Annotated in this window: 57 protein-coding genes (1 of these 57 only partly in view); 30 read left to right on the forward strand and 27 right to left on the reverse strand. The window is 74.1% G+C overall.

From position 1 onward, the window contains the following. Window positions 1-62: 62 nt before the first annotated feature. Complete coding sequence (locus tag ACS04_RS22980; protein WP_048478611.1) at window positions 63-509, reverse strand: hypothetical protein; 447 nt, start codon at window positions 507-509, stop codon at window positions 63-65. A gap of 98 nt (window positions 510-607) precedes the next feature. Here ACS04_RS22980 and ACS04_RS22985 point away from each other — a divergent pair, with 98 nt between their 5' ends. Continuing rightward, a complete protein-coding gene (locus ACS04_RS22985) occupies window positions 608-913 on the forward strand; it encodes a hypothetical protein (RefSeq protein WP_048478612.1) in 306 nt (101 codons plus the stop codon). 43 nt (window positions 914-956) lie between these two features. On the opposite strand, the gene ACS04_RS22990 is transcribed toward ACS04_RS22985, so the two are convergent. Further along, entirely contained in the window at window positions 957-1,796 is an 840-nt protein-coding gene (locus tag ACS04_RS22990) for a MerR family transcriptional regulator (protein ID WP_048478613.1), read from the reverse strand. Between the two features lie 62 nt (window positions 1,797-1,858). After that, window positions 1,859-2,308 (reverse strand): hypothetical protein, encoded by a 450-nt coding sequence (locus tag ACS04_RS38315; RefSeq protein ID WP_158977462.1) that lies wholly within the window; start codon window positions 2,306-2,308, stop codon window positions 1,859-1,861. Between the two features lie 183 nt (window positions 2,309-2,491). Between ACS04_RS38315 and ACS04_RS40095 the strand changes: the two genes are divergently transcribed. After that, entirely contained in the window at window positions 2,492-2,626 is a 135-nt protein-coding gene (locus ACS04_RS40095; protein ID WP_280921024.1) for a hypothetical protein, read from the forward strand. Window positions 2,627-2,690: 64 nt separating this feature from the next. Then, window positions 2,691-3,428, forward strand: coding sequence for a peptidoglycan-binding domain-containing protein (locus ACS04_RS35425; protein WP_053080907.1), 738 nt, complete (start codon window positions 2,691-2,693; stop codon window positions 3,426-3,428). A gap of 79 nt (window positions 3,429-3,507) precedes the next feature. On the opposite strand, the gene ACS04_RS23000 is transcribed toward ACS04_RS35425, so the two are convergent. Further along, window positions 3,508-4,251: an SDR family NAD(P)-dependent oxidoreductase gene (locus ACS04_RS23000; protein WP_048478614.1), complete on the reverse strand. Its 744-nt coding sequence runs from the start codon at window positions 4,249-4,251 to the stop codon at window positions 3,508-3,510. A 161-nt stretch (window positions 4,252-4,412) separates the two neighbouring features. Here ACS04_RS23000 and ACS04_RS23005 point away from each other — a divergent pair, with 161 nt between their 5' ends. Next, window positions 4,413-5,489 carry an RNA ligase (ATP) gene (locus ACS04_RS23005; protein ID WP_048478615.1) on the forward strand — a complete coding sequence of 359 codons (1,077 nt, stop codon included), beginning with the start codon at window positions 4,413-4,415 and terminating at the stop codon, window positions 5,487-5,489. 37 nt (window positions 5,490-5,526) lie between these two features. Then, window positions 5,527-6,117 (forward strand): HD domain-containing protein, encoded by a 591-nt coding sequence (locus ACS04_RS23010; protein ID WP_048478616.1) that lies wholly within the window; start codon window positions 5,527-5,529, stop codon window positions 6,115-6,117. An 88-nt stretch (window positions 6,118-6,205) separates the two neighbouring features. On the opposite strand, the gene ACS04_RS23015 is transcribed toward ACS04_RS23010, so the two are convergent. Then, on the reverse strand, window positions 6,206-6,943 hold the full coding sequence (locus ACS04_RS23015) for an SDR family oxidoreductase (RefSeq protein WP_048478617.1): 738 nt from the start codon (window positions 6,941-6,943) through the stop codon (window positions 6,206-6,208). A 154-nt stretch (window positions 6,944-7,097) separates the two neighbouring features. Here ACS04_RS23015 and ACS04_RS23020 point away from each other — a divergent pair, with 154 nt between their 5' ends. After that, window positions 7,098-7,973, forward strand: a complete 876-nt coding sequence (locus ACS04_RS23020) for a LysR family transcriptional regulator (RefSeq protein ID WP_048478618.1) — start codon at window positions 7,098-7,100, stop codon at window positions 7,971-7,973. 2 nt (window positions 7,974-7,975) lie between these two features. On the opposite strand, the gene ACS04_RS23025 is transcribed toward ACS04_RS23020, so the two are convergent. Further along, window positions 7,976-9,286: an ROK family transcriptional regulator gene (locus tag ACS04_RS23025; RefSeq protein WP_048478619.1), complete on the reverse strand. Its 1,311-nt coding sequence runs from the start codon at window positions 9,284-9,286 to the stop codon at window positions 7,976-7,978. Between the two features lie 230 nt (window positions 9,287-9,516). On the opposite strand from ACS04_RS23025, the gene ACS04_RS23030 reads away from it, so the two are divergent. From ACS04_RS23030 to ACS04_RS23050, 5 genes are all read left to right on the forward strand, one after another. Next, window positions 9,517-10,836 carry an ABC transporter substrate-binding protein gene (locus ACS04_RS23030; RefSeq protein WP_048478620.1) on the forward strand — a complete coding sequence of 440 codons (1,320 nt, stop codon included), beginning with the start codon at window positions 9,517-9,519 and terminating at the stop codon, window positions 10,834-10,836. A 10-nt stretch (window positions 10,837-10,846) separates the two neighbouring features. After that, window positions 10,847-11,794: a carbohydrate ABC transporter permease gene (locus tag ACS04_RS23035; RefSeq protein WP_048478621.1), complete on the forward strand. Its 948-nt coding sequence runs from the start codon at window positions 10,847-10,849 to the stop codon at window positions 11,792-11,794. Further along, window positions 11,787-12,683, forward strand: coding sequence for a carbohydrate ABC transporter permease (locus ACS04_RS23040; RefSeq protein WP_048478622.1), 897 nt, complete (start codon window positions 11,787-11,789; stop codon window positions 12,681-12,683). The genes ACS04_RS23035 and ACS04_RS23040 overlap by 8 nt, the downstream gene beginning before the upstream one ends. Before the next feature lie 22 nt (window positions 12,684-12,705). Then, on the forward strand, window positions 12,706-14,097 hold the full coding sequence (locus tag ACS04_RS23045) for a GH1 family beta-glucosidase (RefSeq protein ID WP_048478623.1): 1,392 nt from the start codon (window positions 12,706-12,708) through the stop codon (window positions 14,095-14,097). 142 nt (window positions 14,098-14,239) lie between these two features. Then, complete coding sequence (locus ACS04_RS23050; protein WP_078865198.1) at window positions 14,240-15,157, forward strand: NADP-dependent oxidoreductase; 918 nt, start codon at window positions 14,240-14,242, stop codon at window positions 15,155-15,157. A 132-nt stretch (window positions 15,158-15,289) separates the two neighbouring features. Here the strand turns inward: ACS04_RS23050 and ACS04_RS23055 are convergent, their stop codons facing one another. The 4 genes from ACS04_RS23055 to ACS04_RS23070 all read right to left on the reverse strand — a co-directional run bounded on the left by ACS04_RS23055 (window position 15,290) and on the right by ACS04_RS23070 (window position 23,249). Continuing rightward, entirely contained in the window at window positions 15,290-17,446 is a 2,157-nt protein-coding gene (locus ACS04_RS23055) for a discoidin domain-containing protein (protein WP_048478625.1), read from the reverse strand. Window positions 17,447-17,775: 329 nt separating this feature from the next. Further along, window positions 17,776-20,673 carry a poly(A) polymerase gene (locus ACS04_RS23060; RefSeq protein WP_048478626.1) on the reverse strand — a complete coding sequence of 966 codons (2,898 nt, stop codon included), beginning with the start codon at window positions 20,671-20,673 and terminating at the stop codon, window positions 17,776-17,778. Continuing rightward, a complete protein-coding gene (locus ACS04_RS23065; RefSeq protein ID WP_078865184.1) occupies window positions 20,673-22,496 on the reverse strand; it encodes an RNA ligase family protein in 1,824 nt (607 codons plus the stop codon). The genes ACS04_RS23060 and ACS04_RS23065 overlap by 1 nt, the downstream gene beginning before the upstream one ends. Before the next feature lie 93 nt (window positions 22,497-22,589). Then, window positions 22,590-23,249, reverse strand: coding sequence for a TIGR03086 family metal-binding protein (locus ACS04_RS23070; protein ID WP_078865186.1), 660 nt, complete (start codon window positions 23,247-23,249; stop codon window positions 22,590-22,592). A gap of 99 nt (window positions 23,250-23,348) precedes the next feature. On the opposite strand from ACS04_RS23070, the gene ACS04_RS23075 reads away from it, so the two are divergent. Further along, window positions 23,349-24,320 (forward strand): helix-turn-helix transcriptional regulator, encoded by a 972-nt coding sequence (locus ACS04_RS23075; RefSeq protein WP_048478627.1) that lies wholly within the window; start codon window positions 23,349-23,351, stop codon window positions 24,318-24,320. Between the two features lie 35 nt (window positions 24,321-24,355). On the opposite strand, the gene ACS04_RS23080 is transcribed toward ACS04_RS23075, so the two are convergent. After that, window positions 24,356-25,006 (reverse strand): NAD(P)-dependent oxidoreductase, encoded by a 651-nt coding sequence (locus ACS04_RS23080; RefSeq protein WP_048478661.1) that lies wholly within the window; start codon window positions 25,004-25,006, stop codon window positions 24,356-24,358. 232 nt (window positions 25,007-25,238) lie between these two features. Beyond that, window positions 25,239-25,676: a hypothetical protein gene (locus tag ACS04_RS23085; protein ID WP_048478628.1), complete on the reverse strand. Its 438-nt coding sequence runs from the start codon at window positions 25,674-25,676 to the stop codon at window positions 25,239-25,241. A 905-nt stretch (window positions 25,677-26,581) separates the two neighbouring features. Between ACS04_RS23085 and ACS04_RS23090 the strand changes: the two genes are divergently transcribed. The 5 genes from ACS04_RS23090 to ACS04_RS23110 all read left to right on the forward strand — a co-directional run bounded on the left by ACS04_RS23090 (window position 26,582) and on the right by ACS04_RS23110 (window position 30,896). After that, window positions 26,582-27,607 (forward strand): NUDIX domain-containing protein, encoded by a 1,026-nt coding sequence (locus ACS04_RS23090; RefSeq protein ID WP_245236501.1) that lies wholly within the window; start codon window positions 26,582-26,584, stop codon window positions 27,605-27,607. Window positions 27,608-27,786: 179 nt separating this feature from the next. Next, window positions 27,787-28,521, forward strand: a complete 735-nt coding sequence (locus tag ACS04_RS23095; protein WP_048478629.1) for an SDR family oxidoreductase — start codon at window positions 27,787-27,789, stop codon at window positions 28,519-28,521. A gap of 5 nt (window positions 28,522-28,526) precedes the next feature. After that, complete coding sequence (locus ACS04_RS23100) at window positions 28,527-29,195, forward strand: GNAT family N-acetyltransferase (protein ID WP_048478630.1); 669 nt, start codon at window positions 28,527-28,529, stop codon at window positions 29,193-29,195. A 48-nt stretch (window positions 29,196-29,243) separates the two neighbouring features. Beyond that, the gene (locus ACS04_RS23105; RefSeq protein ID WP_048478631.1) at window positions 29,244-29,741 is read left to right on the forward strand and encodes a hypothetical protein; all 498 of its coding nucleotides are present in this window, start codon (window positions 29,244-29,246) and stop codon (window positions 29,739-29,741) included. Window positions 29,742-29,951: 210 nt separating this feature from the next. Next, window positions 29,952-30,896: a class I SAM-dependent methyltransferase gene (locus tag ACS04_RS23110; RefSeq protein WP_048478663.1), complete on the forward strand. Its 945-nt coding sequence runs from the start codon at window positions 29,952-29,954 to the stop codon at window positions 30,894-30,896. Between the two features lie 142 nt (window positions 30,897-31,038). Here the strand turns inward: ACS04_RS23110 and ACS04_RS23115 are convergent, their stop codons facing one another. Further along, entirely contained in the window at window positions 31,039-32,538 is a 1,500-nt protein-coding gene (locus ACS04_RS23115; protein WP_048478632.1) for a DEAD/DEAH box helicase, read from the reverse strand. A gap of 65 nt (window positions 32,539-32,603) precedes the next feature. Beyond that, window positions 32,604-33,098 (reverse strand): MarR family transcriptional regulator, encoded by a 495-nt coding sequence (locus ACS04_RS23120; RefSeq protein WP_048478633.1) that lies wholly within the window; start codon window positions 33,096-33,098, stop codon window positions 32,604-32,606. A gap of 108 nt (window positions 33,099-33,206) precedes the next feature. Between ACS04_RS23120 and ACS04_RS23125 the strand changes: the two genes are divergently transcribed. Continuing rightward, entirely contained in the window at window positions 33,207-33,614 is a 408-nt protein-coding gene (locus ACS04_RS23125) for an HGxxPAAW family protein (RefSeq protein ID WP_048478634.1), read from the forward strand. 87 nt (window positions 33,615-33,701) lie between these two features. After that, window positions 33,702-33,908 (forward strand): cold-shock protein, encoded by a 207-nt coding sequence (locus ACS04_RS23130; RefSeq protein WP_048478635.1) that lies wholly within the window; start codon window positions 33,702-33,704, stop codon window positions 33,906-33,908. Window positions 33,909-34,027: 119 nt separating this feature from the next. Here ACS04_RS23130 and ACS04_RS23135 read toward each other — a convergent pair whose 3' ends face one another. Both ACS04_RS23135 and ACS04_RS23140 read right to left on the reverse strand, forming a co-directional pair. Further along, complete coding sequence (locus ACS04_RS23135; protein WP_048478636.1) at window positions 34,028-34,609, reverse strand: TetR/AcrR family transcriptional regulator; 582 nt, start codon at window positions 34,607-34,609, stop codon at window positions 34,028-34,030. Further along, window positions 34,606-34,959: a DUF1304 domain-containing protein gene (locus tag ACS04_RS23140; RefSeq protein WP_048478637.1), complete on the reverse strand. Its 354-nt coding sequence runs from the start codon at window positions 34,957-34,959 to the stop codon at window positions 34,606-34,608. Before ACS04_RS23140 ends, ACS04_RS23135 begins: the two co-directional genes overlap by 4 nt. Window positions 34,960-35,046: 87 nt before the next feature. Here ACS04_RS23140 and ACS04_RS23145 point away from each other — a divergent pair, with 87 nt between their 5' ends. Beyond that, complete coding sequence (locus tag ACS04_RS23145; protein WP_078865190.1) at window positions 35,047-36,042, forward strand: BtrH N-terminal domain-containing protein; 996 nt, start codon at window positions 35,047-35,049, stop codon at window positions 36,040-36,042. A gap of 44 nt (window positions 36,043-36,086) precedes the next feature. Here ACS04_RS23145 and ACS04_RS23150 read toward each other — a convergent pair whose 3' ends face one another. The 3 genes from ACS04_RS23150 to ACS04_RS23160 form a co-directional block, all read right to left on the reverse strand. Beyond that, window positions 36,087-36,290 carry a ferredoxin gene (locus ACS04_RS23150; RefSeq protein ID WP_048478639.1) on the reverse strand — a complete coding sequence of 68 codons (204 nt, stop codon included), beginning with the start codon at window positions 36,288-36,290 and terminating at the stop codon, window positions 36,087-36,089. Between the two features lie 4 nt (window positions 36,291-36,294). Beyond that, window positions 36,295-37,482: a cytochrome P450 gene (locus ACS04_RS23155; protein WP_048478640.1), complete on the reverse strand. Its 1,188-nt coding sequence runs from the start codon at window positions 37,480-37,482 to the stop codon at window positions 36,295-36,297. 136 nt (window positions 37,483-37,618) lie between these two features. Continuing rightward, the gene (locus ACS04_RS23160) at window positions 37,619-37,957 is read right to left on the reverse strand and encodes a thioredoxin family protein (RefSeq protein WP_048478641.1); all 339 of its coding nucleotides are present in this window, start codon (window positions 37,955-37,957) and stop codon (window positions 37,619-37,621) included. A 203-nt stretch (window positions 37,958-38,160) separates the two neighbouring features. Here ACS04_RS23160 and ACS04_RS23165 point away from each other — a divergent pair, with 203 nt between their 5' ends. Then, window positions 38,161-38,430 (forward strand): hypothetical protein, encoded by a 270-nt coding sequence (locus tag ACS04_RS23165; protein ID WP_048478642.1) that lies wholly within the window; start codon window positions 38,161-38,163, stop codon window positions 38,428-38,430. Window positions 38,431-38,511: 81 nt separating this feature from the next. Here the strand turns inward: ACS04_RS23165 and ACS04_RS23170 are convergent, their stop codons facing one another. Next, on the reverse strand, window positions 38,512-38,886 hold the full coding sequence (locus tag ACS04_RS23170) for a DoxX family protein (protein WP_048478643.1): 375 nt from the start codon (window positions 38,884-38,886) through the stop codon (window positions 38,512-38,514). Between the two features lie 187 nt (window positions 38,887-39,073). Here ACS04_RS23170 and ACS04_RS23175 point away from each other — a divergent pair, with 187 nt between their 5' ends. After that, the gene (locus ACS04_RS23175) at window positions 39,074-39,433 is read left to right on the forward strand and encodes a YciI family protein (RefSeq protein ID WP_048478644.1); all 360 of its coding nucleotides are present in this window, start codon (window positions 39,074-39,076) and stop codon (window positions 39,431-39,433) included. 125 nt (window positions 39,434-39,558) lie between these two features. Beyond that, window positions 39,559-40,779, forward strand: coding sequence for an RNA polymerase sigma factor (locus ACS04_RS23180; RefSeq protein WP_048478645.1), 1,221 nt, complete (start codon window positions 39,559-39,561; stop codon window positions 40,777-40,779). 19 nt (window positions 40,780-40,798) lie between these two features. Here ACS04_RS23180 and ACS04_RS23185 read toward each other — a convergent pair whose 3' ends face one another. Both ACS04_RS23185 and ACS04_RS23190 read right to left on the reverse strand, forming a co-directional pair. Continuing rightward, a complete protein-coding gene (locus ACS04_RS23185) occupies window positions 40,799-42,379 on the reverse strand; it encodes a condensation domain-containing protein (protein WP_078865192.1) in 1,581 nt (526 codons plus the stop codon). Window positions 42,380-42,671: 292 nt separating this feature from the next. Beyond that, complete coding sequence (locus ACS04_RS23190; protein ID WP_048478665.1) at window positions 42,672-43,418, reverse strand: GntR family transcriptional regulator; 747 nt, start codon at window positions 43,416-43,418, stop codon at window positions 42,672-42,674. A 259-nt stretch (window positions 43,419-43,677) separates the two neighbouring features. Between ACS04_RS23190 and ACS04_RS23195 the strand changes: the two genes are divergently transcribed. From ACS04_RS23195 to ACS04_RS23215, 5 genes are read left to right on the forward strand one after another with little or no spacing between them, the layout of a single operon-like run. Continuing rightward, the gene (locus tag ACS04_RS23195) at window positions 43,678-44,841 is read left to right on the forward strand and encodes an ABC transporter substrate-binding protein (RefSeq protein ID WP_048478646.1); all 1,164 of its coding nucleotides are present in this window, start codon (window positions 43,678-43,680) and stop codon (window positions 44,839-44,841) included. Next, window positions 44,841-45,755: an ABC transporter permease gene (locus ACS04_RS23200; protein WP_048478647.1), complete on the forward strand. Its 915-nt coding sequence runs from the start codon at window positions 44,841-44,843 to the stop codon at window positions 45,753-45,755. Before ACS04_RS23195 ends, ACS04_RS23200 begins: the two co-directional genes overlap by 1 nt. Beyond that, window positions 45,752-46,717 (forward strand): ABC transporter permease, encoded by a 966-nt coding sequence (locus ACS04_RS23205; protein WP_078865194.1) that lies wholly within the window; start codon window positions 45,752-45,754, stop codon window positions 46,715-46,717. Before ACS04_RS23200 ends, ACS04_RS23205 begins: the two co-directional genes overlap by 4 nt. A gap of 5 nt (window positions 46,718-46,722) precedes the next feature. Further along, entirely contained in the window at window positions 46,723-47,832 is a 1,110-nt protein-coding gene (locus tag ACS04_RS23210) for an ABC transporter ATP-binding protein (protein ID WP_048478648.1), read from the forward strand. After that, window positions 47,829-48,551, forward strand: a complete 723-nt coding sequence (locus tag ACS04_RS23215; RefSeq protein ID WP_280921025.1) for an HAD family hydrolase — start codon at window positions 47,829-47,831, stop codon at window positions 48,549-48,551. The genes ACS04_RS23210 and ACS04_RS23215 overlap by 4 nt, the downstream gene beginning before the upstream one ends. Here the strand turns inward: ACS04_RS23215 and ACS04_RS23220 are convergent. Next, window positions 48,509-48,991, reverse strand: coding sequence for a hypothetical protein (locus ACS04_RS23220; RefSeq protein ID WP_158977465.1), 483 nt, complete (start codon window positions 48,989-48,991; stop codon window positions 48,509-48,511). The two genes, ACS04_RS23215 and ACS04_RS23220, sit on opposite strands and share 43 nt — an antisense overlap. Before the next feature lie 140 nt (window positions 48,992-49,131). Here ACS04_RS23220 and ACS04_RS23225 point away from each other — a divergent pair, with 140 nt between their 5' ends. Further along, on the forward strand, window positions 49,132-50,211 hold the full coding sequence (locus ACS04_RS23225; RefSeq protein ID WP_048478668.1) for a DUF2330 domain-containing protein: 1,080 nt from the start codon (window positions 49,132-49,134) through the stop codon (window positions 50,209-50,211). Between the two features lie 119 nt (window positions 50,212-50,330). Further along, a complete protein-coding gene (locus tag ACS04_RS23230) occupies window positions 50,331-51,071 on the forward strand; it encodes a class I SAM-dependent methyltransferase (RefSeq protein ID WP_048478650.1) in 741 nt (246 codons plus the stop codon). Between the two features lie 380 nt (window positions 51,072-51,451). Here the strand turns inward: ACS04_RS23230 and ACS04_RS23235 are convergent, their stop codons facing one another. From ACS04_RS23235 to ACS04_RS23250, 4 genes are all read right to left on the reverse strand, one after another. Further along, window positions 51,452-52,504 carry a zinc-dependent alcohol dehydrogenase family protein gene (locus ACS04_RS23235; protein ID WP_048478651.1) on the reverse strand — a complete coding sequence of 351 codons (1,053 nt, stop codon included), beginning with the start codon at window positions 52,502-52,504 and terminating at the stop codon, window positions 51,452-51,454. Between the two features lie 53 nt (window positions 52,505-52,557). Beyond that, window positions 52,558-53,412, reverse strand: a complete 855-nt coding sequence (locus ACS04_RS23240) for a DMT family transporter (protein ID WP_048478652.1) — start codon at window positions 53,410-53,412, stop codon at window positions 52,558-52,560. 90 nt (window positions 53,413-53,502) lie between these two features. Next, entirely contained in the window at window positions 53,503-54,306 is an 804-nt protein-coding gene (locus ACS04_RS23245; protein ID WP_048478653.1) for an ATP-grasp domain-containing protein, read from the reverse strand. Continuing rightward, on the reverse strand, window positions 54,303-54,329 hold the final stretch of the coding sequence (locus ACS04_RS23250; RefSeq protein WP_048478654.1) for an ATP-grasp domain-containing protein. Its footprint extends 942 nt past the window's final position; 27 of the gene's 969 nt are visible here — the last part of the coding sequence; the start codon falls outside the window, past its right edge; it ends in the stop codon at window positions 54,303-54,305. Before ACS04_RS23250 ends, ACS04_RS23245 begins: the two co-directional genes overlap by 4 nt.

Genomic DNA, 54,329 nt, shown 5'->3' on the forward strand with positions numbered 1-54,329 from the left:
CGGGGGCGCGGGCCGGTACGGTCCGCGCCCTTGTGCGCCCCCGGAACCGGAAGCCGGGCCGGTCAGCGGGGCGCTTCCACCTCCAGGAAGCGGCGCCGGCGCGGACCCCGGTAGAGCAGGCAGCCCCAGCCCAGGGGTTCCAGGGCGGCCGCGCAGGCCGTCAGACGTTCCTGCTCTTCCTCGGCCGCGCCGCCCCCGGGCGGCCCGAGCCAGGTCACCTCCACCGTCGCGGCCCCGGCCGCACCCGGCGCCACCCGGTAGCCGGTCCGCGTACGACGGCCCTGTTCGTCCACCGCCGACGGCGGGATGCCCGCCGCCTCCAGGACGAGGGCCACGGCGCGCGCCATCCGGCTCAGCTCCCACGGGGCGGGAACCGCCGTCCCGGCCGGGCCGTTCACCAGACGCCGGATCTGCAGCATGCCCTCGTACGCCGTGCGGACCTCGGCCGCACGCGCCGCGGTGGCCGGCGGCTGCGGCCCGTCGCCGGTGGCGGGTTCGAAGGACGCCATCGCCACTCCTCCCTCCGCGACGTTCTGAGTACCTCACACCCAACGACCTGAGTATCCGCCCCGATTCCCGGCCACCGCGCCGCTGGTCGAATGGGGCCATGACCTTCGACGCCACCGCCCGCCCGCGCCGCATGCGGCACGTGACCACCGCCGGCTCCGCCCTCGCCGTGGCCCTGGTCCCGCTCGTCGTCGGGGTCCTGGTGGCCAAGGGCATCGCCGCCGATCCGCACGCCCCCGTCAACGCCCTGATCACCGGCGGCGGCCAGCGGGCCGGCCTGCCCCGCGCCGAGTGGCGCCGGCGCGGCCACGCCACGCTGCGGCGCCTGCGCACGGCCCGCCGCCTCACCGCCCGCCGCCGCCCCGACGCCTGCGCCCACGCGTGCCCGCGCCGCCCCGCCGCCTGACGCGCTGCCGGCGGCGGGCCGGTGCCCGCCCGGGGCCGCTTGCTCAGATGCCCGGCACGAGGGGTTCCTGGAGTTCCGTGACCCACGCGTCGCCGTCGTCCGGGCAGGCGAGGGTCAGCTCGCGCGCGTAACCCGCCGAGCGGTGGCCGTTCGCGTCGATCCAGCGGGCGAGCGCCTGGGAGGTGGGCAGGACCCCGTCCATCGAACCCCGGTGCACCACGGTCGCGGCCCGCTCGACCCCGGGCAGTTCCACCACCCGTACCGGGCCCCCGAGGGCCTCGGCCCGCACCGAGGCCCCGACCGGCAACCCCGCGTGAACGAGGACGGCGCCGGCCTCCGCGCCCGGTGCTTCCTCGTAGTACGCGATCGCCGGGCCGGTCGGGACCACCCCGGCGGCCTCGATCCGGCGGCAGAGCTCCTCGTAGAGCGGGCCGATGACCGGCCCGATGTCCTGCGGCTCGTAGCCGGCCGCGACCCCGGTCATCTCGACGAGCCGTACGGGCGGAAGGCTTTTGACGACGACGTCGACAGTGGACATGGATCCCTCGCTCTCAATGGTCCGGAGCCTCGTCTCGACCTGGTTCAGCCGGGCCGCCGCGGCGGCCATGGCCGACTCCAGTTCCGCCCGCCGCAGCCGCAGCATGCCGCGCAACTCCTCCGCGCCCAGCCGCTCGTCGAGGATCGACCCCACCTGGTCCAGGGTGAAGCCGAGCTCCTTGAGCGCGATGACACGGTTGAGGCGGGCGAGCTGGCCGGCCTCGTAGTGGCGGTAGCCGGTGGCGGGGTCGACACGGGCCGGGCGCAGCAGTCCGATGGCGTCGTAATGGCGCAGCATGCGGACCGATACCCGGCCGTGCTTGGCGAAGTCTCCGATGGTGAACATGACGTCCTCCAGTGCAGGCCCTGACACGGGGGGAGGGTCAAGTCCTGAGCGATTCGTGCCGGTCAGCGGCCATACTGCCGGATGCAGAGATCCACGATGGAGGGCGGTACGGACCCCTCGGCGGCGGCGCACAGCTCGTCGGAGCGGGGCGGCGGGGGCGAGGCCTGCCGGCGCGGGGTGTGCGGCTGCGCGGGCCCCGGCGGGCGCGCCCGGCGGGGCGCCGCGGGCGGTGTGGCGCCGCGTACGGTGTGCGGCCGCTCGGGGGCGGTGGGCAGGAGCGGTGCGAGCGGCGGCGTGAGCGGCGGCTGCGGGAGCTCTCCCAGCCGCAGTGGCAGAGACCGCGCAGGAGGCGCCAGGCCGGGCGCGGGCGTGGCATCGGCCGTCGCCTCGGCGTCCGCGGGCGCCGACGTGCCCCGCCCCGGCGCCGGGGCCGCCTCCTGGCCGGAGCCGAGACAGCCCGCGCTCGCGAGCAGTGCGACGAGTGACAGGGGCAGAGCCCGGCGTAACCGCATCCGCCCACCATGCCGCACGGCGGGCCGCTGGAGAGCCCGCGCTCACGCGTCCGGGTGAAGGGGCGGGGGAGTGTGCGGCCGGGGCCGCGCGGAACGGATGGATGGGGCAGATCGGACACCCGGCTTGACCCGGGCCGTCCCGGGGGGAAAGAGTGCGCCGATCACGCACTCAAGAACCACCGCATGAGCTGCACTTCGGAGATGTCTCATATGTTCGTACCGGTCCGTGAGGGGCTTGACCCCATGACCACCGCCGGCGCCCCGCAGCCGGGCACCGCCACGGGAGCGGTCCTGGTCGCGCGGCGGCGCAGGGCCTGACCGGCAGGGTGGGGGCCGACACCGCACCGCCGCGCCGGTCCCCACCCCGCCGGGAGACGAAACCGTGTCCCCCCACCCCGATGAGAGCCCGGGCGCGCCCGGCGACCGGCTGTTCGTGCGCCCGTACGTGGCCGCCCCGAGCGACCGCCCGGTCCGGTCGGCGACGCCCGCCTGGCCGCACAGCGGTCCCGTTCCCGTGTCGTTCCGCGCGCCCGGGACCCTGGACGACGACGACTTCGGGCCGACCGCTGCCGGCGCCGCTCCGGAGCGCGGCGGCCGCCTTCCGCTGGTGGCCCTGGTGCTGCTCGCGCTCATCGCGGCCGGCGGGCTGGTGTTCCTGCCGAGCGGGCCCGACCCGGAGCCCCGGCGGGCCGTGAAGGCGCCGGAGTTGTCCCTTCCGGTGCTCCCGGCGCGCAGCCCCGGAGCGGGGTCCGACACCCAGCCCTCACCCGAAGGGTCCGTACGGGCCTCGGCGCCGACGGCATCGGCATCGGCTTCGGCGTCGGCAGCGGGGTCGGCGGGACCCGCCGCGGGGCAGAGCCCCAAGCCGGCGCCGTCGAGCGGCCCCTCGGGTGCCGTCTCCCCGGGGGCCTCGGGAACGCTGCGCATGGGGGACCGGGGGCCCGAGGTGCGCGCCCTCCAGGAGCGGCTGCGCGGGCAGGGGTTCACGTACGTCTCCGTCACCGGCGAATACGACAGCCAGACCAAGCGCGGGGTCGCACAGCTCCAGCGGGACCGGGACATCAAGGGCGACCAGCCGGGGGTCTACGGCCCGGCGACCCGGGCGGCGTTCGGAGGCTGAGGCGGGAGCGGGATCGGGCTCGGGAGCGGAACCCGGACCCGGAGCCGGACCCCGCCCCCGACCCGGCGGAGGTCCCGCCTCAGCGGCCGCCCGAGACCCGCAGGATCGCGCCCGTCGTGTACGAGGCGTCCGGGGACAGCAGCCACGCCACGGCCCCGGCCACCTCCTGCGGCTGCCCGGCCCGCCCGAGCGGGATCCCGGAAGCCGCCCGGGCGGGCCGGCCGGGGTCGCCCATCGCGGCGTGCATGTCGGTCTCGATGATGCCGGGCGCCACCGCGTTGACCCGGATCCCGTCCGGCCCGAGCTCCTTGGACAGCCCGACCGTCAGGGCGTCGGTGGCGGCCTTGGTCGCCGCGTAGTGCACGTAGTCGCCGGGGCTGCCGAGCGTGGCGGCGGCCGAGGACACGTTCACGATGGCCCCGCCGCCCGAAGCCGCCATGTCGCGGGCGGCGCGGCGGCAGCACAGCAGGTACCCGAGCAGGTTCACCTCGACCACGCGCCGCAGATCCTCGGTCGAGGCGTCGGCGAGCCGGCCGAGGGGACCGGTCACCCCCGCGTTGTTCACCAGCCCGGTCACCGCTCCGAACTCGGCCCCGGCGATGTCGAAGAGCCGCTCCACGGCGCACTCCTCGGAGGTGTCGACGCGTACGGTCGCACAGCGCGCCCCGGCCGCCCGTACGCGCTCCGCCACGGCTTCGGCCGCCGCGTCGTCGCGGAGGTATCCGAGTACCACGTCATGGCCGTCCGCGGCCAGGCGCAGACAGGTCGCGGCGCCGATGCCCCTGCCGCCCCCGGTGACGACGGTGACCGGACGACGTGGCACGGGGCCTCCTGGGCGGGCGCGGCGAACGGCGAGTGGGCTGCCGGCGACGGGCGACGGGCGCGTCAGGCTAGCACCGGGAATCCGGCTGGACCAGCGCAAATGCCGGACCGCACAGTGGACTTCGTCGCCTACGACGCCGTCACATCCGAGGAGTTGCGCACATGTCGACCTTGCGGGTCACCGCCGAAGAGCTGACCGTCCACGAGCATCCGAACGCCGACGCGCTGGAGCTGGCCCAGGTGGGCCTCTACCGTGCCGTCGTCGCCAAGGGCGCCTACCGCAGCGGGGAGTTCGCGCTCTACATACCCGAACAGGCCGTGCTGCCCGCCGACCTGATCGCGGAGCTCGGCCTGACCGGCCGTCTCGCCGGAGGCTCCGCCGACCGCGTCAAGGCGGTCCGGCTGCGCGGCGAGCTGTCGCAGGGACTGGTGTGCCGGCCGCGCGCGCTGGCCGGTGTGGACCTGGCGCGGGCCGCCGCGGAGGGCGTGGACTTCGCCGAGCTGCTCGGGATCACCAAATGGGTGCCACCCGTCCCGACGACGATGAACGGCGAGGTGGAGGCGGCGCCCGAACTGCTGCCGTGGGTGGACATCGAGAACCTCCAGCGCTACCCGCACCTGTTCGAGCCGGGCGAGCCGGTCGTCCTCACCGAGAAGCTGCACGGCACGGCCTGCCTGGCGACCTACGTCGTCGACGGGGGCCGGGTGCTGGTCTCCTCCAAGGGTTTCGGCTCGAAGGGGCTGGCCCTGCGGGAGGACGAGCGCAACCTGTACTGGCGGGCGGTGCGCGGGCACGGCGTACCGGAGGTGGCCGCGAAACTGGCCGAGCGGCTGGGTGCCACCCGGATCGGAGTGTTCGGCGAGGTGTACGGCGCGGGCGTCCAGGACCTGGCGTACGGAACGGATGCCCGCACGGCCGCCACCGGGCCGGGGTACGCCGTCTTCGACGTATCGGCGGAGATCGACGGACAGGTGCGGTGGCTGGACCCGCGGGAGCTGCTCCAGGACGGTGAACTGCCCCTCGTGCCACGGCTCTTCGAAGGCCCGTACGATCTCGACGCGGTGCTGGAGCTGGCGAGCGGCCGCGAGACGGTGTCCGGCCGGTCCGTGCACCTGCGCGAGGGCGTGGTCATCCGGCCGGCGACGGAGCGCTACAGCCCGGTGGTCGGGGGCCGCGCCATAGCCAAGGCCGTCAGCCCGGCCTACCTCACCCGCAAGGGAGGCACGGAGTACGAGTGACCAGGGCGCCCGGCGGGGTCCCGGGTAGCCCGCTGCCATGGCCGACCCCGCCGGAACGCCCCGGGCCCTCGACGCATCCGCGGATCCACCACTGCGCGCATTGCCGCCCGGCGTGAGCGAGTTGCTGCGCGAGCCGGCCGCCCCGGCCCGACTGGTCGCGCACCTGCGACTGGTCCACGACGTGGCCGCCCACCTCGCCGACTGGCTGGCGGCGTACTGCCCCGGCCTGCCCTTCGCCCGCGACGCCGTGCTCTTCGGCGCGGCCACGCACGACGTGGGCAAGGCCGTCCACACCGCCGAGCTCAGCGGACCGGGCTCCGCGCACGAGGAAGCCGGGCGGGAGCTGCTCCTCGCCCGCGGCTTCACCGCGGGGCAGGCCCGCTTCGCCGCCACCCACGCCGACTGGGCGGCGCCCGGCGTCAGCGTCGAGGAGCTGCTGGTGAGCACGGCCGACAAGGTGTGGAAGGGCAAGCGCGTACCCGGACTCGAAGACCTCCTGGTCGCCCGGATCGCGGAGGCGGCGGGTACCGAGCCGTGGGCCGTCTTCCTCGACCTGGACGAGCTGCTCGGCACGATCGCCGACGGCGCCGACCGGCGGCTGGCCTTCCAGGGCGGGTTCCCGGTCTGACCGCGCAGCCCGGCGCGGCCGTTGCCGGCCCGCCTCGAACGGGGCCGGGGGCGCCGCGGACCGGCCCGCCGAGCCCGGGCGGGGGGTCTCAGACGAGTCGGGCGCCGCCGTCCACGTGCAGGACGGTGCCGGTGACGAACGGGTTGGTCATCGCGTACAGCACCGACCGCACCACGTCCTGGGGAGTGCCGGACCTCCTCGCGGGGTTGCGGTCCGCGACCCCGCGCAGGAAGGAATCCTTGTCCCCGCCGAGCCGGTCCCACGCCCCGGAGTCGATGATGCCGGGGGAGACGGCGTTGACCCGCAGGGGCGCCAGCTCGACGGCCAGCGCCTCCACCAGGAAGGACAGGGCTCCGTTGGTGGTGGCCATCACCACCCGCTCCGGGGCGGGCCGCCAGGCCGCGAAGCCCGAGAAGAAGGTGAGGGAGCCACCCTCGTTCATCCGCCCCGCCAGGTGCTTGGCGAGCAGCAGCGGCCCGAACACCTTCGCGGCGAAGGCCCGCTGGACGTCGGCGAGTACGAGATCCGACACCGGCCCGTTGGCGGGGAGGGCCGCCGTCGAGACGACGTGGTCGGCGCGGCCCGCGGCTTCGGCGAGGGCCGCGATCGACCCCTCGTCGGTGAGGTCGGTCGGCTGGATGCGCGCCGGTCCGGGCAGGGCGGCCGCCGTCGCCGACAGCCGGTCCGCGTCGGGCCCGGCGAGGACGAGCTCGGCACCGGCCGCCGACGCCGTGAGGGCCAGCGTCCGCCCGATGTGCGAGCCGGCGCCGACGACGACGAGCCGCTTGCCGTCGAGGGAGTCCTGGAAAAGGCCAGTAGTGGTCATGGGATGTCCTGGGTCGGGGGTACGGGGTCGGGGTGGTGGCCGCGGCTCCGGACCGCGGTCTTGCGAGGTCCTCGTCCTGTGCCTCCCCGACTCTGCATCCGGCGGAGCCCATACGTCCAAGACATGGTTTCTACCGCTGCCATAAGATCTGCTCATGACTACCCTGCGGCAGCTGGAGTACCTCGTCACCGTCGTCGACACCGGCTCCTTCACCCGCGCCGCCGAACTCCTGCACGTCTCCCAGCCCGCCCTGTCCCATCAGGTCCGCGTGCTGGAGCGGGATGCCGGCGGGCCGCTGCTGGAGCGGCTGGCGCGCGCGGTCCGGCCGACCCCGATGGGCCGCGCCATACTCCCGCATGCCCGCGCCGCGCTCGCCGACGCCGAACGGGCCCGGACCGCCGCCCGCCGCGCCGTGGGCCTGGACGGGGGCGAGATCCAGGTCGCCGCCGTCTACTCGGTCACCCTCGGGATCATGCTCCCGGTGCTGCGCACCTGGCACGAGAACCACCCGCAGGTACGCGTCCGCCTCATGGAGTTCCCGCACACCGACGCCCTGCTCGCCGCGATGACCGCGGGCCGCGCCGACCTCGCCGTGGGCCCCCGACCGGGCCAATGGGAGGGAACCGTAACTGAGTTGGGCGAGGAGGAGTTCGTACTGGCCGTCCCCGCGGGCGATCCGGCCCCGGACCGGGTGCGCCTCACGGACCTGGCGGACCGCTCCTGGGTGCACTACGCCCCCGGCAACGGGCTGGCCGAGGTGGTGGACCAGGCCTGTGCGGCCGCCGGATTCCGGCCGCGGGCCGCCGTACGGACCGAACAGACCGCGGCGGCGCCGCTGTTGGCCGCCACCGGGCTCGGCCCGGCCCTGGTCCCCGAGAGCGTCGTACCGGCCGGCTTCGCGGGCCGGGTGCTGCGCCCGGAGCCGCCCGTGCGCCGGATGCTGGCCGCCTACACGCGTCCGCACCCCGACCCGCTCACCACGGCCTTCCTGGACACCCTCGCCCGGCACGCGGCGGAGGGCCGCGCCTGAACTCAGGCCGGTCGGGCCGGAGATCCGGCGCGGACCGCCAGGGACGTGTGCCAGCCCGGGGGCTCGGGCTGCGCGGGGCGGGGCGCGGGGCGCCCGCCCGTGGCGAAGAACGCCGACAGCGGGAGCGTCGCCGCGCCGACCGTCACCGCGTCCGGTCCCAGGGAGCCCAGGTCGATGGTGACCCGGTCGGCGGGGTGGCGCAGGGAGTACCGGGCCGCGTGCTCCCGTACGGCGGGCAGGATGTGCGGGCCCAGCAGCAGCCCCGCCCAGCCCCCGATCAGGATCCGCTCCGGCCGGAACAGGTTGATCACGTCGGACAGGCCCGCGCCGAGGTACTCCGCGGTCTCCTCCAGCACCTCCAGGGCTACGGGATCGGCCGCGACGGCCGCCGCCAGCAGCGCCGAGAGGGCCTCCTCCTCGTCAGCGGCCCCGCCGGCGCCGCCGCCCCGCTCCGACCAGCGCTCCAGCAGGGACTCGGCCCCCGTGTACGCCTCCAGGCAGCCCAGCGCACCGCACCGGCAGCGCCGGCCCCGTACCGAGACCGTCAGGTGTCCCCACTCCAGGGGGGTGCCCGCCGTCGTGCCGCCCTCGGGCGAGCCGTCCGTGATCAGGCTGGCGCCGACGCCCGAGCCGAACAGGACGACGACCGCCTCGCGCGCGCCGCGCCCCGCACCGAACCACATCTCGGCCTGGCCGAGGGTGCGCGCGCCGTTGTCGATGATGTACGGGACCTCCGGCGGCACGGCTCCCGTCGCGCGCAGCAGCGCCTCCAGCGGGACCGCGTCCCAGCCGATCGTCTGACCGTGGACGACCGCGCCGCCCGGCGCCTCGCGGTCCACGATGCCGGGGACGCCGACACCCACCCCCAGCAGCCGGTCCGTCCCGGCCCCGGCCTGTGCGAGGACGGCGGCGATCCCGGTGCGGACGTGGTCCACGATCGGGCCGACGTCGTAACAGCCGCGCGGCTGCAGCGGCAGCTCGGCGCGGGCGAGTTCGGTCAGGGCCAGGTCGAACAGCTCGACGCGTACCCTGGTCTCGCCCACGTCGACCCCGATCATGTGGGCGCTGCCGGGGGCCACGCGCAACAGGGTGCGCGGCCGGCCGCCGTCCGAGTCGACGACGCCGGCTTCCTCCAGGAGTCCGTCCGCGACGAGTTCGCCGACCACGTTGCTGACGGAGCCGGAGCTCAGCCCGGTGGCGGGCCCCAGTTCCTGCCGGCTCATCGGCCCGCCGAAGTACAGCCGTTGGAGCACGGCGCTGCGGTTGCCGCGCCGCAGGTCCCGCACCGTACGGCCGCCACGCCCTGTGGTCATCTGGCTCCTTCCGTCCTGCCGTCCGTCCTGTCGTCGCTCGCAACATACCCTTGCGAGACCCCTTGACGCGACCCTTTCACGAGGCTTAACTCACGTCCTGAATTAAGGCCTTGAGGCGCTGGACCCCGATGCGGTGGATGCCGCCGAAGCGCTGGCGCCGAGACATTGCCACCCGGGCCGAGAACATCCGCCAGGCCTTCCCCGACCCTGCCGAAAGGGGCCGATCCGCCATGCGCAGAACCCGAGCCGCCGCTGCCGCCGTCACCGCCTCCCTGCTCGCCGCCGCCGCCACCGCCTGCGGCGGCGGCACCGCGGACTCCGGCGGCGGCTCCAACACCGCCCCCAAGGAGCTCACCTACTGGGCCTCCAACCAGGGCCCCGACCTCGCGGCGGACCAGGCGGTCCTCACCCCGGAGCTGAAGAAGTTCGAGGAGCAGACCGGCATCAAGGTCAAGCTCGAAGTCGTCCCCTGGTCGGACCTGCTCAACCGGATCCTGGCCGCCACCGCCTCCGGACAGGGCCCCGACGTCCTCAACATCGGCAACACCTGGTCCTCCTCCCTCCAGGCCACCGGCGCCCTGCTCCCGTGGAACGCCGAGAACTTCGCCGCGATCGGCGGCAGGGACCGCTTCGTGGACTCGGCCATCGGCTCGGCGGGCGCCGCCGGCCAGGATCCGGCCGCCGTCCCGCTGTACTCCATGGCGTACGCGCTCTACTACAACAAGAAGATGTTCCAGGAGGCGGGCATAGCCAAGCCCCCGGCCACCTGGGACGAGATGGTCGCCACCGGCCGGCTGCTGTCCAAGGACGGCAAGTGGGCCCTCGGCGCCGAGGGCGGCAACCTCTCCGAGAACATCCACCAGGCCTTCGTCTTCGCCAAGCAGCACGGAGCGGACTTCTTCGACGCGGCCGGAAAGCCCGCCTTCGACTCCCCGGGCGCCGTCGACGCCGTCAAGCAGTACGTCGACCTGATGGCCAAGGACAAGATCATCGCGCCGGGCAACGCCGAGTACGCCCAGAACCAGTCCCTCCAGGACTTCGCCACCGGCAAGACCGCCATGGTCCTGTGGCAGAGCGCCGCCTCCTCCTTCAAGAGCCACGGAATGAAGGAGGGCGACTGGGGTGTGGCCCCGGTCCCGGTGCCCGCCGGCGGCGCGCCCGGCACCGGCACCCACACCAACTCCATGGTCGCCGGCATCAACCTCGCCGTCTTCAAGAACACCGACAACATCGACGGCTCGCTCAAGTTCGTGAAGTTCATGACCAGCGACGAGGAACAGAAGATCCTCAACAAGACGTACGGGTCCATCCCGCCCGTCAAGGCCGCCCAGAGCGACCCCGCCTTCGCCACCGACGACCTCACCGTGCTCCGCACGACCCTGGGCACCAGCGCCGCGCCGCTCCCGCAGGTCCCGCACGAGTCCCAGTTCGAGACGGCCGTCGGCACCGCCGTCAAGGAGCTCTTCGCCGACGCCGCGGCCGGCCGCCCCGTCACCACCGAGTCGGTCAAGGCCAAGCTCACCAAGGCCCAGCAGCAGATGGCGAGCTGAGCCCGGCCCGATGAGCACCGGAAGCCGCATGTTCCCCAAGTCAGCACGCCTGCGCCGCAGTTCCCTGCCCTATCTGCTGCTCCTGCCCGCACTGGTCCTCGAACTGCTCATCCATCTGGTCCCGATGGTCATGGGCATCCTGATGAGCTTCCGCCGGCTGACCCAGTTCTTCATCCGCGACTGGTCCCGTGCCCCCTGGACGGGCCGGGACAACTACGAACTCGTCCTGGACGTCAACCGGCCGGTCGGCGAAGCCCTCTTGCGCTCCTTCCTCACCACCTGCCTCTTCACCCTGCTCTCCGTCGGCCTGTGCTGGCTGCTGGGCACCGCGGCGGCGGTGTTCATGCAGGAGAGCTTCCGCGGCCGCGGCCTCCTGCGGGCCCTGTTCCTGGTCCCGTACGCCCTGCCCGTCTACGCGGCCGTCATCACCTGGGCCTTCATGTTCCAGCGGGACAACGGCCTGGTGAACCACGTCCTCCACGACCAACTGGGCCTCGGCGGCGCCGATCACACCTTCTGGCTGCTCGGCGACAACAGCTTCTGGGCCCTGCTGACCGTCTCCGTCTGGAAGGGCTGGCCGTTCGCCTTCCTCATCGTGACCGCCGCCCTCCAGAACATCCCGGGCGAGCTGTACGAGGCCGCCGCGCTGGACGGTGCGGGCATCTGGCGGCAGATCCACCGGATCACCCTGCCCTCGGTCGGAGCGGTCAACCAGGTGCTGGTCCTCGTGCTGTTCCTGTGGACCTTCAACGACTTCAACACACCGTTCGTGCTGTTCGGCAAATCGGCCCCCGAGGCGGCCGACCTGGTCTCCCTCCACATCTACCAGTCCAGTTTCGTCACCTGGAACTTCGGCACCGGCTCGGCCATGTCCGTGCTGCTGCTCCTCTTCCTGCTGCTGGTCACCGCCGGGTACCTGCTCGTCACCACCCGCGGACGGAGGAACGAACATGTCTGAGCGCCCCGGCACCAACCCCGGCCCCAGAAGCGGCCGCCGGTCCTCGCCGCCGGCCCCGCCCCCCTCCTTCCGCGTCATCCGCGCCGTCTTCCTCACCCTGCTCTCCGGCTTCGTGCTGCTGCCCGTCTACGTGATGGTCACCAGCTCCCTCAAGCCGCTCCAGGACGTCACGGGCCGCTTCCGCTGGATCCCCAGCGGACTCACCCTCCGCCCCTACATCGACATCTGGCACACCGTCCCGCTCGCCCGGTACTTCGTGAACTCCCTGATCGTGGCGGGCGCGGCCACCGCCGCCTCCGTCGTCATCGCCGTCTTCGCGGCCTACGCGGTCAGCCGCCACCGCTTCCGCGGCAGGCGCCTGTTCACCGTCACCGTGCTCTCCACCCAGATGTTCCCCGGGATCCTCTTCCTCCTCCCGCTGTTCCTGATCTTCGTGAACATCGGCAACGCCACCGGGATCGCCCTCTACGGCTCCCGCGGCGCGCTGATCCTGACCTACCTGACCTTCTCCCTCCCCTTCTCCATCTGGATGCTCATCGGCTACTTCGACTCGGTGCCCCGCGACCTCGACGAGGCGGCCACCGTCGACGGCTGCGGCCCGATCGGCGCGCTCCTGCGCGTCGTGGTCCCGGCCGCCGTCCCCGGCATCGTCGCCGTCGCCGTGTACGCCTTCATGACCGCCTGGGGCGAAGTGCTCTTCGCCTCCGTCATGACGAACGACACCACCCGCACCCTCGCCGTCGGACTGCAGGGCTACTCCACGCAGACCGACGTCTACTGGAACCAGATCATGGCCGCCTCGCTCGTCGTCAGCATCCCCGTCGTCGCCGGATTCCTGCTGCTCCAGAAGTACCTGGTGGCCGGCCTCACGGCGGGAGCCGTCAAATGACCCCCTCGGCAGGAGCCGTCACATGACCCTTTCCGAAACCCGTACCGACACCGCCCCAGGGCTCGGCCCCCTCGACATCGACCTCGCCGCCCTGCCCCGCCGGTTCGCCTGGGGCACCGCGACCTCCGCCTACCAGATCGAGGGCGCCGTCGCCGAGGACGGCCGCGCCCCCTCCATCTGGGACACGTTCTCCCACACCCCCGGCGCCGTCGACGGCGGCCACACCGGCGACACCGCCTGCGACCACTACCACCGCTGGCGCGAGGACATCGCCCTGATGCGGGAGCTCGGCACCAACGCCTACCGCATGTCCGTCGCCTGGCCGCGCGTGGTCCCCGGCGGGGACGGCCCGGCCAACCCCAAGGGCCTGGCCTTCTACGACCGGCTCGTCGACGGCCTCCTCGACGCCGGCATCACCCCTTCCGTCACCCTCTACCACTGGGACCTGCCCCAGGCCCTCCAGGACCGCGGGGGCTGGCCCGAGCGGGCCACCGCCGAGCACTTCGCCGCGTACGCAGGGCTCGTCGCCGCCCGCCTCGGCGACCGGGTCACCCAGTGGGCCACGCTCAACGAGCCCCTGTGCTCGGCGTGGATCGGCCACCTGGAGGGCAGGATGGCCCCCGGCTGGAGCGACCTGACCGCCGCCGTCCGGGCCTCCTACCACCTGCTGCTCGGCCACGGGCTCGCCACCCAGGCCGTACGGGCCGCCGCCCCCGGCGCGCAGATCGGCATCGTCAACAACCTCTCCACCATCGAGCCCGCCACCGACGGCGAAGCCGACCGGGCGGCCGCCGTGCGCATGGACGGCCACGTCAACCGCTGGTGGCTCGACCCCGTCCACGGCCACGGCTTCCCCGCCGACATGCGCGAGGTCTACGCCGTCGACCTCCCCGAACGCCCCGGAGACCTGGCCGCCATCGCCACCCCGCTCGACTGGACCGGCCTGAACTACTACTTCCCCCAGACCGTCGCCGCCGACCCGGGCGGCCCCGCCCCGTACGCCCGCCAGATCGACCGTCCCGGCGTCCCGCGCACCGGCATGGACTGGGAGGTCGACGCGGACGGCCTCGAAACGCTGCTCATGCGGCTGACCGAGGAGTACGGGGCCCGGCGGATCCACGTCACCGAGAACGGCTCCTCGTACGCGGACACCGTCGCCGCCGACGGCAGCGTCCACGACCCCGAGCGCGCCCGCTACCTCACCGGTCACCTGGCGGCCTGCGCCCGGGCCGCCCGCCGCGGCGCGCCGCTCGCCGGCTACTACGCCTGGTCCCTCCTGGACAACTTCGAGTGGGCCTACGGCTACGACAAGCGCTTCGGCCTCGTCCGCGTCGACTACGCCACCCAGCGCCGCACGGTCAAGACCAGCGGCCGCCGCTACGCCGAGGTGATCGCCGCGCACCGGGCCCTGTGAGCGAACGGCCCCTCGCGCCGCGCCGGGCCCACCCCGCTTCTCGGGGTGGGCCCGGCCTTTCGTGATGGGATGGGCACGCGCTGATTCCACCAGCTCACGGCACGCGCTTGAGGGAGAGGTCGGGTAGATGTCCGAGGACACCATGCGGGCGATGGCGTACGAGACGTACGGCGGGACGGAGGTGCTCTCCGAGGCCCGGCTGCCCCTGCCCAAGCTGGCCCCCGGCGAGCTCCTCGTCCGGGTCAAGTGCGCCTCGGTCAACCCCGTCGACTGGAAGATCATGGCGGGCGGGCTCGACTCCATGATGGACGTCGTGTTCCCGGTGGTCCCCGGATGGGACGTCGCCGGAACGGTCGAGCGGGTCGGGATCGACACGCCCGAGTTCGCGGTCGGCGACGAGGTCATGGCGTACGCCCGCAAGGACTACGTGCACGGCGGGACCTTCGCCGAGTACGTCAGCGTCCCCGTACGGGCCGCGGCCGCCAAGCCGGCCTCGCTCGGCTGGCAGGAGGCGGCCGGCCTGCCGCTGGCCGGGCTCACCGCGTACCAGCTGCTCACCCGGCTCGCCATCGGCAAGGAGGACACCGTCCTCATCCACGGCGCCGCCGGCGGGGTCGGGTCCTTCGGGGTGCAGATCGCCCGGGCGCTGGGCGCCCGGGTCATCGGCACCGCCTCCTCGCGCAACCACGACCGGCTGCGCGAACTGGGCTGCGAGCCGGTCGAGTACGGGGAGGGCCTGGTCGACCGGGTGCGCGCCCTGGCCCCCGACGGGGTCAGCGTGGTCGCGGACTTCGTCGGCGGGGTCCTGGACGTCACCCAGGCCGTCCTCGCGGAGGGCGGCCGGCACGCCTCCATCGCCGATCCCGCCGTGCTCGGCGCGGGAGGCCAGTGGATGTGGGTGCGGCCCGACGCCGAAGGGCTGGCCGAACTGGGCCGGCTCGCCGAGAGCGGGCAGCTCAAGGTCACCGTGGCCAAGACGTTCCCCCTGGGGCAGCTCGCGGAGGCCTTCGAACTCAGCCAGACGGGCCGCACCGCCGGAAAGATCATCCTGGAGGTCTGAGCCCTCCTCGATCCGGCGTCCCGGTCGGCGGACCCGCGCCCCGCGCGCCGCTGGGCCGGGGCGCGCCCACCGGCTCCGGGGCGCGCCCACCGGCTCCGGAGACCAGGGTCTCCCGGAGCCGGTGGGGTGGGGTCAGGGGAAGGAGACGACCGTGGACGGGGTCGTCGACGTTCCCGAGGTGGGTGCGCCCGTGGTGTTGATGACGTGCTCGTACTGGCCCTTGCCGCCCAGCGAGACGACGAGCAGGTCGTGGAACTTCACGCCCGGCTTCACCGGCGCCTGGAATCCGTGGTCCTGACGGATCGTCGGGTCCACGTTGTAGTAGCAGTAGCTGCCCAGCCCCCAGCCCTCGTGGACGGTCACCGAGTCAGCCACCTTGTAGGCCGCGTAGCCCTTGGTGGAGCCGTTCTGGATCGCGGCCTGGTTGGGGGCGTCGTACGCCTTCTCGTTCTGGTAGAAGACCGTGCGGCCGCGCTCGCCGTTCCACTGCACGTCGTACTTGTTGAAGTGCTCGACGAACAGTCCGGTGGCCAGTACGTCGTCACCGTTCACGCGGAACCCGTAGTCGGCGCGGTTGGTCTCCCAGCCCACCCCGTCCCCGTGGTCGGCCCGCCAGATCCAGGTGTGGTCGACGATCGTGTCGTGGTTGTTGATCATCATGCCCACGGTCGCCTTGCCGGGGCCGGCGCCGCCGACCCGGATGAACACGTCCTGCACGGTCGTCGGGTTGCCGCCGTGGTCCGTGGCCGTTCCGGCCGGGCCGACCTCCAGCAGGCTCGGCGAGTTGACCGGGCCCGCGTCGATCAGGAACCCGGCGAGCCGCACCCCGTCCACGTCGGCGACCTTCATCGCCGTCACCCCGTTGTCCGGGACGAGCGTGGCCAGGCCAAGGCCGAGGACGACCGTGTCCGCGCGGTTCACCTGGAGGGTCTGGTCGACGTGGTAGACGCCGGGGGTGAAGAGCAGGTGCAGGCCCTGGGCCAGCGCCTGGTTCATCGTCGCCGCGGTGGTCCCGGGCTTGACCACGTAGAACCGGCTCAGCGGGAGCGAGGTGCCCTGCGGCGCGCCGTTGCCCCAGGAGGTACCGCGCGCGTTCACGCGCTTGGCCGGTACGAAGACCTTGTACTCGGACGCGTCGAGGTACAGGAAGGGCTTCTCCCGGGAGACGGGGGTGGTGTCGAGCGTGGTGTACGGCGGGTTGGGGAAGGACTGGGCGGGGGCGCCCTGGACCCCGGAGAAGACCTGGTTCCAGACTCCGTTGCCCCAGCCGCCGATGGAGCTGTCGCGCGTGTACCACTGCTGCTGCGAGTAGTTGCCGACCTGGCCGTCGATCTTCGAGTCGGCGATGTAGCCGCCCGAGGCCCAGCCGTAACCGTCGGGGGCCAGGTTGAGCCCGCCCTTGACGTGCATGCGGCGGAACGGCGCGGCCTGGGAGACGGCCCAGCGGTCGGTGCCGTTCACCGGGTTGAGCGCGAGGTTCTCGGCGGAACGCCAGAAGTTCTGGGTGGCGTTGCCCCCGAACCAGCCCGCGTCGACGGTCACGTCCCCGTTGATGGTGGTGTCGTCGGGGCTCAGACCCAGACCCGAGATGGAGGTGTAGAAGCCGATCTGGGCGTTGAGGCCGTTGTAGGTGCCCGGCTTCAACAGGAACTGGTAGCGGCCGGCGCCGAACTGGGCGGACTCCTGCTGCCGGAACACCTCGTCGAGCCTGCCCTGGATGTTCGGGGTCGACGGGTCGAAGACGATGACGTTGGGGCCGAGGTCGCCGCCGCCGGGGAGGGAGGGGCCCCCGCCGGAGGTGCCGAAGACCTGGAACTCGTAGAGCGAGTAGCCCCATTCGGTGGCGCGCTGGGTGCCGTACACGCGGACGTAGCGGGCGGTGCCGCCGATGTCGAGGGTGGCGACCCCGCCGGTGGCCGAGGTCGTGGAGTACGCGGTGCTCCAGCCGGCTCCGTCGGTGGACAGCTCGATCCGGTAGGCCTTCGCGTACGCGGTCTCCCAGCGCAGTACGACCTGGCTGAGCTGGGCGGGGGCGCCGAGGTCGACCTGGATCCACTGCGGGTCGGCGAACTGGCTGGACCAGCGGGTGGCGTTGTCGCCGTCGACGGCGGCGGAGGCGGGCGTGCCGCCGTTCTCCTGGCTGGAGGCGGTGACGGGTCTGCCCTGGGAGAGCAGGACGGGCGCGGCCTCGGCGGCGCTGCCGGGGAGCAGCACGAGGAGGGCGGCGACCAGGGCGGCGGCGAGGGCGGCCGCGGTGATTCGGGGTGGATGGTCGGAGAGGCGAGGCATGGGGGGGGCGCTCCTGACGTCTTGGATCCGGGGGATCGAAGCGTGAGTGAACTGCCCCGCCGCGAGGGCCGTCAAGGGGTTCGGCGTTCACGAAGTGAAGGCCTTCGGGTGTGTCAACTGGCTTTCATGCCCGTGAACTTGGGGTTTCTTCAATCCTTGTGAAAAGTGTTGACGAAAAAAGGTGGCAGGGCTCTACTGAGGCTCCTGACCGCTCCGTTCCGCCGCGCCCGCCGGGCGGGGCGCGGTGGTCGCCGATGTTCGGGGAATGACTTCGTTCCGGGGGCGGGTGCTGCCGTGCGTTCGCTACTTGTCGGCCGGGAGTACCCGGTTCACGAGAGGGTGGGGACCGCTCCGCACTCCGCCCAGGTGACCTCGACCCCCGGGAGGGCCGCCGCCCACGGGGAGCAGAGGGCCGCCAACCGGGCCGCGTCGGGCGGCGCGGCGCCGAGACCGATCGCGTACCGCGCCACGGTGTCGCCGAGCTCGAACGGGCGGGGCCAGGCGTGCGCGCCCCCGACGCCTCCGGCCTCCAGGGCGCCGATCAGGGCGCGCATCCGGCCCCGCATCCGCCCCAGGGACTCCTCGAACTCCGGGGGAGCCGCACCCCGTACGGTGACCACCGCCCACGCCGCGTGCCGGCGGTGCAGCGGCGGCGGACCGGCCTGCGGGCCCTCCCACGCCTCGTACAGCTCCCGCCCGAGCAGGTCGCGCAGCGCCGGGCCGACCTGCGGCGTACAGCTGCGCACCGGCTCGGAAGGGGTGAGGACCGTGACCGGGTCGTCGGGGCTCGGAAAAGTGGAGACGGGCGTGTGCGTGGACGGGCCGTGCAGGCCGATCGGGTCGCGCCAGTCCCAGGCGGCCCAGGTCCCGAAGAACTCCCGGAGCAAGGCCTCGGGGGGCAGGTCGTCGGCCCCGCGGACCGTACGGGCCGCCAAGACCGCCCAGGCCAGCCCCGGCAACCCGCCGAACGGCGCCGAGTCCAGGCCCCGCGCGCGGGCCCACGCCTTGACCTCCCGGGCCAGCCGCGCGAACCGCGCCTGCCGCTCCCCGCCCACGAACTCCCGTACCGCATCGGCGTCGTCGACCGCGCTGAGGGCCACCGCGGCCGCCGCGCCGAGCTCCGCCCGCCGTCGCACCGCCCGCGCCGGGTCCACCGCGCCCGTGCCGACGACCACCAGGTCCACGTCCAGCCCGGCCGCCCGCAGCCGCAGCCCCGGCACCCGCGCGCCGACGACCTCCCGCAGCCGCTCGGCCTCCGGGAGCGCTGCCGCGACCCGCGCCCGTACCTCCGCCATCCCGGCGGCGCCCGGGAGCGCGGCGACCAGGTCCAGGTCGGCTCCGGGCAGCGCGCAGCCCATGCGGCGGGATCCCGCTAGGTGCACCACACCGTGGCCCAGCGCCTGCGCGATCCGGGCGGTGAGGGCCTTCGCCCCGGCCGCGCCATCGGCCCCGGTCACTGCCCCGGCCGCGGCCGTGGCCCCGGCTGCGGCTGCGGTTTCGCGGGCCGGTGGCGCCCCGGGTTCGGGGTCCGAGGCCCACCGCCACGCACCCGTGCCGAGTTCCACCGTCGCCCGTACCCGCATCGGCCCGTCCCCGCGCCGGGAGAGCACCGCCAGCTCCCCGACGCGGGCCGCGGTTCCCGCCCCGGAGCCGCCCAGCCGCGCGGTGAACTCCGCCAGGGCCCGCTGCGGGTCCCGGCTGCGGCCGAGGGTCAGGTGCGGGGTGAAGCCGTCGCGTCCCCGGCACCCCGGGAACCGCTGCGCGAGCCCTCGCCTCAGCGCCTGCCACGGCTCGTCGCCGGACGCCGCCGGATCCAGCCACAGCGTGGCGTCCTCCCGGTGTCCGAAACTGTGCACTCCCGCCAGCCGGGCGGTGAACGGCGCCGACTGGCCGGCCACTTCGGCCAGGAGGGGCAGGGCCGCCTCGAAGGAGGACTCCGGTACGAAGCCGAACAGCAGGTTCACGTGCGCAGGCCAGCGGCGCACCGCCGGGTCGTGGCCGCGGCGCAGCTCATCGATCACCGGATCGTGCGGCGCGAGCCAGGCCACCGCGGTCCGCGCGGTCGCCCGTACGTCGAGCACCGCGTCGCCCTCGCCCCCCTCGGCGAAGTCCACCACCGCCTCCACACCGAAGTGGTCGGAGATGTAGAGCCCCTCCGGGCCGGGGGAGTCGCCCCGCAGCGCGGCCTCCCGCACCCGCGCTCCGGCCGAGCGCAGCAGGACCCGGTCCAGCCGGCCGGAGCGCCCCGACAGCGAGCCCACGGCGGCCAGCGGGTTGGTCACCGGATCGAAGGTCGGCGTGGTGTCCTGCGCCCCGTGCACCTCGGTCCAGGCATCCCGCATGCCCAGCGCCGCCGCGGGTCCGTGCGGTCCGGAGCGGCCGTCGTTGAAGTCGCCGAGCAGCGCCACATCCGCCTCGACACCGCTCAAACCCTCATGTATCCGGGCCAGTTCCTCACTGCGCCGCCCGGCGCCGTTCTCCGTGTGATCGCTCGTCAGGTGAACGGAAGCCACGACGAGCGGGCCGCCGGGCGCGTCGACCGTGACCGCCGCGACCGCCTTGTGCGGACCCAGCAGGTGCAGCCCCGCCTCCCGTACGGGCAGCCGGCTCAGCACGAGCAGCCCGCTCGCGGGCACGTCCTTCGAGCGTGGATCCGTGCCCACCGTGTACCCCGCGCGCACCCAAGGCTGCGCCAACAGCATGTCGAGCAGGGCCGGTTCGACCTCCTGGAGGGCGATCACACCGGCATCGGCGGCCGCCAGGTCGGCCAGCAGCATCGGCCTGCGCCGGGCGGTGTCGATGCGCGGGGCGTCGTACCGGTCCCACAGGGTGTTCCAGGTCAGCAGCCGTACGGGCCCCTGCGGGGGGTCCGGCTCGGACGCCGCGCGCCCGGTCCCGGCCGGCCGCCACGCGCCGCCGCCCGCCGGATCCCACGCGTGCGGGGTGCGGGCGGTGAAGAACGGGGCCCGCAGCAGCCGCGGTGCGCGGATCCGGCCCGCTCCGGTGGAGTCGATCCGGTCCACGCCGCTCGCCCGGTCCCAGACGAGCTCCCCGTCCGCCTCCACGAACAGCACCCGGTGCCAGGGGATGTCGCCGCCCGGCACGAAGGAGGGCAGCGGGACACGCTTGGGCGGCGCCCCGCGCTGGTGCAGCCCGAAGACGAAGCGGGCCGGATCGAAACGGGGGTCCCAGCGGACCTGGTGGTAGAGCTCCTCACTGGTGCGCATCAGCCGTCCTCGCCCAGTGCCGCGCCCACGGCCGCTGTCGCCGGCCGCGGCAGCGTCCGCACCGCGGCCCCGATGGTCCCCGCCGTGTCCTCGACCGTCCCGCCCGCCCCGACGTACCGGACGCGGTGCGCGGCCCCCTGCCCCGGATACGGCGGACTGAACCGGTGCAGCTGGGTGGTCAGTACCTCCGCCGGTACGGGATGGGCCCGCACGGCATTGCGCCGGAACAGCTCCGCCTCCTCGACCAGCACCACCACCTGGGTGACCAGCGCGTCCCGGCGCCGCGCGACCGCGCCCGCCAGCCCTCGCTGCTGCTCGGTGAGGGAGGTGGCGTCCCACACCACGGTGCCGCCGCCGGCAGCCGCGGCCGCCAGCGCGGCGTCCAGCCGGTCCAGGCCCTCGCGCAGCACGTCGGCGTTGGCCCGCTGGTCCGAGCGGGAACCCCGCGCGGTGCGCAGATCGTCGAGACTGATGTACGCGGCCGCGCCCGGCAGACTCCGGGCGTACGTGCTCTTACCGCTGCCCGAGGGCCCGCACAGCTGCACCAGCCGCGGGAAGCGCCCGTCCCGCCACCGCCAGGTCGCGCCCACCGCCTCCCCGGGGGTGGAGATCCCGCCCCGGCCGAAGGCCTCCCGGGCCTGCGCCCAGCAGCGGTCCGCCGCGTCCGGACCGAGGTCGCCGAGGGACTCCCGCAGCCCCTCCCGCAGGGGACCCAGCGGATCGGGGCCGAGCAGCCCGGCCTCCTCGGCGTAGAGGGCGGACCACTCGACGCGTTCGCGGGCCTCCGCGTCACCCGCCGCCGCCCCCGCGAGCGCGTGCAGGGCCCCGAGATCGGCGGCGACGGCCATCCGGACCAGCCCGGCCCGCCGCCCCTCGTCCGGGAACGGCCGCTGCAGGTACGGGTGGAGTCCGACCAGGTCGGCCACCCGCCGGGCCAGGGGCATCCCGAGCGGTCCCGCCGCCAGCCGCGCCGCGAGGCGGGCCCGCGGCGCGCGGTGCAGTACGGCGGCCAGCACCCCGGCCAGGCGGGCCTCGCCGGTACGGCCCGCCGCGTCGAGCCGGCCCGCCACCTCGGCGACGACCGGCTCGACGCCCGCGACGGCCGGCGGCTCGTCCGCGCCGACCGGAGCGGACTCCAGGCCGAGGGCGGCCGTCAACTGCCCCGCGTCCGGCTCGGAGCCCGAGCGCACCGCCCACAGCGGAGCCTGCGGACCGAGCCCGTTCGCCACCACCTGCGCGTACATCCAGTGCGTGTCGGTCTGTACGTGGCCGCTGCGCACCCACTTGGCGACGCACCGCCCGAACTCCGCCCGCGCGAAGGAGGCCACCGTCCGGACCACGTACCCCTCCTGGCGGGTGGTGTCGAGCCGCAGCCCGCGCAGCGCGCGCTCGTCGAAGATGCCCCGCCACAGCACCCGCGGGGTGGGTATCCCCAGGCCGTGCAGGAAGCTCACGGTCCGGTCCCAGTCCAGGCAGCGCTCCCCGTCCCACACCGAGAACCCGTAGAACCAGCTGTCGAGGTCCTCGTACGGGAGCGAGTGGCGTGCGTACAGGTTCTCCCCGCAGACCCGCCACCCGGCCGGGATGCCGGCGCCGATCCGGCTCTGGAGGCCCTTGACCCAGGCCCGCGAAGGGTGGTGGCCGGAGTCCAGTGAGCGCGCGTGGAGCCCGTCCGCGTACAGGGTGGTGTTCTCCCCGTCGAGCTTCTCGGTGACCACGACCTCGCGCCCGGCCAGCCCCGCGAGCCCGGCGGCCCGTACGTCGTCCGCCGCCGCCCCGGGGGACCAGGGCAGGTGCGGGGTGCGGGGGTAGTGCGTGCGCATGGCCGGCTCCGGCTCGACGACGGGGGATCGCCGTCACCCTATGCATCCGAAGCCGGGCCATCCACCCAATAACCGCCGAACCCGGTCGGTCCCTCAGGGCCGGCGTCCGGCCCAGGCCACGAGCCGGTCGATGGCCGGAGCGCCGGGGTCCACGGTCACCACCTCGCCGAAGGGGATCCGCCCACCCCGTGATTCGGCCGGCAGTGCGCGGCGTACGACGCCGATCACCCGCTCGATCAGAGCCGCATCCCACTCCGGGGCCTGCCCGGTCGCCGTGGCCAGGTCCCAGGTGTGCACGGTGAGTTCGTGGGTGTAGACGGCCGCGGCGGCCGCGCCGGGAAGGACCCCGATCGGCAGGCGCAGCTGCCGGCCGAGGATGCCCGGATCCCCCCACACCTGCGCGACCTCGCGGGCGCCCGGCCCCCACGCCGCGGCCCATCCGCCGTCGGCGATCTCGTCGGCGAAGGAAGGGACGCTGAACGGGTCCTCGCCGCGCCCGATCACCGAGATCCTGCGGACGACGGCGACGAGATGGCTCGACAGCCGCCGGACGTCGAACTCCTCGCAGGGCGTCGGGGCGTCGTACTGCTCGGGCCGGACGGCGGCCAGCGTACGGCCCGCCAGCTCCACGGCCGCGGCGAGGTCGGCTCGGGGATCGAAGGAGGAGGGGGCGAGGGAGCTGTCGGTGACGGCGTCGGCGTCGGCGTCGGTGGAAGCGGGCTGGGTCTCGATGAGCTTCTCGGTCTTGTTCATGGCTCCATCCTGGAAGGGAAAGTGGCCATCTCCTGGCCAGTTTTCCGAGGAGAATGAAAAGGTCACGACAACAACGCCCGCGCAGGAGGAAAGAGGCCCATGAGAGCCGACCGGCTGGTGGCGACCCTGCTCTTCCTCCAGGACCGCGGGCGCGTCACCGTCCCCGAAGTGGCGGCCGAACTGGAGGTGTCCGAGCGCACCGCGCGCCGTGACCTGGAGGCCCTCGCCGCGTCCGGCATCCCCGTCTACTCGCAGCGCGGCCGCGGCGGCGGCTGGTCCCTCGTCGGCGGGGCCCGTACCAACCTCACCGGACTGACCGCCGACGAGATCCGGGCGCTCTTCCTCGTCACCGGCCCGCTGTCCGCCACCCCCGAACTGCGCACCACCCTGCGCAAACTGGTCAGGGCCCTGCCCCCCACCCTGCGGCCGCATGCCGAGGCCGCCACCCGTGCCGGGGTCGTCGACGCCACCGACTGGTCCCGCAACGCCGTCACGGCCGACGCGTCCCACCGCTCGGCGCTCCAAGGCGCCGTCGTGGACGGGATCCGCGTCCGACTCGGGTACGCGGGCGTCGGCAAACCGGCCGGGGAGCGCACGGTCGACCCCCTCGGGCTCGTGGCGAAGGCGGGGGTGGACTACCTCGTCGCCGGTACGGACAAGGGCCTGCGCACCTTCCGGCTCAGCCGGGTCACCTCCGTCGAACCGACCGGAGAACCGGTGGTCCGGCCTCCCGACTTCGACCTCGCCACGGCGTGGCGGGCGCTGTCCGGGGCCTTCCAGGACGGCATGTACGCGGTCACCGCGCGGGCCCGCGTCCGCCCCGACACGCTGGCCCTGCTCCAGCGTCTCCTCGGCGGTCGGGTGCGCGTCGGCGGTCCGCTGCCCGACGGCTGGACCGAGGTGTGGGTCGACGGGCCGGCCGCCAAGGCCCTGGCGGGGCATCTGGCCGGGCTGGGGGCGGGGGTCGAGGTGCTGGAGCCGCCGGAGGTACGCCGGTGGCTCGCCCGGATCGGCGCCGAACTCACGGGGATGTACGCGGGGGAGAGGGCGGACCCGCCGCCCGGCCCGTAGCCGTCGGTGAGGCGCCACCGGCCCGCCGCCGTCGGTCAGTAGCCGATGGTGAACCGCTTCCCCGCATGCGCATCGCGCTCGATCTCGTCGACCAGGGCCACGGCGTAGTCCTCGGCTGAAATGCGGCTGAGACCGTCCTCGTCCACGACCAGGTCGTCGAGGGCCAGCCGGTACGTGCCCGTCCGCGCGCCCGGCGCGATCTGCGCGGCGGGGCTCAGACAGCTCCAGCGCACCTCCTCGACGGGCACGGTCCGCAGGAAGTCCAGCGCCTCACCGTGGGCCTGCATGAGCGCGCGGACCGGCTCCTGGATGTCCGGCGCGTCCCGGACCAGCGAACCCTCGGGGGTGCGCAGCGAGCCGGCCCCGCCCACGACGATCACCCGGGGCCGGGGGAGGTCCGGGTCCGGCGTGCAGACCCCGCCGATCAGGGACTTGGCGGCGCTCACGAGGACGGCCGGGTCTTCGGTGCCGGGGCCGACGGCACTGACGACCACGTCCCGGCCGGCGGCAGCCTTGGCGACGGAGTGCGGGTCGAGGACGTCGCCGAGCATCACCTCGGCTCCGGAGTCCGCGAGCTTCTCGGGATCGCGGACCACCGCGGTGACTTCGTGGCCGCGGTCGAGGGCTTCGCGCAGGACGCGCGTTCCGATGGTGCCGGTCGCGCCGAACAGGGCGATCTTCGCCATGGCGACTCCCTGGGGGTGGAGGCGGTACGGGCCCCGGGTCGGACCCGCGCCGCCCATCCAAGCGAACCCGCCCCGCCCGCTCCGGAAGCCGGGCCGAATCCACACGGATGATCCACATTCAGACCGGGGCTTTCGGATCAGGGCGCCCCGGGCTGATCCACCCTGATCCCAAAGACACGGCCTAGCTGTGTTGTCCCGGGACGTTGGTGACACGCGTGCCGGGGCAACACACCTAGCGGCACAGGGCGACGATGGACGGGTGGACGGTGCCCTTGGCGGCCTCGCACAGAGAGCTCATGTCGTACGGAAGCGGTTGCGCGGGCCGGGGCCTCGGCTGGGCGGGCCCGCGCTTGCGGGGCGCCGGTGCCGGGCGTACGGGCCGGGCCGGCGGGTCGGGCGCCCGCCCGCGGTTGCGGGGTGGTGCCACCCGGCCCTGCGATTCCTGCGCCTCGGCCGCCGTGGCAGGCTCGGAGTCCGGCGCGGGCGAGGACGGAGTCTGTGATGCCGGAAGCCGCCCCAGCGGCAGCGCTCCGGCCACCGTTCCCGGCTCCGCGGCCGGAGCCGTACGGGCCGCCCGCGCGGGCCGTTCGGACCGTACGGTCACGCACCCGGCGGTCAGCGCCACCGCGAGGATCAGGAGCAGGGGCAGGGCCGCCCGACGCAACAGCATCCGCCCACCCTGCCGTATGGCAGCCGTTGGAACCTACGCACGGTCACACACACGAGTGACGGACGGCGGGCCTGGAGGGCCGCCGAGGGGGGGCGCAGCCCCGCTCCCACCCCGTGTCACCGGCCGTTCCCACGGTCGGGGGGCGGCGGCCCCGCGTGGCGAGCCGGAGCAGTTGTCCCAGCGGGCCGCGGCGCAACGGGCAGTCCGACCAGCAGCGCTGCCGGGCCCATGCCGCTGACAGCGCCCCCCCGCGAAAGCGCGGCTCGGCCTCGGCTGGGCGGGTAACGGTCCGGCGCAGCGGATCGGCGAGGGCCGGGTCGGCCGGCAGGGTCTTGGCGTCGGGGGCGGGGGCGGGGCCGGACACCGCGGCTGGGCGCGCTCCCGCGGCGCCCGGTCGGTCTTCTGCTGCACGAGGCGGGTTCCGTCTTGGCCCCGCCCTTCTCGACGGCGACGGCGACGGCGACGGGGACGGCGGAGGCGAAGCGCCGACCGGTCGCGCTGACCGGATCGGAGCCGAAGCGGGCGGCCCAGCCGGGGGAGGCCGTTCCGCCGGCCGAGCCGCGACCACGGGCGCGCTCCACCGCCCGTCGGCGGCGGCCCTGTGGGCGGCGTCCGCGCCCACGCCCGCACGGGAAGCGCGTCGTGGGGTGTTGCTGTCCTGGCAGGTCCGGCGGGGTCGGGTCGGACGGATTGCGGTGCGGGGTCGGTCGGTGAGGTGGTCGGACCGGCGGTTTTCAAGCCGCCAGTCCGCGAGATGAACGTACCAACGAAGAGGTAACAAGGTAATAAGGAGGTATAGGGTCGGCAAAGCAGTGGTGGTGGCCGCGGGGCCGGGAGGGCCGTAACCCCATGGCGGCAAGGGCTGTTGCACAGGCCGCAGGCCCCCCACGGTGAACGGAGTTCCGATGCCGCAGCTGACCGACCAGGCCGTGAGCGAAGACGAGGACGAGGGTGGCGGAGGCCGGCCGGGCACCTGGATGACGCCCCAGGAGTACGGGGCCTCGCGCGCCGCGCTCTGGACCGGAGCCGTGGTCCTGGTCACCGACGCGGACGGCCGGGTGCTCGTCCAGAGCGTCGACTACCGCCCCGACCGGCTGCTGCCCGGCGGCGCGGTGGACGCGGGCGAGGCCCCGGCGGCCGCCGCCGCCCGGGAGGTGCGCGAGGAACTGGGCGTCGAGGGCCGCTACCCGCGCGGGCTCGCCGTGGACTGGATCCCGCCCGACACCGCCGGCATCCCGCCCGAGATGGGCTTCCCCGGGGAGATCATGCACGTGTACGACGGCGGCACCTGGGCCCCCGAGCGGATCGGCAGGATCCGCCTCCCGGCCCAGGAAATCACCGCCGTCCACTTCGCCGAACCGGCCGACCTCCCCGCCCTGATGGACCCGGGCGACGCCCGCCGGGCGCTGTCCGCGCTGCGCGCCCGCGTCAACGGCGGTGGCCCCGCCCTGCTGGAGGACGGCCGCCCCACCCTGCCGACCGCCCTGGACCGGCTCGGGGTGCTGCGCAGCCGCCGCATCCCGCTCCACGGCACCTGGCACCCGGGCCCGGTGCCCGCCGGGCTGCCCGTACGGGAGCCCGCGGCCTGGCTGTTCGCCCCCGACGGGCGGGTCCTGCTGCTGATCTCCCGCACCACCGGTTCCGCGCACCTCCCGCCCCCCGTGCCGGCCTCCGTGCCGCTCGGCTACCGTCACGCCGACGGGGCGGCCCATCCCCGCACGGTGGCCCGGCTCCCCTCGCCGCTCCCGGCCGGCGATCCGGCGTACGCGCGCCTGCTGGCCACCCCGGAGCAGGTCCGCGAACTCGCCGACTGGGGTCCGGCCGGGCACGCCGAACTGGCCGCGGTCCACGAGGCCCGCGTCCGCCTCTCCCTCCCGCCGGCACCCCGCACCCCCCTCACCGAGCTCCCGGAGGAGGGCCCCGACCGCTGACCGCACCGCACGCCGGCCCGCACGCCGGCCCGCACACCGCACGCCGCAGGCCGGACCGCCCGCCGGCCCGCGCCCCGCACGCCGGGCCGTACCCCCCTTCGTTGCGGACCCCCACCGAACGGACGTACGGCCCGGCTGCGATCATGCCGTGTAGCGTCCACGGAACTCGGAGGGCAGCCATGGGGTTTGAACACCACCGCGTCGTCATCACCGCCGCCGGTCGGGACTTCGGGCGGACCCTTGCCCTCCGGTTCGCCGCGAGGGGAGCCGAGGTCCACCTCTCCGCGCGGACCCCCGAAGCCGCCGCGCGCGTCCGCGAGGAGATCCTCGCCCAGGGCCACGACGCCGACCGCGTCCACGCGTACGCGTGCGACCTCGCGGACCCGGTCTCCGTACGGGAGTTCGCGGCCGGGGTCGGCGCCCGCACCGACCGTGTCGACGTGCTCCTCAACAACGGCTCCCGCTACCACCACGGTGCGGACCTGCTCTCCGCCTCCGACGAGGACGTCGTCGCCACCCTCGCCTCCGGGGCCACCGGCACCGTCCTCGTCACCAAGGCGTTCCTCCCGCTGCTCCTGAACTCCGACAAGCCCGACATCGTGACGATGGTCTCCATCTGCGGCGAGAGCGGCCACCACCGCTCCGACGCGCACGACTCCTTCTACGCCGCCAAGTCCGCGCAGGCCGGGTTCACCGAGATCCTCTCCCGCCGGCTGCGCGAACAGGGCGTCCGCGTCATCTCCCTCTACCCGCCGGACTTCGACAACCACGACCCGCTGTCCCCGCACTGGGAGGGCGCCCCGCGTACGGCGAAGGACCCGCTGACTGCCCAGTCGCTGGTCGACTGCGTCTTCTTCGCCGTGGGCCAGCCGCGGGACTGCTTCATCAAGTCCTTCCACTTCGAGCAGGTCTGACGGGCATGGGACGTACGCGCGACGCGCTCGCGGAGATCCTGGCCGCGGCGGCCGCCGGCGAGTTCCCGCCGGCCGACGGCGGAACGACGGTGGTGCCCCAGCCCAGTGCGCGCGACGCCGGGGTCATCGCCTTCACCGCCCACTCCGTCGTGTTCACCGACGAGGACCCGCGATGGGTGCGTTCCGCGCTCGCCGCCCTCGAATGCGACGCGCTGGCGGCCACCATGCACCCCCGCTTCCTCGCCGCCCTGATGGACCGCACCCACCGCACCACCGACACCATCGACCTGCTCACCGTCGCCGGCCCGCTGCCCGGCGACCCGCCGCTGGAGCTGCGCGAGGTCGACGACCCCGACCACCCCCGGGTACGCCGGGCCCTGCGCCGCCGCGACGGCGTGCGGGTCTGGTCGGCCGACGGGGGAGTACTCGTACTCGGGCGGGGCATCGGGGGCCGCTGGGAAGCGGCGATCGAGGTGGACGAGGGAGCCCGCCACCGCGGGCTGGGCCGTGACCTGGCCCGGGCGGCCCGCCACCTCGTCCCCGGCGGCGAACCGGTCTGGTCGCAGCAGGCCGCGGGCAACGCACGCAGCATCCGGGCCTTCCAGGCCGCCGGATTCCGCCCGGTCGGCTCGGAGGCCCTGCTGCTGGTGCCCCCGGGCCGGAGCCGGATGTGAGGCACCCCTGGACACCGGAGGTTCACAGGGGTCGTGTGGAATGGGTGCATGGGGAGAAGTGAGAACCACATAGGGGCCGAGGGCACGGCCACCGTGCCCGAGCACTGGCGGTACGGGCGCCACCTGGCGGCCCTGGCCGCCGCAGCGGCCGCCGGAGTGGGCGAGGCCGACGCCGTCGCCTCCGTACTGCGCGACCGCGACCCGGTGATGGCCGAGAGCGCGGTGGTCACCCACCTCGACCGCCGCGCCGCCCAGCTGCTGGCCGACCCGCGGTTCCCCGGCTGGGCGCACGCCCTGGGCGCCGCGATCGGCCCCCGCGCCTTCCCCGCCCGTCGGCTGCGCGAGTGGACCCTGCTCAAGACGATCACCGACGGCGAGCCGTGGTCCCCGGCCGAGCTCACCGCCGCCTCCGACTGGTGCCAGCGCACCGCCGCCCAGTCGCTCGCCTCGTACGAGGCGCTCGGCCTGCTCGCCACCACGGCCCGCACCCACCGCGTGCGCACCGTCGCCGCCGCCCGCCTGCGCCGCCGCAGCGCCACGGGCTGAGCCCGGCGGGAAGGGAGAGGCGGGAAGGAAGGGCCCGGTGGGGGCGCGGGGTGCAAGGGGGCAATCCGCAGCAAGACGGGTACGGGCGGCAGTGGTTTTGTCAGCTGGGCACAGGAGTCTCGTCACACGGCCGTTCGAGGGTTTAAGGTCTGCCTACCTGGCCGGGTATCAGCGTTGATTCCGATGCCGTTCCGCTGGAGGCTGCTCTCCGTGTCGCACGTTTCCCATGCTCCCGTCACCACCCCCGACGGCGAGCCGGCCCCGCCCGCACCGACCGCGTACAACCAGGTCAACGGTTGGTTCTCGGGCTATGACCAGGTGCTCTTCGACTGGTTCCTGTCCCGCCGCGGGGGCGGGGACGGGAAGCCGGGCGATCTGCTCGAACTCGGCGCCTTCATGGGGAAGAGCGCGATCTTCCTCGGGGGATACCTGCGGGAGGGCGAGGAGTTCACCGTCTGCGACCTCTTCGACTCGCCGGCCCCGGACGACTCCAATCTCGCCGAGATGCAGGACTCCTACCCGACGCTCACCCGCCGCGGCTTCGAGACGAACTACCTGGCCTTCCGCGAGACGCTCCCCACGATCATCCAGGCGCCGACCTTCGTCGTCGCCGACCGCGTCCGCCCGGCCAGCTGCCGGTTCATCCACATCGACGCCTCGCACCTCTACGAGCACGTCGTCCAGGACATCGAGTCCTCGCGCGTCGTGGCCGCCCCGGACGCCGTCGTCGTCTTCGATGACTACCGCTCCGAGCACTGCCCCGGCGTCGCCGCCGCCGTGTGGGCCGCGGTGGCCACCGGCGACCTGCACCTCATCGCCGTCTCGGCCTCGAAGCTCTACGCGACCTGGGGCGACGCGGCTCCCTACCAGGCGGAGCTGCTGACCTGGCTGGAAGACCGCAAGGACCTGTGGCACGGGGTGGATGTCGTGGCCGGGCAGTCCCTCGTCCGCATAGGCGACGAGGGGGCCGTTCCGCCCGCGCCCCCGCAGCCGCTGCGTCCGGCTCCCGAGCCGGCGCCGGAGCCCGTACGCACGGCGCACCAGCCGGGCCCGCGGCCGCGGGCCGGGGTCGCCTGGCGCAGGCTGGCCAAGGACCTGCTGCCGCCGGTGGTCACCCGCGCCATCGTGGCCTGGCGGCGCCGCCGCCGGGGCTGACCCGGGGGCCGGTCCGCCCGCGGACGCACGTACGGCGCCGGTCCCCGCCGCGGGGACCGGCGCCGGTGCGTCGGGACGGCATCCGCCCGGGACGGCATCCGCCCGGGACGGCATCCGCCCGGGGCGTCAGCCGCCGGGCGCGTCAGCCGCCCTTGCGGACCCGGGCCGCGCGCCGCGCCTCGGCCAGCTTGCGCGCCTCCGAGGTCTTGCGGGACTCCTTCCCCGCGCCGGGCCGGCCCGGCCGCGTGCCGATCCCGCGGAAGCCGAGGTCCGTGCCCGAGGGGCGGCCCTTGGCGTCGGTCGGCTCGGCGCCGGCGAGCGGCACTCCGGAGGGGGCCTTCGCGCCGGTGATCCGGCTCAGCGCCGCCTCACCGGAGCGGACCTGGGTGGTGGTGGGCCGGATCTTCGCGTCGGCCATCAGCCGGACCATGTCCCGGCGCTGGTTCGGGGTGACCAGGGTGACGACCTTGCCGGACTCGCCGGCGCGCGCGGTGCGGCCGCCCCGGTGCAGGTAGTCCTTGTGGTCGGCCGGCGGGTCCACGTTCACGACCAGGTCGAGGTCGTCGATGTGGATGCCGCGCGCGGCGACGTTGGTCGCGACGAGCACCGTGACCGCCCCGGTCTTGAACTGCGCCAGCGTGCGCGTGCGCTGGGGCTGCGACTTGCCGCTGTGCAGCCCTTCCGCCCGTACGCCCATGGCCCGCAGGTGCTTCACGAACTGGTCCACCCCGTGCTTGGTGTCCAGGAACATCAGCACCCGGCCCTCACGCGCCGCGATCTCGGTGGCGGCGGAGTACTTGTCGGCGGAGTGGATGTGCAGCACGTGGTGGTCCATCGTGCTCACCGAGGCCGCCGACGGGTCGACGGAGTGGGAGACCGGGTCCTTCAGGTAGCTGCGCACGAGCTGGTCCACGTTGCGGTCCAGGGTGGCGGAGAACAGCATGCGCTGCCCGGCGTGGTGCACCTGGTCGAGGATCTCGGTGACCTGCGGCATGAAGCCCATGTCGCACATCTGGTCGGCCTCGTCGAGGACGGTGATCCTCACCCGCTCCAGGTGGACGTCGCGCCGCCCGACCAGGTCGCTGAGGCGTCCGGGGGTGGCCACGACGACCTCCGCGCCGGTGCGCAGCGCGCTCACCTGCCTGCCGATCGACAGCCCGCCGACCACCGTGGCCATCCGCAGCTCCAGGGCCTGCGCGTACGGCGTCAGGGCTTCGGTCACCTGCTGCGCCAGCTCGCGCGTCGGTACGAGGACCAGGGCCAGCGGGCGCTTCGGGTCGGCCTTGCGGCCCGCGGTGCGCGCCAGCAGGGCCAGGCCGAAGGCCAGGGTCTTGCCGGAGCCGGTGCGGCCGCGTCCGAGGATGTCCCGGCCGGCCAGGGAGTTGGGGAGCGTCGCCGCCTGGATGGGGAACGGCTGCGTCACCTCCAGGTCGGTCATCGTCGTCACCAGCTCACGGGGCAGGTCCAGCTCCGAGAACGCCTCCACCGGCGGCAGCGCCGGCTCGACCGTCTTCGGCATCGCGAACTCGCCCATCAGGGGAGCGGTCCGGGGGGTCTTGCCGCCCGACTTCGCACCGCCCTTGGCGCCTGCCTTGGCTCCGGCCTTGATGCCGAAGCGCCCGTGAACCGACGGGTTCTTCATGCAGAACCTTCCGTGAGACGTGAAAAGTCGAATTTTACCATCGGGGACACGGCGCGCCGGGCCCGCTACGGGGCCGCGGGCCCCAGCCGGCCGCTGCGGACATCGGCGAGGTGGGCGGTCATCTCGACCGTCGCCCGCGCGAACCAGTCGGCGATGACGGCGACCTCGTCGGGGGAGTACTGCGCGAACACCGCGCCGAGCCGGGCGTAGAAGGGCTCGTACACGGCGAAGACCCGGGCGGCGGCCGCCGGGTCGGCCACCACGCGCACCCGCCGCCGGTCCGCGGGATCGGGCTGACGGCGGGCGTACCCGGCCCGCTCCAGGCGGTTGAGGACCCCGGTCACGGCGCCGGTGGTCAGGTTAGTGAGCTCCGCGAGGTCTCCGGCGCCCAGCGGTTCCTCGCCGGCCCCCAGGACGTGGCCCAGGCAGGTCAGGTCGGTGACGTTCAGCCCCAGCAGCTGCGCGACCTCCTGCTGGCCGATGAGGCCCAGTGCCACGTACCGGTCCATGCGCGACAGCGCCTCCTGGGCCGTGGCCGCGGGGCGGGAGTTGCCCTCCACGCGAAAACTCCTTAGTGTCTAAGTAACTTAGATCGTGAGATGCTTATCTTGTTCACTAAGGCATCTCCGCTTCCGAGCCTACTGCCGCCCGTCCGTCTGGAGAGAATCATGAGCGCGCACGGAGACGTCGACATGGGGCACACGGTCGCCGGGTGGACCGGTACCGCTCTGGCCCTGATCGGCTGCACCGGAGCGGGGGCCGCCGTCTGCGCGGCCTGGATGCCCGGGGTCTGGCTCGGCCTCGGCCTCGTCGCCGCGGCCGCGGTCGTCACCTGGGTCCTGCACCTCGCCGGCTGGGGCAAGCCCGGCGGACCCCGCCCCCGTACCGAATGGGACTGGCGCACGCGCGACGCCGGCGCGCGGACCGGGCACGCGCACTGCCTGGGCTGCCGGGCCGGGCGCCGGGCCGCCGCCCCGGCGCCCGGCCCGGTGCGGGGCGCGGGCCCGGCGCTCGGCCCGCAGTCCGTTGAGCCGGCCGGTCAACAGTTCGAGGCTGCCCCGATCGGCCGCGCCTGAGGTGTGGTGGGTGTGACAGATGGGCAGGATTGGGTCGGTTGCACCTCACGTGCGGCCCGCGTGGAACGTTGAGAAGGATCAGTACTGATGGCAACAGGCACCGTGAAGTGGTTCAACTCGGAGAAGGGCTTCGGCTTCATCCAGCAGGACGATGGCGGCCCCGACGTGTTCGTGCACTTCTCCGCCATCCAGGGCACCGGTTTCAAGGAGCTGCAGGAGAACGACAAGGTCGAGTTCGACGTCACCCAGGGACCCAAGGGCCCGCAGGCGGAGAACGTGCTTCTCCAACGGTGACGCCCGTGTGACGCCACTTCACGAGCCCAGGCCGTGACATGAGCCCCGCCGGTCGGTCCGGCGGGGCTCATGGCTGTCGCGGGCCGGGCCCGGACCATCGGGGGCCGGGCCCGCGGCTGTCAGGCGGCGGTGGGCCCGGCCCCCGCCCGGTGCAGGGCCAGCAGCAGCGGCCAGAGCCGGCCGGCCAGCTCCGCCGGGGAGCCGGGGATGCCGTCGTGCAGCCAGTCGGCGAGGATCCCGGTGAAGGTGGCGGCCACCGCCGTGGCGACCAGGTCGGCGTGGGGTGCGCCGGCCGCCGCCCGCTCGGCGCGGGCCCGGGCGCGCAACTCCCGGTGGAGCCGCTCGCCGAGCGGGCCGCCGCCGCCCGGAAGGAGCAGGGTGCGGTACAGGGCCGCGTGAGCCGAGGCGTCGGCCAGGAAGGCGGCCAGTGCGGCCGGGGGGCGCGCCGGGGCCCGCGCCCCGGGTTCCGTCTGCCAGGCGTGCAGGGCGTCGACCGCCGCGTGCACCACGTCGGCGCAGGCGTCGACGGCCAGCGCCGGGAGGTCCTCGTAGTGCAGGTAGAACGTGGCCCGGCCGACACCGGCCCGGCGGACCACGGCCGAGACGCTGACCTCCCCGAGCGGCCGGCCGGCGCACTCGGCGAGCAGGCTCTCGCGCAGCCGTGCCTTGGTGCGGGCGGTACGCGGGTCCTCGGGGCTCACGCGGCCGACAGCGCCGCGCCGAGGGCGAGAGCGCCGGGCAGGGCCTGGGCGAGGAGGATGCGCCGGTTTGCGGTCGCGCCCCCGTACAGCCCGGCGACGATCACGCAGACGAGGAAGAAGACCTGCGTGGCGAGCGAGTCGATGACCAGGGACCAGATCAGGCCGGCGGCCAGGAAGCCGTTGTAGAGGCCCTGGTTGGCGGCGAGCGGCGCGGTGCGGCGGGCCAGGTCCGCGTCGAAGCCCGACAGGGCCCGGCCGGGCGGCCGCTGCCACAGGAACATCTCCAGCACCAGGAAATACGCGTGCAGAGCGGCGACCACAGCTATGAGGACCTGAGCGACCGTGTGCACGACAACCTCCAGTTGACCGGATTTCCTGGACAACTGTACAGGAAGTCGTCGTCAGGTCCATGGCCGGCGCGCGGCTAGGCTGACCGCATGACTGTGCTCGTGTACGAAGACTTCGGAACCGGACGCCATCGCGAGGCCTCCCTGATCCGCCACGCCCTGGGCAGTGCCCACGACGAGGAGCTGATCGCGGGCCTGGCCGGCGGGATCGGCTTCATGTACTTCGTGTTCGAGTACGCGGGCCGGCTGCCCATCCCGACGATCGTCGCGCAGGCCCACCCCGAGCCCTGGGTGCAGGTCGCGCTGCGGCGCCTGCACATCCCCTACGACGCCACGCGCGCCACCAAACCGCGCTGGGGCCGGGTCCGCGCGGCGCTCGACGGCGGCCAGCCCGCCTTCTGCGTCGTCGACCGGTCGTCGCTGCCCTGGCACGAGGCCGACACCGACGCCGAGATGATCGGCACCGACCCGTACACCGTCGTCATCGCCGGATACGACGGCGACGACCTGCTGATCGAGGACGGGGCCGAAGCCCCCTACCGGATCGACCGCGAGGAGTTCGGCGCCGCCTGGACCGCGCACCGCAACGGGCGCCACCAGCTCGTCGTGCCCACCGGCCCGGCCGAGGGCGAGCCGGACGTCGAGGGGGCCGTCGCCGCGACCGTCACCCGCCTCACCGGGCCGGTGCTCGGCAACCAGTTCGACGTCAACTTCGGGTTCTCCGGCATGGAGAAGCTGGCCGCGCAGCTGCGCGACCGGACCACGGAGACGGGCTGGGAGCGGCGGTTCGCCGCCCCGGAGGCCTTCCGGGCGGGTACCGCGCGGCTGTACGCCTGCCTGGAGGAGGAGTGGACCGCCCCCGGCGCCACCCGCCCCCTGTACGCGGATTTCCTCGACCTCGCCGGACGGCCGGAGGCGGCCTCGCTCCTGCGGGACTCCGCCGGACACTGGTCGCGACTGGCGGACCTGGCCCGTACGGCCGAGCCGGACTCCGACGCCCCCGCGCGGCGGGCCCTGTTCGACGAATGCGCCGAACTCGTGGACCGCTCGCTGGACCTGGAGCGCCGGGCCGTCGCCCTGCTCTGAGCCGTACGGGCCCGCGCGCAGCCCTCACCCGGGTGCGCGCGGGGTCACTCCTCCCGGATGCTGATCGCGGCGACCGGGCAGGCCCGGGCGGCCTCGCGCAGCAGGGGGCTGCCGTTGCCGTCCTCGCGGCCCGGGAGCACCTGGCTGAAGCCGTCGTCGTCCTGGGTGAACACGTCCGGTGCGGTCAGGGCGCACTGCCCCGCGCCGATGCAGACGTCCGTCTTGATGTCGATGCGCTGTGGCGACATGTCCTCACCATGCCACGGGGAGTTCGATCATGCCCTGGATGGTGTCGCCCGGGCGGAACGGGATCCGGTCGGGTTCGGCCGCCAGACGGAGCCCGGGCAGGCGCGCGAACAGCGTCCCGAGGGCGATCTCCATCTCGGCGCGGGCCAGGTTCTGCCCGAGGCACTGGTGGATCCCGAAGCCGAACGCGACGTGGTGCCGGGCGGAGCGGTGCCAGTCCAGCGCGTCCGGCTGCGCGAACACCGCGGGATCCCGGTTGATGACGGAGGTGGAGAACACCACCCCGTCGTCCGGGCGGATCGTCACGCCACCGATCTCGATGTCCTCGGTGGCCACCCGCAGCATGCCGTCCGCGATGGACAGGAAGCGCATCAGCTCCTCCACGGCCACCGAGATCAGCGAGGGGTCGGTGCGCAGCTCGGTCAGCTGCTCCGGGTGCCGCAGCAGGGTGAACGTACCGAGGGAGATCATGTTCGCCGTGGTCTCGTGGCCCGCGACCAGCAGGATCGCGGCCAGCGCGACCAGCTCCTCGACGTCGGTCTCGCCGGTCTCCAGGCGGGTCGCGACGAGCTCGTCGAGCAGCCCGTCACCCGGGTCGGTCCGCTTGCGCTCGATCAGATCGGCGAGGTAGCCGTTGATCTGGTCCCGGGCGGCCTCCACGTCGGCGAGCTCGGGCCCGCGCAGCAGCCGTCGCGACGCCCCCTCGAAGAACTCGTGGTCCTCGTAGGGAACTCCGAGCAGGGCGCAGATCACCGTCGAGGGGACGGGCAGGGCGAAGTCGTTCACCAGCTCGGCCCGGGGGCCTCGGGCGACCATCTCGTCGATCAGCCGGTCCACGGTCTCCTGGATGGCGGGCCGCAGGGCCGCGGTCCGCTTCAGGGTGAAGCTCGGGATGAGCATCCGGCGCTGGGCGTTGTGCTCGGGGTCGTCGACGCCCAGCAGGGCCGTACGGCGGTTCTGGAGCCCCTTGAACCGCTTCGTGGGGGTGGGGAAGGCTTCGTTGCGCCGGTCGGCGGAGAGCCGTCCGTCCGAGAGCAGGGCGCGCGCCTCGGCGTGCCCGGTGACCACCCAGACCGAGCGGCCGTCGAAGAGGGTGACCCGGGAGAGCGGCCGGCCCTCGCGGAGCGGGTCGTACGCGGTCGGCGGGTGGTAGGGGCAGGTTCGGTCCTGGGGAAAGGCAACGGTCTCTGACATGCGACACCTCGTAAGCATGGTTCCGTGGGTCCGTCTCGCCGGAATCCATTACATGCCCAAGGCACCTATCTGACCTATGCCACTTTCGGCCAGATGGACCGCTTTCGCCCGGCAGGCCGAGCGGCCTGCCGGACGCTCAGAGATGGGCGTCCAGGAACGCGCGGAGCTCGGCGCGGCTCATCGCGCCGGCCTGGCTCGCCACGGCCTCGCCGTCCTTGACGAGGACGACGGTGGGGGCGCCGGTCACCGCGAAGCGCCTGGTCGGTTCGGGGCAGCGGGTCATGTCGGTGCGGACGGCCGTCAGGCGCGTGCCGTAATCCTCGGCCGCCTCGGCCACGAGCGCGTCCATCGCGCGGCAGGACTCCAGGGCCTTGGGCCAGGTGCCGATGAAGTAGGCGAGAACCGGCCCCTCGGTCATGCCGAGGATGAAGTCGAACTCCTGGTTCTCCAGCGGCTGGTGTACCCGACGTGCCATGGGCGGTGCTCCTGCTTCGTGTGCCGAGTGATGCGCGGTGGGTCCCCCATCATCGCCGCCGGGGCCGCCGGCCCCGCATTCCGTCCTCGCCGCGGCGGGCGGCGTTGCGGCGGGGAAGCGTGCCCGCCGGGCAGCGCCCGCCCCGAAGGCTGCGGACCGGCGCCGCGGGGCCCGTTGTCAGTGGCGGCTGTGAAGCTGGGCTCATGGACGACAGGATGCTCAGGCGCCGGGTCTACGGCGCCGACCACGACGACCCCGACCCCGGCGCGCGCCCCGGCCGCCTCTACGGCGAACTCGTGGGCGGCCCGCTGGACGGGCTCCTCCTGGACATCACGGGCTGGGGCCCGCGCCGGCTCGCCGAAGAGGCCCGGCTCCCCACCGAGATAGGCCGCTACGGGGCCGGCGGCCGGGCCCACTACCGCCGCCGCGCCGCCGATCCGGACCACTGGGACTGGGTGGGCGACAGCCGCTGATCCGCGGGACGGGCGTGGGCGATGGCGGGTGATCCGCCGGACCGGGTGGGCAACGGACTGTGATCGGCAGGAGGGGCGGCGTCAGCCGGCGGCGCCCCGGCTCACCTTGCGGGCCCACAGGACCAGCGGGACCTGGAGCGGCAGCCGGGCGAGCGTGGCGGCCCGGAGGGCGGGGGAGCGGCGCCCGGCGTCGACGGCCATCTTCACGTTCGCCGGGAACACGCCGACGAAGAACGCCGCAGTGGCCAGCGCCGCCACCCGGCGGGTCCGCGGATGGGCGACACCGGCGGCCAGCGCCAGCTCGGCCGCGCCGCTCGCGTACGTCCACTGCCGGGCGGTGCCGGGCAGGGCGCTCGGGACGATCGCGTCGAACTGCTTCGGTGCGAGCGCGTGCGCCATGCCCGCGGTCGCCAGCAGCCCGGCGAGCAGGAGGGGGGAAGAGGGGGTGCGCGGCATCGGGGGGTCCTCTCGGAGGGGGCCGGAACCCGCGATCCTACTCGCCAGTAGGGCTCTCGGGCCCGGAACAATCTTGAAGAATCTTTCTGAGGAAATCTCCGGGGAGCTGTCGATCCGGGCGCCTCCCGTTCGACGAAGCAGTGAGAGGCGGGGAAAGCCCCCCCCGTCCGACCGAGGAGCCACCACCATGCCGCGCTTCCTTTCCCTGATCCGCATCGACGAGCAGGCCCTTCCCGCCGACACCGAGTTCCCGCCGGAGTTCGGGGAGCGGATGGGCGCGCTGATGGAGGAGATCACCAAGGCGGGGGTCATGCTCGACACCGCCGGCCTGCTCCCCACCTCCGAGGGGACCCGGGTGACCTGGTCCGGCGGGAAGCTGAGCTACACCGACGGGCCCTTCACCGAGACCAAGGAGGTCGTCGGCGGCTACGCCATCCTCCAGGCGAAGGACAAGGCCGAGGCGCTGGAGTGGACCAAGCGGTTCCTGGAGATCCACCCCGAGGAATGGACGGTCGGCGCCGAGCTGCGCCAGATCGACGGGGGCTGACCCACCGCGCCATGGCGACCGCGGCAACCCCGCCGCGCGCCACGACCGCGCCACGGCCGCGCGGCGCCCCGCGCCGCGTTTGCACTGCCTCGTCACGGCTGCTCTGATGGGTGGCCGTGACGGCAGTGAGCGCGACCCAGGCGGTCGAAACGGTGTTCCGGATCGAGTCGGCGCGGATCATCGCCGCCGCCGCGCGCATCGTGCGCGACGTCGGCATCGCCGAGGAGATCGCCCAGGACGCGCTGGTCGCCGCCCTGGAGCAGTGGCCGGAGTCGGGTGTCCCGGACAGACCGGCCGCCTGGCTCATGGCCACCGCCAAACACCGCGCGATCGACCTCGTGCGCCGCAAGGAGACGTACGCCCGCAAGCTGGCCGAGGTCGGCCGGACCCTGGAGGACGTACCACCGCCCGCCGAACCCGCGGCTCCCGAGGACATCGACGACGACCTGCTGCGGCTGATCTTCACCGCCTGCCACCCCGTCCTGGCCACCGAGGCCCGGATCGCGCTCACCCTGCGCCTGATGGGCGGGCTCACCACGCAGGAGATCGCCCGGGCCTTCCTCACCTCGGAGCCCACCGTCGCCCAGCGCATCGTCCGGGCGAAGCGGGCGCTGGCCAAGGCGGGGGTGCCCTTCGAGGTCCCGTACGGAGCCGACCGCGAGCAGCGGCTCGCCTCGGTCCTTGAGGTCATCTACCTGGTCTTCAACGAGGGGTACTCGGCGACCGCCGGCGACGACCTCGTCCGCCCCGCCCTGTGCGAGGACGCCCTGCGGCTGGCCCGCGTACTGGCCGCACTGATGCCCAAGGAGCCCGAGGTCCACGGGCTGGCGGCGCTCCTGGAGTTCCAGGCCTCCCGGATTCCGGCCCGTACCGGCCCCGGCGGGGAGCCGGTGCTGCTGGCCGACCAGAACCGGTCCACCTGGAACCGGATGCTGATCCACCGCGGCGCCCGCGCGATGCGGGACGCGGGGAGCGGCCCGTACTCCGTGCAGGCCGCGATCGCCGGCTGCCACGCGGAGGCCGTGCGCTACGAGGACACCGACTGGGAGACGATCGCCACTCTGTACGGACGGCTCGTCGAGCTGGTCCCGTCCCCGGTCGTGGAACTCAACCGGGCGGTCGCCGTTTCGATGGCGCAGGGGCCGCAGGCCGCGCTCCCGCTGGTCGACGCCCTCGCCGCGGAGCCCGCCCTGCGCGGCTACCACCTGCTGCCGAGCGTACGGGGCGACCTGCTGGAGCGGCTGGGCCGCCGGGAGGAGGCCCGGGCTGAGTTCGAACGCGCCGCCTCGCTCACGCACAACGCGCGCGAACGGGACCTGCTGCTGGGGCGTGCCGCCCGCGCCTGAACACGGGCGGCCGGCGTCGTCAGGAGCGGCTGGTGGAGGGGGCGTACGCGGCCGCGCCGTCCAGGGCCGCGCCCTCGCGGGACGCGCCGTACAGCGGGGTCCCGAGCGGGCGGCGCGGCGCGGTGAGCGCCACCGGCCGCCGGAAGGATCCGTGCCGGGCGATCTCCCGGACCGTCGCGCGCAGCGCCTCCTGGAAAGCGTCCATCGTGCGACGGGCCGCCTCGGTGTCCACGTAGATCGAGTTCATGTGCAGGCCGTCGGCGTCCCGCTGGAACCAGGAGCAGGCGCCATTGGCCCGGGCCGACCACACGTGCGAACTCGGCCGCCAGTCCTCGTGCCGCTCGGCGCCGGGACACTTGCGGGTGTCGATGTACGAGAAGAAGTTCACCGGGTAGGGCCAGGAGCGGGCGGCGAACTCGGCGGGGGCCAGCAGCTGCCAGGCCCGTACGAACGGCACGTCGATGTGCCTCATCATCTCGCCGAACCCGGCCCGGACCGCCGCCATGACCTGGGCGAAGTCCCGGCCGGGCGAGGCGTCGAACTCGATCGGCATGGTGTTGACGAACCAGCCCACCGAATTCGCCCAGCCGGACCGGCCGCGCTCGCTGACCGGCATGAAGCCCCGGTACACGCCCGGGCCGCCCGCCTCGCGCAGGCAGACCGCGACGGCCGCCAGGACCCCCATGAACGGCTTGCCGTCGACCGCCCGGCAGGCCTTCTCGAACACCTCGGTCTCGGCCGCGTCCAGCAGCGGCGAGGCCTCGTTGACGATCGGGTACATCCGGTCCGGCTCCACGCCCAGTTCGAGGGGGAAGCGGGGGAAGAACTCGCCGCCGCCGCGGGCCATGAACGACTTCCAGTACCCGAGGCGCTCGTCCCCGGTCTCGATGGAGAGGTAGCGGCGGCGCTGCTCCTCGGCGAAGTCGAGATAGCTCGGCGCGGGCGGCAGATCGATCTCCTCGCCGCGGCGCAGCGCCTCGTACGCGCTCTGCACCTCGTGGACCACGATCGGCATGGACAGGCCGTCGCACACGATGTGGTCGAAGGCCAGGTAGACGGTCGCGGACTCCTCGCGCAGGACGGCGCCCATGGTGAACAGCGGCCAGGAGAGGGTGTCGATGCTGCGCTTGAACCGGTCGACGAGGAAACCGCGCAGGGCCGCGGAGGAGTCGAAGTCCGCCACGGGCACGGTGTCGAGGGCGAGTTCCGCGGCGGCGATCGGCTCGCACGCCAACTCGCCCGCGAGACGGCGGAATTCGCACCGCAGCACCTCGTGCCGGCGTACGAACGCCAGCAGGGCCCCCGTCAGGGCACGCTCGTCCAGTACGCCCGTGACCTCGAAGGTGACCGCGATCCAGGACGCGACGGGGTCGTCGGCGCCGCGGCTCTCCTCGGCGACGGTGAAGTGCTTGTCCTGGTTGAAGGAAGCCCTCCTGCCCGCCGCGTCGGCCGCCACCCCGCCCGGCGCGGCCGCCGGCACCCCGCCCGGCGCTTCGCCCGTGGCGCCGCTGTCCGCCGCCGTCCCGGCCGTGGACCGCAACCGCCACTCGACGACCCGTCCCGGTGCCATCTGGTGCATCTCCAGAGGAAACTGCCGCATTCCGTCATCCCTTCGCCCCCAGAGTCAACCCCGAGGCCCTAACGACACCCGCCCCACGGAAGTGACGCCCGCCAGTCCGCCCCCAGGTGGGGCCCGCTCACGCGGACGGTTCCTCGACCGGGTCGGGACGGACCTCGATGTGGTCCGAGGCCGCATGCCGGGCGGCGCCCGGGCGGGCCCCTGCGGCATCGACAACGGGGCTTCAAGGGCCCTGGGTTGCCGCCTTGGCCGGGTCGCGGACCGGCCGCCCGGGCGAGCGGTGAGGCGGCCGCCGCGCCCGCCTTGTGAGCCGTCAGCCCTCGCCCGTACGGCGCTCCAGCGGAGTGGCTACCGCCGAGTTGCTCACACTGAACGTGACGCTGCCGGCGCGGTAGCGGTCGTCGGTCCACTCGATCGGGCGGCCGGTGGCCGTGGCCGAGACATGCCGCTGGCGCAGCAGCGGGCTGCCGCGCCGGATCTCCAGCAGCCGGGCGTCCTCGCTGCCGGCGGAGAGCGCGTCGATGAGGTGCTCCCCGTAGTGGGCGACGATCCCTGAGTCGTTCGCGAGGCTGTCCATCACGGAGCGGACGTCGACCGGCATCGCCTCGACCGGCGCCGCGACCCAGTCGGCGAACGCGGTCCGCTCCACCATGGTGGGCTCCCCGTCGAGGAGCCTCAGCCGCAGCACGGACAGGATCGCGGTGCCCGGCGCGAGCGCGAGCCGCTCCGCCTCCTCTGCGGTGGCCGGCCGGCGCACCCGGGAGAGGAAGCGGCTGGTGACCTCCTGGCCGAGCCCCTCGGCCCACTGGGCGAAGCTGTTGAGCTCGCCGAAGCTGTGCCGCCGCTCGTGGCGCAGGACGATCCTGCGGGCTCCCTGCCGGGAGCCGATCAGCCCCTCGGCGGCGAGCGTGGCCACCGCCTGCCGCACGGTCCCGCGCGAGGCGGACCAGCGGGTGGCCAGATCGCTCTCCGAGGGCAGCTGGGCGCCCACCGCGTACTCGCCGGAGAGGATCGCGGTGCGCAGCGCGTCGGCGATCTCCAGATACCGGATCGTGCCCATTGCGTACTCCGCCCCCTCGCTGACCGCGCCGATGTCCACCGAACGCCGTCGACCGTATCCCGACGAGCCCCCCGACCCGGGGGTCGAAGATCATTAGACCCTTCCTGTCACGCCTTCTTTCGGTCAATCTCGTCTCTTCCTCGACTCGTGCCCCCCGGTCCAGTCCCCGTTCACCGTCCGTACAGCGAGGCCGGGCGAACTGGAGCCAACTTGTTCAGACAAGTAGACCCCCGTCAGGAACCCGTCTCCGGGAGAGACCGTGCTCAGTTCCTCCGCCCGCCGCGGTGCGGCCGTACTGCTCAGCGCCGCCGTCCTCACCACGCTCAGCGCGTGTGGCGCCGCTCCGGACCAGGCCGCCGGCACCGCCGGCGACGGCAAGTCCAAGGCCCAGCCGGGCGCCGCCACCTCGGCGGCCGACCTCGGCGGCATGGACGCCCTCGTCGCGGCCGCCCAGAAGGAGGGTCAGCTCAACGTCATCGCGCTGCCGCCGGACTGGGCGAACTACGGCGAGATCATCAAGGCCTTCGAGGCCAAGTACAAGATCAAGGTCAACAGCGAGAACCCCGACGCCTCCAGCGCCGACGAGATCGCCGCCGTGAAGTCCCGCAAGGGCCAGACGCGCGCCCCCGACGTCATGGACCTCGGCATCGCCTTCGCGCGCAGCGGGGCCGCCGAGAACCTGTTCGCGCCGTACAAGGTCACCGCCTGGGACAAGATCCCGGCCGGCCAGAAGGACGCCGACGCCCGCTGGTACAACGACTACGGCGGCTACGTCTCCATCGGCTGCGACGCGGCCAAGATCCCGAACTGCCCGACCACGTTCGCGGACCTGCTGAAGCCCGAGTACAAGGGCAAGGTCGCCCTCAACGGCAACCCGACCAAGTCCGGCTCCGCCTTCGGCGGCGTCTACGCGGCCGCCCTCGCCAACAAGGGCTCCTTCGCCGACATCCAGCCCGGCATCGACTTCTTCGGCCAGCTGCGCAAGAACGGCAACTTCATCCCGGTCGAGTCCACCCCGGCCACCGTGGAGAAGGGCGAGACGCCCATCTCCATCGACTGGGACTACCTGAACGCCGGCTACGCCGAGCAGTTCAAGGGCAAGGGCGTCGACTGGAAGGTCGCCGTCCCCACCGACGGCGTCTACGCCCAGTACTACTCGCAGGCCGTCAACAAGGAGGCCCCGCACCCGGCGGCCGCCCGCCTGTGGATGGAGTTCCTGTACAGCGCCGAGGGCCAGAACCTCTACCTCAAGGGCCACGCCCGCGCCGTCCTGCTCCCCGTCCTGACCCAGGACGGCACCGTCGACAAGGACGCCGCCGCCAAGCTCCCGCAGATCCAGGGCACCCCGGCCTTCCCCGCCTCCGCGGAGCTGGACAAGGCCAAGGCCACCCTCGCCGAGAAGTGGGACAAGGCCCTCTCCTGATGTCCCCCTCCACCCCCACCTCCCACCCGGAGGGGACCCCCGCCGGCGGCGGCACCACCAACCGCCGCCGGCGGCGCGGCCCGCGCACATGGCTCGCCGCCCTGCCCCTCCTCGCCTTCACCGGGCTCTGCTTCGGCATCCCGCTCGGCGCCATCGCGTTCGGCGCGGTCACCCGCACCGACCCCTCGACCGGCACCACGCAGCTGACCGGCGAGCACCTCGCGCGCTCCCTCCAGGGCCCGTACCTCGACTCGCTCATCGGCAGCGTCCAGCTCTCCGCCCTCACCGCGCTGATCGGCGGGGTGCTCGGGGTCCTGATCGCACAGGCCGTGGTCACCTCCCGGTCACAGGCGCTGCGCAGCGCCGCGCTGACCGCGTCCGGCGTGCTCGCCAACTTCGGCGGCGTGCCGCTCGCGTTCGCGTTCATCGCCACCGTGGGCATCTCCGGAGTCGTCACCCAGCTCGCCGACCTCACCGGATTCGGCTGGAACCTGTACTCCTTCACCGGCCTGACCGTGGTCTACCTGTACTTCCTGATCCCCCTCATGGTGCTCGTGATCGCCCCGGCGCTGGACGGACTGCGCCCGCAGTGGCGCGAGGCCGCCCAGAACAACGGGGCCACCGGCCGGCAGTTCTGGCGCCACGTCGGACTTCCGGTCCTGGCGCCCTCGCTGCTCGGCGGGTTCGTGCTGCTCTTCGGCACCGCCTTCGCCGCCCACGCCACGGCCGCCGCCCTGGTCGGCGGCTCCGTGCCGCTGGTCACGCTCAAGATCGCCGACGCGCTGTCCGGGAACGTGCTGACCGGTCAGGAGAACGTGGCGCTCGCCCTCGGCCTCGACATGATCCTGATCGCCGGCCTCGTCATGGCGGTCTACCTGCCCCTCCAGCGACGGAGCGCCCGATGGCTGCGATGACCCCGACGCCCGCACCGGCGACCCCGGACGCCACCCCGGACACCGCCTCGGGCACCACCGCGCCCGCCGCGGCGGCGCCGGCCGGCCCCTCGGTGAAGGCCCGTGCCCCGCGCCGCCGCCCCCGTCCCCGCGTCTGGCGCGCAGCCGTGTTCCTGCTGGCGGGCGCGTACTTCCTCGTACCGCTCGTCGCCTCCTTCGTGTTCACCGTGCACGTACCGGGCCAGGGCGTCAGCTTCGAGGCGTACACCCAGCTCCTCGCCGCGGACGGGTTCACCGAGAGCATGCTGCTCTCCCTCGGGCTGGCCGCCGCGACGATCGCGCTCTCGCTGCTGCTCGCGGTGCCCGCGCTGGTCGCCGTACGCCTCGGCTCGCCGCGGCTGCGCCCGGTCGTGGAGGTGATGTGCATGCTGCCGCTGGTGGTCCCGCCGATCGCGCTGGTCACCGGTATCACCACGGTGCTGCGCTGGGGGCCCGAGCACTTGTCGCGGACCCCGCTCTACCAGACCTTCCTGGCCGTGCAGGACGAGCGGTTCCCCGTCGTGCTCGTCCTCGCGTACACGGTGCTGGCGCTGCCCTTCGTCTACCGCTCCCTCGACGCGGGCATGCGCGCCGTCGACGTGCCGACGCTGGTCGAGGCCGCCCGCAGTTGCGGCGCGAGCTGGCCGTACGTGGTCCTGCGCGTGCTGCTGCCCAACCTCCGGGCCTCGCTCGCCGGAGCGGCGTTCCTCACCCTGGCACTGGTCCTCGGCGAGTTCACCATCGCCTCGCTGCTGGGCTTTCGGCCCTTCGCCGTGTGGATCGTCACCATCTCCGGGGCCCACGCCCGGATGTCGGTCGCCGTCTCCGTCCTCAGCCTCCTCATCACGTGGCTGCTGCTGCTCGTCCTCTCGCGGGCCGGGACCAACCCCGCCACGGTGTCCTCCGCCCCCAGTACCTCCCCCACCTCCCGCAAGGAGTCCTGACCTCCATGTCCACCACCCTTCCCGCGGCCAGGCAGTCCGAGGGTTTTGACGGCCGCACGGACTCCGCGCCGGGCGCGCGCGTCGAATTCCGCGGCCTGCGGCGGGCGTTCGGCTCCACCGTCGCCCTCGACGGGCTCGACCTGACCATCGAGCCGGGCGAACTCGTCGCCCTGCTCGGCCCGTCGGGCTGCGGAAAGACCACCGCCCTGCGCGTGGTCGCGGGCTTCGAGCAGCCCGACTCCGGTGAAGTCCTGGTCGACGGCGAGGACATCACCCGCGTCCCGGCCAACCGGCGCGACGCCGGGATGGTCTTCCAGTCGTACAGCCTCTTCCCGAACCTCAGCGCCCGCGACAACGTGGCCTTCGGCCTGCGCGTGCGGGGGGTCGGCGCCGCCCGGCGCCGCGAGCGCGCCGCCGAACTCCTCGACCTGGTCGGCCTGCCCGACCACGGGGACCGCTACCCGCACCAGATGTCCGGCGGCCAGCAGCAGCGCGTGGCCCTCGCCCGCGCACTGGCCCTGCGCCCCCGCGTCCTGCTCCTCGACGAGCCGCTCTCCGCGCTCGACGCGAAGGTACGGGCCAGCCTGCGCGACGAGATCCGCCGGCTCCAGCTCTCCCTCGGCATCACCACCGTGTTCGTCACGCACGACCAGGAGGAGGCGCTGTCGATGGCCGACCGCGTCGCCGTCCTGAACGCCGGCCGCCTGGAGCAGTGCGCGGCCCCCGCCGAGTTGTACGAGCGCCCCGCGACGCCCTTCGTCGCCGAGTTCGTCGGCACCATGAACCGGCTGCCCGGACGGATCACCGACTCCGGCCTGGTGGAGGTGGCCGGTGCCCGGCTGCCCGTCGACGGCCCCGTCCCGACGGCGACGAGGGAGGTGGAGGTGCTGGTCCGGCCCGAGAACGTCACCGCGACCGCCGACCCCGAGGGCACGGCCACCGTGGTCGCCGCCTCCTTCTTCGGCGCCGTGACCCGGCTCCACCTCGACCTGCCCGGCGGCACCTCCGTCAAGGCGGACCTGCCCTCGCGGGACGCGGGCGAGCTGGCGCCGGGTGCGCGGGCCGCCGTCGGTCTGACCGAGCGCCCCGTGCTCGTCGTGGCCCGGTCCGCGTGAGCGGCCTCGCGGCCGTCCTGTTCGACATGGACGGCACCCTCGTCGACACCGAGGTGCTGTGGTGGCGGTCCACCGAGCGCGTCGCGCGCGGTCTCGGGCACGAACTCACCGGCGCGGACGCCCCCGAGGTCGTGGGGCGCGCCGTCGAGGACACCGCCGCCCACCTCGTACGGGTCTGCGGAGGGGGAGACCCGTACGCGGTGGCGCGGTCGCTGACCTCGGACTTCTTCCGCGCGGTGGAGGCGGGGGCGCCGATGCGGCCCGGAGCCCAGCGCCTGCTGACCGCCCTCGAAGCCGAGGGCGTGCCCTTCGCCCTGGTCAGCGCCTCCCCGCGGCTGGTCGTCGACTCGGTCGTCGGCGGTTCGCTGGCGCACGTCCCGTTCGCGTTCACGCTGTCCGCCGACGACACGGACCGGACCAAGCCGCACCCGCAGCCCTACCGGAGCGCCGCCGAGCGGTTCGGCGCCGACGTGCGGGACTGCGTGGCGGTGGAGGACTCGCCCGACGGCGCGGCCTCCGCGGAGGCCGCCGGATGCGGGGTACTGGTGGTCCCGTCGCTGCTGGAGGTGCCGGCCTCGCCCGTACGCACCTTCGCGCGGTCCCTGGAGGACGTCACCGTGGAGCTGCTGCGGGCCTGCCTCGGCGGCGGCGTACCGCGCCAGGACCGCCCGGGGGCTCAGGAGTCCAGGCCGAGCAGCCCCTCGACGCCCTCCACGTAGGCGGCCGTCGGGGTGCCGGGAGCGGTGGCCGCCGCGTGGCGCAGCGAGGGCAGGCCGGCGCGGACGAACGCCGCGCACTGCCCGTACAGCCCGGCCTCGTGCGAGGACCCGTCGTCCTCGGTGCCGAGCAGTGCCAGCAGGGTCCACAGCAGCGCCTCGCGGGTGGCCAGCCGCGGCGGGCCCGCCGACCACACAGCCAGCAGCACCCCGCACACCGCGGGGGCGGGCGGGTGCAGGCGGCCGGACAGAAAGGCGTGTCCCTCCAGAGCACGGAACGCGGCGGGATGCCCCTCGGCCGCCGCCCACAGGGTGTCCACGAGATGCCCCGCATCGCGGCCGCAGCCGCAGGCGATCGCCTCCCACTCGTGCCGGCCGATCTGCGCCTCCACCGCGTCGGGCACCAGGGGGCTGGTGCGCGGTGTGTTGTCCGTCCCTCTCATGCGAGCAGTATGGGGATCGGGAACCGGCCCTGACCAGGGGGCTCCGCGAGTCGGAACGGGCCTGTGACCAGGGCCCGGTTCCGGCCGCGGATCTTGGCCGGAACCGGATCACGGGGGCCTTCGTCTGAGACCCCGTGTGGATGAAACGAAGAATCGCCGCCCTGCTGCTGGTCCTGCTCGCGACGCAGCTGGGATCCCTGATCAGCCCGGCGTACGCGTGCGGCTGCGGGGCGATGATCCCCGAGGGCTACGCCCGGATCGGCGTGGAACGCGAGACCTCCGTCGTGCGGTTCGACGGCCGTACGGAACAGATCGTGATGCGGTTCGTGGTCCGCGGCGACGCCCGGCGGGCGGCGTGGATCATGCCCGTACCGGGGCGGGCGACGGCGGAGCTGGGCGACGCGGAGGTGTTCCGTCAGCTGACCTGGCTGACCCGGCCCGAGTACAGGACGCGCACCTACTTCTGGCCGCGCGACCGGGACTGGCCGTTCTCCTCCACCACGGGCGACTCCGTGGGCGCCGCACTGCCCGGCGCGGCGGATTCCGCGGTGGGCGTCGTCGGCCGTGAACAGCTCGGCGACTTCGACGTCGCGCGCCTGACCGCGACCGACCCGGACGCGCTGCGCACGTGGCTGGGGGCCAACGGCTTCGCACTGCCCGACGAGCTCTCCACCGAGCTGAAGCCGTACGTGGACCAGAGGTGGGAGTACGTCGCCGTACGGCTCGCGCCCCGCGACCCCGGCAAGATCCTCAGGGGCACCCTCGACCCGCTGAGGATCCGCTTCGACAGCGAGCGGCTGGTCTACCCCATGCGGCTGTCCAAAACGGCCAAGACCCCGCAGTCCCTCGGCCTGTACATCCTGGCCGACCACCGGATGGAGCCGGCCTCCCCGATCGGCGGCGCCGAGCCGAAGGTCACCTTCGCGGGCGAGGTCGCCCCCGAGGGCGCTCTGGCCGCCCTCACCGGCGGCAGGCGGACGTTCCTGACCGCGATCGACCAGGAGTTCCCGGAGCCTGCCCGCATCGACGGGGACCACGAGCTGCGGGCCACGGCCGCCGACACCCCGTACCGCAAGGTGATCTACCACGGGGAACTGCTCACCGTCGGCGGGATCCCGGCCTGGCTGCTGACCGTCGCGGCCGTCCTCCTCGCCCTCGCGACCGCCCTGTTCATCCTCCGCCGCCGCAACTCCCTTACCAGGCACGGCTGGAGCGCCTGACCTACGCCCGTAGGGGGAGCCGGGAGGACATCCGGATCTTTGTGCGTTCTGCCAGTACGGGAGCCCCCTCGGCTTCGGTGAGACTGCCAGCCGAGACCGACCACGGGGAGGACGGCACGATGAGCGGACAGCAGTACGACGGGATCGGCGAGGCGTTCGAGGGGTTCAAGTCCCTGCCGATGATGCGGTACGGGGAGGTGCCCAGCTTCCTGGGCCTGGTGGGGGACGTGCGCGGCAGGTCGGTCCTGGACCTGGCCTGCGGAACCGGTTTCTACAGCCGGGAGTTCAGGCGGCGCGGCGCCGCGGACGTCCTCGGCGTCGACATCTCCGTCGAGATGATCGCCGCCGCGCGGGAGATCGAGCGGCGCGAACCGCTGGGCCTGCGCTACGAGGTCGGCGACGTGGCCGAACTGCCGTCCCTCGACAGGCGCTTCGACATCGCGCTGGGCGTGCAGTGCCTCAACTACGCCGAGGACCTGGCCACGATGGAGCGGATGTGCCGCAACATCCACCGGAGCCTCGTGCCGGGCGGGGAGTTCTTCGTGCTCGCGCAGAACCCCGACTACCGGTTCGACTGTCCGTCCCTGGAGACGTACGGGTTCCGCTGCGAGCCGGCCGGGGAGATCGAGACGGGCCGGCGCGTGCGGGTCACCGCGCTCCTCGACCCGCAGCCGATCACCATCGTCTCCTCGGCCCCGCGCCGCGAGGCCTACGAAACGTGCCTGGGGGCGGCCGGGTTCGGCGAGATCGACTGGGTCCCGCTGGAGGTCTCCGACGCCGGGATCAGGGAGTTCGGCAAGGAGTTCTGGGCGGACCTCCTCGCGTACCCGCCGCTCGCGATGCTGCGCTGCCGCGCCTGATCCGCAGCCCGCCGGCCCGGCTGTACGTCGGAGAGGGTGACCAGGGCCTGGTAGGCGGTGAAGCCGGAGATCGGCAGGGCCGCGGCGCCGATGTGGTCGAGGGTGCGGGGCTCGGGGCGATCCGGTCCTCCGTGACCACCACGTGCTCGGCGTGGCTGCCGTGCGGCGGGACCGTCCAGCCGTAAACCTCCTCGCCCACCGCGAAGCGGGTCGCGCCCCGCCCGCGCCCTCCACCGCCGGACCAGGACCTCGCCGGGGGCCGGCGAGGGCCGGGGCACCCGGCCGGCACCAGCACCTCGGAGCCGACGAGGGAGTGCTGCGTGATCACCCGTGTCGTCGTCGTGCGGATCATTCCGGTCCTGTCGATCATGGAAGGGGGGTCAGATCCCCGCGGACGCCGCCGGGAGGATGACCGTGACCCCGTGTCCGGGCGCCGTGCCCATCGCTGCCAGGGCCGCGGGGGCCGCTTCCAGGGGGATCGTCGAGGTGACCAGCCGGTCGGGCCGCAAGGCGCCGGAGCGGACCAGCTCCATCATCGGCGGATAGGCGTGCGCGGCCATGCCGTGGCTGCCGAGGACCTCCAACTCCCAGCCGATCACCCGCTCCATCGGCAGGACCGTTTCCCCCGCCGCGGCGGGCAGCAGCCCCACCTGGACGTGCCGCCCCCGCCGGCGCAGTCCCGCGACCGAGGCGGCCGCCGTCGCCGGCGAACCCAGCGCGTCGAGCGAGAGGTGCGCGCCGCCGCCCGTCAGCTCCCGCACGGCCTCGGCCGTACCGCCCGCCCGCGCGTCCACGCAGTGCGCCGCCCCGAACTCCCGCGCCAGTTCGAGCGCTCCCGGCGCCGTGTCCACCGCGACCACCCGCGCACCGGCCGCCACCGCGACCATCACCGCGGACAGCCCCACCCCGCCGCAGCCGTGCACGGCGACCCACTCGCCGGGCGCCACCCGCCCCCGCTGGGCCACGGCCCGGAACGCGGTCGCGAAGCGGCAGCCCAGGGCGGCGGCCGTCGCGTACGAGAGCTCCTCCGGCACCGCCACGAGGTTGACGTCGGCGTGCTCCAGGGCCACGTACCGGGCGAACGAACCCCAGTGCGTGAACCCCGGCTGCGTCTGCCACGCACACACCTGCTGCTCGCCCGCCGCGCAGTCGGCGCAGCTCCCGCAGGCGCACACGAACGGGACCGTGACCCGGTCCCCGGGCCGCCAGCCCACCACCAGGGAGCCCACCGCCTCCACCACACCGGCGAGTTCGTGCCCGGGCACGTGCGGCAGCACGATGTCCGGATCGTGCCCCATCCAGCCGTGCCAGTCGCTGCGGCACAGCCCCGTCGCCTCGACGCGCACCACGACCCCGCCCGGGGACGGTCTCGGATCGGGCACCTCGCGGACCTCGGCCGGCCGCCCGTACCGCTCGAACACCACCGCGCGCATGGAACCCGCCCTCCACTCGACTGCCCGCACGCTACCCCGGGGGCGGCGCCGCGTCAGGGGGCGCCCGTACCCGCCCGCGCCAGGGCCACCACCCCCGCGCAGACCAGCGCGACGCCCAGCAGCTGGGGCAGCACCCACCAGCCCGACCGCAGGTGCTCCTCGTACAGCACCACGCCCAGCGCCACGCTGACGCTCGCGTCGCCCAGTGTCAGCGCCGGCTGCGAGGCGACCAGCGGCCCGCCCTGCATGGCGTGTTCGAGCAGCAGCAGGGCGCAGATGCCGGACGCCCCGAAGGCGTACGTCTGCCAGGTGGTGAGGAAGGCGACGAGGCCGCTCTCCGTCAGCACGTACACGGAGTGCTTCATCAGCGCGGCCGTGATCGCGTAGCAGACGGCGGTGGCCGCGCCGAGGCAGCCCGCCCGGGCGCGCCCCGGCGGGCGGCGCAGCCCGGCCACCGCCAGCGCCGCCACGACGGCCGCGCACGCCACGAGGGCCGGGATCCACCGGTCGGCCGGCACGTGCGTACGGTTCCCGGCGGGGGAGGCCGCGGCCATGGCCACCCCCAGCCCGGTCACGACCCCCGCCACGGCGAGCCACAGCGCACCCGACAGCCGCTGCCGCGCCAGCAGCGAGGCGATCAGCAGTGCGAGCGGCAGCTCCAGCACGAACAGCGGCTGTACGAGGACCAGCGCGCCCGTGGCCAGCGCCGCGGCCTGCCCCGCCCCGGCCGCGATCACCGCCAGGATCCCGGCGATCCACACGGGTCGCCGCAGCAGGTCGAGGACCAGCCCGAGGCGGAAGCCCTCGCTCTGCGGCACGGTGAGTGCGGCCCGGCGCTGGAGCACGGTGGCCAGCGCGTTGCTGAGCGCCGCGAACAGCGCGAAGAGGACCGGCAGTACGACGCCCATCCGCCGATCCTCACGGCGCCCGCCGCGCCCCCGGCCCGCCGACACGCCCCGCGGCGCGGATTCCCCCTGTCCGGTCCCCGGCCGGAGCGGTCAGCGCGCGGCCCCGCCCCGGTCCAGGGCCAGCGCCGCCAGCGCCTGCGGGGCGCCGGCCTGGCCGCGGATCCCGGGAAAGGCGTTGACGTCCACGATGAGCGGGACGCCGTCACCCGTGTCGATCAGGTCCACCCCGTACACGTCGAGCGAGAACACCTCGCCGGTGCGGCGGACCAGGTCCGCCCAGCCGGGCGGCAGTTCGGCCGGGGCCGGCGGCCGGGTCGGCCCCCGGCCCCCGGGTGCGAGTTCCGAGCGGCGCAGGGCGGCGAAGACCCGGTCCCCGATCGCCCACAGCTTGTGGTCCCAGCCGCTGTTCGGCGCGAACTCCTGGACCACGACCGGCTCCTGCGGCCAGACCCGCGCCAGCTCGCGCAGCCGGACCGCGTCGTCGACCCGGGCCACCAGGTCGGCCCGGCGGCTGTGCCGGCTCTTGACCACCAGCGGCGAGCCCGCGAAGGGCGCGCCGGCGGCCCAGTCCGCGAGCGAGCCGTACGTACGGGTGCCCGCGAACGGCAGTCCGGCGCCCAGGGCCAGCTCCGCCATCCGGGTGCGGTCCTGGCAGAGCGCGGTGGCCGCCGCCGAGTTCAGCACCGGGGCCCCGCGCTCCTCCAGCTCCCGCGCGAGGTCCAGCGCCCGCGGCGTCCGCGCCTTCAGCAGGTACACGTCGGCCAGGGCGCCGGGGGCCGCGAGCCCCGCACCCGGATCCAGCGACTCCACCCGGTGCCCCCCGGCTTCGAGCAGCGCCGTCGCGGCGGCCAGCAGCGGATGGCCGGGTTCGGGCGTGACCAGGCAGATCCTCACAGCGCGGCCTCGCCGGCCCGCGC

Origin of the sequence: Streptomyces roseus (assembly GCF_001044425.1) — a bacterium.
GTDB classification, from domain to species: Bacteria; Actinomycetota; Actinomycetes; order Streptomycetales; family Streptomycetaceae; genus Streptomyces; species Streptomyces roseus.

Bases quoted from the DNA above. Each gene is read 5' to 3' on its own strand.
- ACS04_RS22980 (WP_048478611.1), bottom strand. From the start codon at position 509: ATGGCGTCCTTCGAACCCGCCACCGGCGACGGGCCGCAGCCGCCGGCC.
- ACS04_RS22985 (WP_048478612.1), top strand. From the start codon at position 608: ATGACCTTCGACGCCACCGCCCGCCCGCGCCGCATGCGGCACGTGACC.
- ACS04_RS22990 (WP_048478613.1), bottom strand. From the start codon at position 1,796: ATGTTCACCATCGGAGACTTCGCCAAGCACGGCCGGGTATCGGTCCGC.
- ACS04_RS38315 (WP_158977462.1), bottom strand. From the start codon at position 2,308: ATGCGGTTACGCCGGGCTCTGCCCCTGTCACTCGTCGCACTGCTCGCG.
- ACS04_RS40095 (WP_280921024.1), top strand. From the start codon at position 2,492: ATGAGCTGCACTTCGGAGATGTCTCATATGTTCGTACCGGTCCGTGAG.
- ACS04_RS23005 (WP_048478615.1), top strand. From the start codon at position 4,413: ATGTCGACCTTGCGGGTCACCGCCGAAGAGCTGACCGTCCACGAGCAT.
- ACS04_RS23010 (WP_048478616.1), top strand. From the start codon at position 5,527: ATGGCCGACCCCGCCGGAACGCCCCGGGCCCTCGACGCATCCGCGGAT.
- ACS04_RS23015 (WP_048478617.1), bottom strand. From the start codon at position 6,943: ATGACCACTACTGGCCTTTTCCAGGACTCCCTCGACGGCAAGCGGCTC.
- ACS04_RS23020 (WP_048478618.1), top strand. From the start codon at position 7,098: ATGACTACCCTGCGGCAGCTGGAGTACCTCGTCACCGTCGTCGACACC.
- ACS04_RS23025 (WP_048478619.1), bottom strand. From the start codon at position 9,286: ATGACCACAGGGCGTGGCGGCCGTACGGTGCGGGACCTGCGGCGCGGC.
- ACS04_RS23030 (WP_048478620.1), top strand. From the start codon at position 9,517: ATGCGCAGAACCCGAGCCGCCGCTGCCGCCGTCACCGCCTCCCTGCTC.
- ACS04_RS23035 (WP_048478621.1), top strand. From the start codon at position 10,847: ATGAGCACCGGAAGCCGCATGTTCCCCAAGTCAGCACGCCTGCGCCGC.
- ACS04_RS23040 (WP_048478622.1), top strand. From the start codon at position 11,787: ATGTCTGAGCGCCCCGGCACCAACCCCGGCCCCAGAAGCGGCCGCCGG.
- ACS04_RS23045 (WP_048478623.1), top strand. From the start codon at position 12,706: ATGACCCTTTCCGAAACCCGTACCGACACCGCCCCAGGGCTCGGCCCC.
- ACS04_RS23050 (WP_078865198.1), top strand. From the start codon at position 14,240: ATGCGGGCGATGGCGTACGAGACGTACGGCGGGACGGAGGTGCTCTCC.
- ACS04_RS23055 (WP_048478625.1), bottom strand. From the start codon at position 17,446: ATGCCTCGCCTCTCCGACCATCCACCCCGAATCACCGCGGCCGCCCTC.
- ACS04_RS23060 (WP_048478626.1), bottom strand. From the start codon at position 20,673: ATGCGCACCAGTGAGGAGCTCTACCACCAGGTCCGCTGGGACCCCCGT.
- ACS04_RS23065 (WP_078865184.1), bottom strand. From the start codon at position 22,496: ATGCGCACGCACTACCCCCGCACCCCGCACCTGCCCTGGTCCCCCGGG.
- ACS04_RS23070 (WP_078865186.1), bottom strand. From the start codon at position 23,249: ATGAACAAGACCGAGAAGCTCATCGAGACCCAGCCCGCTTCCACCGAC.
- ACS04_RS23075 (WP_048478627.1), top strand. From the start codon at position 23,349: ATGAGAGCCGACCGGCTGGTGGCGACCCTGCTCTTCCTCCAGGACCGC.
- ACS04_RS23080 (WP_048478661.1), bottom strand. From the start codon at position 25,006: ATGGCGAAGATCGCCCTGTTCGGCGCGACCGGCACCATCGGAACGCGC.
- ACS04_RS23085 (WP_048478628.1), bottom strand. From the start codon at position 25,676: ATGCTGTTGCGTCGGGCGGCCCTGCCCCTGCTCCTGATCCTCGCGGTG.
- ACS04_RS23090 (WP_245236501.1), top strand. From the start codon at position 26,582: ATGCCGCAGCTGACCGACCAGGCCGTGAGCGAAGACGAGGACGAGGGT.
- ACS04_RS23095 (WP_048478629.1), top strand. From the start codon at position 27,787: ATGGGGTTTGAACACCACCGCGTCGTCATCACCGCCGCCGGTCGGGAC.
- ACS04_RS23100 (WP_048478630.1), top strand. From the start codon at position 28,527: ATGGGACGTACGCGCGACGCGCTCGCGGAGATCCTGGCCGCGGCGGCC.
- ACS04_RS23105 (WP_048478631.1), top strand. From the start codon at position 29,244: ATGGGGAGAAGTGAGAACCACATAGGGGCCGAGGGCACGGCCACCGTG.
- ACS04_RS23115 (WP_048478632.1), bottom strand. From the start codon at position 32,538: ATGAAGAACCCGTCGGTTCACGGGCGCTTCGGCATCAAGGCCGGAGCC.
- ACS04_RS23125 (WP_048478634.1), top strand. From the start codon at position 33,207: ATGAGCGCGCACGGAGACGTCGACATGGGGCACACGGTCGCCGGGTGG.
- ACS04_RS23130 (WP_048478635.1), top strand. From the start codon at position 33,702: ATGGCAACAGGCACCGTGAAGTGGTTCAACTCGGAGAAGGGCTTCGGC.
- ACS04_RS23145 (WP_078865190.1), top strand. From the start codon at position 35,047: ATGACTGTGCTCGTGTACGAAGACTTCGGAACCGGACGCCATCGCGAG.
- ACS04_RS23150 (WP_048478639.1), bottom strand. From the start codon at position 36,290: ATGTCGCCACAGCGCATCGACATCAAGACGGACGTCTGCATCGGCGCG.
- ACS04_RS23155 (WP_048478640.1), bottom strand. From the start codon at position 37,482: ATGTCAGAGACCGTTGCCTTTCCCCAGGACCGAACCTGCCCCTACCAC.
- ACS04_RS23160 (WP_048478641.1), bottom strand. From the start codon at position 37,957: ATGGCACGTCGGGTACACCAGCCGCTGGAGAACCAGGAGTTCGACTTC.
- ACS04_RS23165 (WP_048478642.1), top strand. From the start codon at position 38,161: ATGGACGACAGGATGCTCAGGCGCCGGGTCTACGGCGCCGACCACGAC.
- ACS04_RS23170 (WP_048478643.1), bottom strand. From the start codon at position 38,886: ATGCCGCGCACCCCCTCTTCCCCCCTCCTGCTCGCCGGGCTGCTGGCG.
- ACS04_RS23175 (WP_048478644.1), top strand. From the start codon at position 39,074: ATGCCGCGCTTCCTTTCCCTGATCCGCATCGACGAGCAGGCCCTTCCC.
- ACS04_RS23185 (WP_078865192.1), bottom strand. From the start codon at position 42,379: ATGCGGCAGTTTCCTCTGGAGATGCACCAGATGGCACCGGGACGGGTC.
- ACS04_RS23190 (WP_048478665.1), bottom strand. From the start codon at position 43,418: ATGGGCACGATCCGGTATCTGGAGATCGCCGACGCGCTGCGCACCGCG.
- ACS04_RS23200 (WP_048478647.1), top strand. From the start codon at position 44,841: ATGTCCCCCTCCACCCCCACCTCCCACCCGGAGGGGACCCCCGCCGGC.
- ACS04_RS23205 (WP_078865194.1), top strand. From the start codon at position 45,752: ATGACCCCGACGCCCGCACCGGCGACCCCGGACGCCACCCCGGACACC.
- ACS04_RS23210 (WP_048478648.1), top strand. From the start codon at position 46,723: ATGTCCACCACCCTTCCCGCGGCCAGGCAGTCCGAGGGTTTTGACGGC.
- ACS04_RS23220 (WP_158977465.1), bottom strand. From the start codon at position 48,991: ATGAGAGGGACGGACAACACACCGCGCACCAGCCCCCTGGTGCCCGAC.
- ACS04_RS23225 (WP_048478668.1), top strand. From the start codon at position 49,132: ATGAAACGAAGAATCGCCGCCCTGCTGCTGGTCCTGCTCGCGACGCAG.
- ACS04_RS23230 (WP_048478650.1), top strand. From the start codon at position 50,331: ATGAGCGGACAGCAGTACGACGGGATCGGCGAGGCGTTCGAGGGGTTC.
- ACS04_RS23235 (WP_048478651.1), bottom strand. From the start codon at position 52,504: ATGCGCGCGGTGGTGTTCGAGCGGTACGGGCGGCCGGCCGAGGTCCGC.
- ACS04_RS23240 (WP_048478652.1), bottom strand. From the start codon at position 53,412: ATGGGCGTCGTACTGCCGGTCCTCTTCGCGCTGTTCGCGGCGCTCAGC.